The following is a 42,618-nucleotide window of genomic DNA, read 5'->3' as shown; positions in this document are numbered from 1 at the left end:
GAACGCTTCTTCAGCCGCATCAAGCACTTCCGGCGCATCGCAACCCGATACGACAAGCTCGCGTCCACCTTCATGGGCTTCGTCACCCTCGCCGCCATCATGCTGTGGCTCAAATAGCTAAATGGTCACCGCTACCTAGTCGGCCGCCGCGGTGGCCACGGGCGCCGGCACGGGCATGGCGCTCGGCCCGCGCGCGAGTTCCCTGGCCAGGGTCTCGCGGTCCAGGTCGCCCTCCCAGCGGGCGACCACCAGGGTGGCGATCCCGTTGCCGACCAGGTTGGTCAGGGCCCGGCACTCGCTCATGAACCGGTCCACCCCGACCAGCAGGGCCAGGGCGGCGATGGGGATGTCGGGCACGACCGCCAGGGTGGCGGCGAGCGTGATGAAGCCGGCCCCGGTGACGCCGCTGGCGCCCTTGGAGGTCAGCATGGCCACGCCCAGCAGGCTCAGTTCCTGGGCCAACGACAGGTCGATATTGGTCGCCTGGGCCAGGAACAGGGTAGCGAGCGTCATGTAGATGTTGGTGCCGTCGAGATTGAACGAATAGCCCGTGGGGATGACCAGGCCGACCGTGGTCTTGCCCGCGCCCAGGCGCTGCATCTTGTCGATCATCTGCGGCAGGACGGATTCCGACGACGAGGTGCCGAGCACGATCAGCAGTTCCTCGCGAATATAGGCCAGGAACTTCAGGATCGAGAACCCGCTGGCCAGCGCCACGAGGCCCAGGATCACCAGCACGAACAGCAGGGATGTCCCGTAGAAGGTCGCCACCAGCGCGCCCAGCTTGACCAGGGCCTCCAGGCCGTACTTGCCGATGGTGAAGCCCATGGCCCCGAAGGCGCCGATAGGGGCCAGTCGCACCACCACCTGGATGAGCGAGAAGAACACCTTGGAGACGTCCTCCAGGACGCCGGCCACCTTGTCTCCGAACGCTCCCAGCCGCGAGCAGGCGAACCCGGTCAGGACCGCGATCACCAGCACCTGCAGCAGGTTTCCGCTGGCGAAGGCGGCGAAGAAGGCGTCGGGGATCAACGAGAGCACGTAGTCGGGAAGGCTCTGGCCGTGGGCGGCCTTCTCGACATAACCGGCGGCCACGGACGGATCGAGGGTCGCGGGATCGATGTTGAAGCCCGCGCCGGGTTTGACCAGGTTGCCCACCACCAGCCCCAGGACCAGGGCGAAGGTCGAGATCACCTCGAAATAGATCAGCGTCTTGGCGCCCAGCCGGCCGAAGGCCTTCATATCGCCCATCCGGGCGATGCCCGAGACGATGGTGCAGAAGATCACCGGCGCCACGGCCATCTTGATCAGCTTGATGAAACCATCGCCCAGCGGCTTGAGCGCCACCCCTACATCGGGCCACAGGGCTCCGACGGCCACGCCGAGCGCGATGCCGACCAGCACCTGGACATAGAGCAGCCGGAAATACCGCAAGATCGCCATGGGTCCCCCATTCGCCGCCGACCCGGCCGCGCGGAGCGGAAGATAGGCCGATCGCCCGCGGGTTGGCGAGGCTCGCCCTGCGGCAATACGCGCACGCCAACTTAAGGGGGTCTAAACCGTTCCCGTGTAGTCAAGCTTCGTGACCCACGCCCTCGACTTTCATGAACGTAGAGCCCACCCCCGCGTCGCGGCCAACTTCCGCGCGCGCGCCTTCTATGGGACGAACAACGGCCTGTGGGCCGACTGCCACATCGTCGATGTGAGCCAGGGTGGTGCGCGGCTGAAGATCGCCCAGATCTATCCCCTGCCCGGCCGCTTCATGCTGCTGCAGCTGGAGGGCGGAATCGTCTATGAGGCCCGGCTACGCTGGCGCCGCGGCGACCTGAGCGGCGTGGCCTTCGATGGCCGCCATGACGTCGCCACCTCCACCCTCGAAAGCCTGGCGCAGATCCGCCAGACCTGGGACGCGTTGCAGCCCGCCAAGTAGCCGCCAAATAGCCGAAAAGCCCGGGTCAGGCCGAGGCCAGGGCCACCCAGATGGCGCGCAGGGCGCGGAACGGCTCGTCGACCGGCCCACGCAGATCGTGGTTGCCTTCGAAGCGCACGCCCAGCATCTCGCCGCGCCGCCAGGTCAGGCGCGCATCGAAGGCCACCGCGTCACTTATGTGCAGCAGGGCGAAATTCGGCGGCAGCGCCTGCTCGGCGGGGACGCGGAGCATGGCGCCGCGGGTGGTCAGGTTCCGGATGCCGCAGTCGACCGACATGACGTGACTGGGGCCATAGCAGATCCGGCCGCGCAGGAGGGTCCGCTGCCTGACCAGCGATCGTCGCTCGGTGCGGACGATGGGATCGGTCATGGCGCCAGCCTAACCGCGAATGTTTTCCGGCCCGTAAAGGACCGCGACCGCGTGAGCGCCTATCCGCCCTTGGTGGCCCTCTCGCTCAGGAACCAAACCGCCAGGGCGCTGACCCCGCCGGACATCAGCGCGATCACGAGCGCGATCACCCATCCCGGCACCACTGGCTTGTTGCCCTGCACTGTGTAGCTCCCAACCGTTCGACGGACCTCTATCCATCGCCTAGGTCGTGCCGACGCGCAATCCGGAGTTTCATCCCGCCCGAGAGGCCTGGCTTGGCGCCGGGCGGTGAACGTGGCATCGGTCTGCCAGATCGTCGCGGCGCCGCGGACTTCGCCAGTCCCCCCGGGTCGATCGGCAAGGCCCGGTAGCTCAGCCGGATAGAGCAGCGCTTTCCTAAAGCGAAGGTCGGGGGTTCGAGTCCCTTCCGGGCCGCCATCCAAGTCTCAGATTACATTGAACAAACTTGGATGGCAACCAGCCGCTGAAGCTCCAAAACCGGAAATAGGGAGCAAATAGGTCACAAGCGTGCTCAGGCGGGCGTCCGCACCCCGCCGTGCTCGGTCTTCAGGGTCTGCGGGAGCGCCATCGCGCGCGCCGCCGGCTCGGCCGGATCGCGCTGCTCAAGGCGCGTTTGAACCAGGTCCCTGACCAGCATCTCACCAACCTCCACGGCACGACGGCGCGAAGAAACGGGTTCAACTCATCGCAAGTCGGCAGACTTGTGGATTAACGCCGCAATAAGTGGAATAGATACATCAAGACGACAACGCAATCATCTCCTTTTATCTTACCCAAGGACCCACAATCACTTTCCAGAGCCCAAAACAACACTGTTGTCATCCTTGAACAACAATGAACACGCCTGAACTCCTATACCGGAACCGCGCGAAGGTGCCCCGGGCGGAACTTCCGTCGGGCTGCCAGGCTGGCCGTGGGGGCGACAGCTTCGCCAAGTCCCTATCTCGCAGCTGCGGGATACTGCCTGAGCTTCCCAAACCCCGCGGCGAAGACCGCCAGAACGAAGCCAAGCAGGGCGGCGAGGCCTGGGACCACGCGCGCGGCCACGACCCCATCTTCCTCCGGGACGAAGTTGAATCGGGGCGTCGCGCGGATGTCGGCCGCGCCAAGCACCGGGCCGGCCATGATCCGGTCGAAGAAGTGGTCCCGCCAACGGGCATGATAGGCGCCGACCTGGTGGCTGAAGGCTCGATAGGACGCCGTGCTCGTATCGGCCAGTTCGCCCATGACATCGGCCGCCAGGATCGCTGGGCTGACATACTTGAGACGGTCGATCAGGCCATGCTGGCGATCGCGCTGCTCATCGAAACGTTTGAACATCGGCGCGGCGGCGGCTTCGCCGCGCATCTCGAGCGGGATGACGTCCTTGAAGGCCGTGTTCAGCTCCGCGAGCATGACGTCCTCACCACCACGTGACGCCAGCTCGGCGGCCGCGCCGCCTGCCTGCGCGCTGGGCGGCGCCTCGCGTTTCGCCGCGTCGTAGCCTCGCCTTGCGGCCTGTACGAGTTCGATACGCGACGGCAGGGGATAGGTGCTCTTGGCGACGAGATTGAGCACCGCTGGAGCCAGCAGGACGAGCACCAGCCAAGTTCCCATCAGCACCATGGCGTTGGTCGAGGACTTTCCCGCAAAGGCGTTGACCAGCACAGAGAGGCCGAACCAGAAGCCGCCGTAGGCGATGATCGCGAGACCCCAGGCTCCCAGCCGCCATAGGCCGCCGTCGGCAAGCTCAGCGCCGCTGGCCATGACCCCGAGCAACGAAAGGGTGACGGCCATGCCGATAATGACCAGACCGCGCACGGTCACCTTGCCGACGACGAATTGCCCCACCGACACCGGTTGCGACAGCATCAAGACCTGGGTGCCGCCTTCCCGCTCCGACGACAGCATGTTGAAGCTCAGGGCGATGATGAGCAGCGGATAGAGGTAGATCAGCACGAAGCTGAGATCGAACCGTCCGACGGCGAGATTGACCGGGTTCTCGACCTCGTCCGTGTTCGATTGGTTGAACATCGCGCGCCACTGCACGAGCAGATACGATGGATGGACGTCGCTCTGGCCGATCGCGATCGCGCTTGTCGGTCCGGGCGGCTTGACCGCCATTTCGAAGGCCATGGTCCGCGCGAAACGTCCCGGAATCCGCGGGTCCTCATAGGCGCCATAGGGTTCGCCCCGCTCGATGCGCTCAGCCTTTTCGGCCAGCTTGCCGATGTTGTCGTCCGCGGTCGCGGTGGCGGCCGCGACGTTGGTCGTCAGGAATTGGCGCCACGCATCCCCGTTGTAGACCCCGTAGGCGAGGAGAAGGGCATAGACGGGAATGGCGATGAACAGCAGCCGATCCCGCAGGAGCAATCGCCATTCGTGCTTCATGATCTGAGTGATCATTGTCTATCCTTTGTGAGGCTGGCGACGCTTCAGACGTCGATTTTCATGCGCCGGCTGACGCTGAGCAGCGCGACCACGCCGCCGAACAGCCAGGCCGCGAGAACCGCGATCGGCAGCCAGTTGCGCGCCAGGATGTCCCCGAGTGGCGGCGCATCGAAGTCGAACGCCGGGACCCGTTTCCAGACGTCGTCGCCGGCCTTGTATCTCCATTCCGCGTCGAACGTGGTCCAGCCAACTGTGTTTCTCTTCAGGTCATCGTTGGTCACCTTCACCAGGTTCCGCCGATAGGCTTCGCCGGCGGCGGCGAACTGGTTGGCGAAGTCGACGTCGGTGCCGGCCAGGGCGCTGGATAGCGAGCGCACCGCGATAAAGGGCGAGAGGACACCGATCGCCTGCTGGAACCGGTTCTGCATCGCGTAGCGACGGTTCAGTTCGCCCACGTGCCGGTCGAAGACCTTGAACCCGTGGGTTTCGTCGGCCTCGAGGGCGAGCCCGAAGAAGCCATAGGGCAGGTCCTCGATCCGCTCGACCTTGTAGGTCGCGAGCAGTTTCTCGCGGAAGGCGATGTGATTGGGGTGATTGGGTTCGTGGGGATGGGGCCCCCTGTCGCGCCCGACCCGGATGGCTTGCGAGAGCTCCAGCGCCGACGGTGTCGGGTACAGCTGACGACTGACGTCGGCCGCCGCGCGGGGCAGCAGCAGCCCGTTCAGGATCCAGAAGCCAAGCAGGATCGTCAGCGCCGTACGCGAGGATTTCGCCATGATCGATACGGTCAGGGAGACGACCACGAAGATCGCCAGGTAGGCGAGGTACCCGCCGGCCAGGACGGCGACCTTCGCCGGGAAGTCGATCATGTCGTGCGGATCGCTTTCGCCGACGATCAATCCCGACAGGACGGCGCCCACCAGGACTGACGGGACTAGGACCAGACCGAGGGTCACCGCCACCCCCACCGCCTTGCCCCAGACCAGGTCGCTCCGCTTGGCCCCGACGCTGAGCAACTGGCGCAGCGTGCCCTCCTCGCGTTCCCCCGAGATCATGCCAAAGCACAGCAGGATGATCAGCAGCGGGATAAGCAGTTGCAGGATCATGGCGCCGGAGAGATCGCCGAACCGCTGCAGGGACGTGGCGTCCTGGGCAGGCTTGTAGCTGGCCTGGTTCTCCTTGTGGGCCTCCAGCATCGTGACGGTGCCGGTATAGTCATTGAGCCCTGGGTCGAAGAGAGCCAGCGGCGTCGAGGGCTTGAAGGCGTAGACACCATAGTGGGCCGCCGAATGGGGACCCTTGACGCCCTGGTTCAGCCATTGGCTGCGGACTTCCCGGGTCGCGGCCTCGCGTAGCGCTCGGTCCTCCCCGTAACGCGAAGCCGCCACGCCCAGAGAGGTGAGGAGCAGGACGATGATGATGAAGGCTGACCACAGGAACCGCCCGTCTCGGGTGATCTCCGTGAGCTCCTTGCGGGCCACATGCCAGATCATGGGACGGTCCTTCAGTCGTGCATGTGCTTGAGGTAGAGCGCCTCGAGATCGGCGTGGCCGATGTCCTGGGTCGCCAGATCGCCCACCAGCACCCCGTGCTTCATGATCCCGACCCGGGTGCCGCATTCCTTGGCGCGGAACAGGTCGTGGGTGGCCATGAGGATGGCCACGCCGTCCCGGCTGAGCTGCACCAGCAATTCAGAGAATTCGTTCGACGCCTTCGGATCCAGACCCGAGGTCGGCTCGTCCAGCAGCAGCGCCTTGACCTGCTTCGCCACCGCGATCGCTATTCCGACCTTCTGGCGCATGCCTTTGGAATATCCGCCGACCCGCTTGTGCGGCGCGTGGCCGGGCAGGCCGGCCCGCTCAAGAAACGCCAGGAGATCGGCGTCGGAATATTCGGAATGACCGGCGAGGCCGCTGAAGTACCGCAGGTTCTCCACCGCGGTGAGGTTGCGGTACAGCATCACGATTTCCGGGATGTAGGCCAGGAGACGCTTGGTCTCGATAGGGTGTTGCTTGGCGTCGAGCCCCCCGACCAGCGCCCGCCCGCTCGTGGGCTTGATGAAGTCGAGGAAGAGATTGATGGTGGTGCTCTTCCCGGAGCCATTGGCGCCCAGCAGGCAGTATATCTCGCCCGGCTTGATCTCGAGATCGAGCCCCTTGAGCGCCATGTGCCCGTTGTAATCCTTGCGAAGCGCCTCGGCCTTCAGCATGACCCTCGTACACTTTCTATGATCGAGACCGACCATGGTTGGAGCGCCGTCCCCGACGGACACTGTTGTGGGCTTGGCCTTGCGGGCCTGGGGGCCAAGCTCTCGCCGACCAACCGCATCGGATCGCCAGCGTCATCGACGATGTCGCGGACCACGCGGGTCCGTCCGGCCTTCCTGGGCCTGAGCGACCACCAAGGTAATTCGCATCGCTCAATTCGCGACAATTCCATCGGCTCGACGCGAATACACACCTTCACCCGTCATATCTGACTCAATGAGTCGACTTTATAGTTTCCACTTGAGGAATTAGGAGATCATCGGCGGAATAGTTTGTCGATTTCAATAATCAGAAGCCCGGGCGGCAAAAATGCCGGGGGCCAGCGTTTGGCGCGGCGTCGCGCGCGAGCCTGCGCGACGCCGCGGCCGGCGCTAGGTGGTGGCGAACGCAACGCCCTGGGCCAGGGGCAGGTCGCGGCCATAATTGATGCACTGGGTTTGCCGGCGCATGTAGGCCTTCCAGGCGTCCGAGCCGCTCTCGCGCCCGCCTCCCGTCTCCTTCTCGCCACCGAAGGCGCCGCCGATCTCCGCGCCGCTGGTGCCCATGTTCACGTTGGCGATGCCGCAGTCGGAGCCCGCGGCCGACAGGAAGGTTTCCGCCTCGCGCAGATCGTTGGTGATGATCGACGATGAGAGGCCCTGGGGAACGTCGCGGAGTAGCGCGACGGCCTGGTCGAGGGTCTCGTACCTGAGGACATAGAGGATGGGCGCGAACGTTTCCTCGCGAACGACCTGTGTCTGGCTGGCCAGCTCGACGATGGCGGGGCGCGCATAGAGGCCGCCCAGGGCCTCCCCGCCATGCACGATCCCACCGTCGCGCTTCGCCCTGTCGAGCGCCGTGGCCATGCCCCGCAGCGCATCTCCGTCGACCAGCGGTCCGACGATATTCCGCTCAAGGCGCGGATCGCCCACCGGGAGCTCTCGGAAGACGCGGGTCAACCGCGGCAGCAGGTCATCATAGATCGAGCCATGCACGAGCAGCCGGCGCATCGTGGTGCATCTCTGGCCCGCGGTGCCCGCCGCGCCGAAGGCGATCGCGCGAACCGCAAGCTCGAGGTCGGCGCTGGGGCAGACCACCGTGGCTCCATTGCCGCCGAGCTCAAGGAGACTGCGTCCAAACCGCTCGGCGACGGTGACGCCGACCGCGCGACCCATGCGGGTGCTCCCCGTGGCCGAGACGAGCGCGACACGGTGGTCGGCCGAGAGCGCAGCCCCGATCTCGCCATCGCCCAGCAGGAGCGCGGAGAGGCCGGCTGGAGCCTCGGGAAACTCCGCGACGACGCGTTGCAGGAGGGCGTGCGCGGCGACCGCCGTCAGCGGCGTCTTTTCCGATGGCTTCCAGACGATCGTGTCGCCGCAGACCAGCGCCAAGGCGGCGTTCCAGGCCCAAACCGCCACCGGAAAATTGAAGGCGGAAATGATCGCGACCACGCCCAAGGGGTGCCATGCCTCGCGCATGTGGTGCATCGGGCGTTCCGAGGCGATGGTCAGGCCGTAGAGTTGGCGCGACAGGCCGACGGCGAAGTCGCAGATGTCGATCATCTCCTGGACCTCCCCAAGGCCCTCGGAGAGCGACTTCCCGGCCTCCAGCATCACCAGTTCGCCCAGCGCCGCCTTGTTGTCGCGCAGCACCTCCCCGAACCGGCGCACGAGCTCTCCGCGCCGAGGCGCGGGGACCAAGCGCCAGGTCTCGAACGCCGCCTGGGCGGCCACGAGCGCCTGGTCCACCTCCTCCAGCGAGGCGGTCTCCACCGGCGGCATTGGCGATTCATCGATCGGCGAGAGGCGCGCGACGCCTCGAACCGGATGGCTGACGCCCAGTGATCCGAGGACGCGCGAGGCGGCCAGGCCGCACGTCGGGAGCGACATCGTGTCCATCACGCCACCTCCGCACGGGCGATGGCCATGGCCCCGTAGGCGCGCCCGAACCGGTTCTTGAGGAACAGATCCAGGGGGATCTGCTCCTGCCGGACCAAGCCCTGCTGGGGAAGCGAGCCCTCGGCCAGAAGATCCAGGACAGCGCAGATGCCCGCCGCGGTGGTGATCTGGATGGCGCTTCGCTGCACGCCGCCCACCTCGGCGCCGTAGATCTTGTTGGCGTAGGTCTCCTGGAAGTAGCGGCCGTCCCGCTGGCCGCTGACGGTCGCGAACACCAGGACGACGTCCTGCATCGTCGCCGGCAGCGCGAACTCAAGGATGTCCTTGAGCAGGGCGCGCCGCTGGCCCAGCCGCAGATCCTGGATCAGCGCCTTCATGATGTCCCGGTGGCCGGGATATCGGACCGTCTTGTAGTTCAGATTACGAACCTTGCCCGCCAAGGTTTCGCACAGTGTTCCCAGGCCTCCTGAAGTATTGAACGCCTCGTATCGGACGCCATCCAGGGAGAATTCCTCGAGCTCCTCCAGCGGCGCGGCCTCGCAAAGACGCCCGCCGACGATGGCCTCGCAGGGCTCGTCGTATTCGTTGATCACCCCGTCGGTCGACCAGGTCAGGTTGTAGTTGAGGGCGTTAGACGGAAAGATCGGCAGCGCTCCGACCCGCATGCGGACGCTCTCGAGGGTGTCGAAGCGGCCGGCCAGATCGCTGGCCACGATCGAGATGAAGCCTGGCGCCAGTCCGCACTGCGGAATGAAGGCGCGGTCCGAATCCACAGCCAGGGTCTTCACCAGGCGTGTGGTCGCCACGTCCTCCGTGAGATCCAGGTAGTGCGCCGAGGCCAGTCTCGCCGCCTGGGCGACATGGCGGGTCACGTCATAGGGGGCGGCCGACAGCACCGCGAACTTTCCGCGCATAGCCTCGATCAACTGGTCTTGCGCGGTGACGTCGATGACGGCCGTCTGGACGTTGGGACGACGAGGAAGCCGGTCGATCTGGGCCTGATCACGGTCGGCGACCAGAATCCGGTAGTCGCCGCTCTCCGCGAGATGGGCTGTAATCATCTCGCCGATCTTGCCGGCTCCAATCACGAGTATGGCTTTCACGGTATTCTCCTCCACATGGAGGAAGATTGTTTGAGTGTTTGTCTGGTTGGAAGATTGAATGTTGCTCGAATTTCGACTAGAATTCCTCCACAATGACTACTTCGCCCGACACTTTGCAAATGGATGACCTTGACAGACAGCTCATGGCACTGTTGAGGGTGAATTCACGCCAGCCGGTCACCACCCTGGGTCGCGCCCTGGGCCTCTCGCGCGCCAGCGTCTATGCGCGCATCGAACGCCTGGAGCGGACGCAGGTGATCGGGGGCTATACGATCCGGCTGGGCCAGGCCTATGAGCGCAGGCTCGTGCGCGCTCACGTGATGATCAAGATCTCAAGCCGGCACGCCACGGCGATCGAGGCCCGACTCTCGAAGCTCGTCGAACTCACCGCCCTGCACGCCATCAGCGGCGAGTATGACCTGATCGCCTTGCTGGAGGCCGAGAGCCTGGCTCAACTGGACGCGCTCATCGACGCGATCGCCGGGCTGGAGGGGGTGGAGCGGACCACCTCGTCGATCGTGCTGTCCACGCGCCTGCGACGCTAGGCGCCGGACGAGGGCCGGGCGAAGCCCAGGTCAGGTGAGGTCCACATTGCCGAGCAGCCCCTTCGGGTCGAAATGCGACTTGAGCAGCTTGGCGGCCAGCCGCTCGCCGGGGGCGGTCCAGGCGCAATAGGTCTCGCGGTTGACCGGTCCCACACCGTGCTCGGCGCTGAAGGTTCCTCCGTTCTGGGCCACGGCGATGCGATAGACGCCGGCGCGAACCCTGGCGCTGACGCCCACGAAATCATCCGGGCCCGCGCCCGGGGGCCAGACGATGTTGAAGTGGTCGCCGCCGTCGCCGCAGTGGCCGAAATCGCAGACGGTCAGATAGGGATGTTCCGCCGCCATGAAGGCCAAGGCCTCCCGGCGGAAATCGGGCAGCCGCGACCGGGGAACCGCCACGTCGATGCCGATGACGCGCCCCAGGGCCTTCAAGCCGTCGCTCACGGCGTGCCGCAGCGCCCAGGCCTCCGCCGGCCGCGCGATCACGACATCTTCGATCAGCCGCTCTGTCCCCTGCAGGCTTTCGGCCAGCGCCTCTCCGAACAGGCCGACAAGATCCACCCCGCTGCCGCTGCCCGCGCCGGTCGTCAGCTCGACCAGCAGGACGTACGGCGGAATGGCGTCCGCAAAGGGGTTGCGCAACGCCGGATGAGCTTTCACGGCGGCCCGGATCGCATTTCGCGACAGCCCTTCGCAGGCGCTCAGGAAATCGCCGAGGCGTTGGTCGAGCAGCGTGAGGATCGCGGGGATGTCCCCGTGGTCCCGCGGCGTGACGAACGCGGTCATGGTCTGGACGGGAACCGGATGGAGCTCGAGCCGGGCGCGCACGACGATGCCGAAGGCGCCGCCGGTGCCGACGAACACCTGCTTCAGGTCGACGCCGGAGTTGTCCTTTCGCAGGCCGCGCATCATCGAGACCATCGAGGCGTCCGCGTCGGCGAGCACCACCTCCAACCCCAGCAGATTGCGCCGCACATCGCCGTAGCGGATGAGCCTCGCGCCGCCCGTGTTCGTCGCCACCATCCCGCCGATCGTCGGGTCGGCGCCCAGGTCGATCGGAAACTGCAGCCCGAACGCCTGGGCCTCGGCGTTGAGCCGGCTGAGCCGGGCGCCGGCCATGACGCTGGCGCTGCGGTCGGCGACATCGAGCCTTTCGATTCCCGCGAGGCGCTCGAGGCTGACGACAACCTGGCGACCGCTGTCGTCGGGCGTGCTCGCGCCGGTCAGGCCGGTGTTGGCGCCCTGCGCGACCATGGGGATGTCGTGACGGTGGCAGTATCGGACGACATCGCGAACCCCTTCCACCGAGCCCGGCCGCGCAACCGCCAGGGCCCTGCCCGCTCCGTAGCGATAGCCGCGCTCATAGGCGGGATGATCCTCCTCGGCCACGAGCGCACCGGCCTCCAGGACGCGCGCCAGGTCGCGACGGACAGCGCTGCTGGCCGACATAGCCTAGGCCTGGCGCGCGCTGGTCATCTTGAAGATGCCCTGCGCGTTGCTGCTGTCGAAGGAGAGGTCCAGGCGCCCGGTGTCGGGATCGGGCTCGCGCTGGATGAACTCGAAGAACGAGCCCGGAACCTCGCGCGCCAGCAGCCCGCCATCTGGGCCGATGAACGTGCGCTGGGCCGGGTCGGCGAGAAAGGCGGTCTGCCAGATCCGGCCATTGGTCGAGACCTCGATGGTCGGTTTCAGGGGACGGCCGAGTCCACGCTCGCGCGCCACCACCCAGCCGATGGAGGCGACGCGATCCGTGGCGTGGTTGAAGGCGTTGCCCTCGGTGGCGATCCAGGCCATTTCGGCCGACTCCGAGAGCAGGATTTCGTAGTCGCTCCAGGCGGCGTCCACATGCTGGCGGCCGAAGCAGGCGACGAGCCGGGGCAGTAGGGTGCGGGCGTCCTCGAAGCCCAGTCCGCCCGTCGCCGCCAAGATCTCGAGCTTGGCGACGTCCCCCGAGGACAGGGGATCTTCGGACCGCGCCGTCACACGGCGCGCGGCCTCCTGGAACTTCGAGGAGAAGCGCTCGACATGCAGCTCGCTGACGAAGAACTGCGGGAGCGTCTCCGGATAGTCGAGCTGGGTGTAGGATCGTCCGGTCATGCCGAGGCGATCGAGCGGATAGGTCTCGGCCATGGCGTAACCCAAAGGCTTGAGGACCCGGGTCAGGGCCACCTCTCCGGCGGGCAATGCGCCCATGCCGGACAGGCCGACCGTTCGCACCGCGCCGTGATCGAACACCAGGCGCCGCCCGGCCGCCGCGAGGTCGGCGACATAGGCCGCGCCCGTCGGGGCCCGGGCGAGCAGGTCCTCGAGCAGCAGCAGGTTCAACGCCTGGGCCATGACCGCGCGCCGGACCTGGTCGCCTGTCCCTGCGCCGATCGCGGGATCGATGTCGACGAGGTCGATCAAGGCGTTCGCCGCATCTCGGCCGATGACGGCGCCGATCAGCCGGGCAAGGGTCGAGGCGACCGGAATCTGCATGATCCTGTTCCTTGGAGATAGGTTGGAGGTCGCCCCCACGGGTCCGTCCGACGCCGCGCCGATCCGTCGTCAGGATGGCGCGGCGAGAACGCCTCAGGGGACGGTGAAGCTGACCGTCGTGATGTGGGTGACGCTCTTCACGGGCTTTCCGAACAGGGTCGCGCCGGCGTCGTCCTTGCGATCGACTGTCACCAGATAGCGGCCCTTCCACGGGGTCGGGACGCTGAAACGGCCCTCGGCGTCCGACTTGATGTTCTTGACCCACCCCTCAGGATTGGTGATCCGCACCCCTTCCCTGACCGGCTGGCCCTTGAACAGGATCTGGAATTGGTCGCTCCCCGGGCTGCGAGGCACGACCTCGAAGTCCAGGGCCGATCGGGTCTCCGACCTACCGGCCTTGGCGTAGTAGATCCTGCCGGTGAAGCCGCCGTCGGGCGTCGGGTCGGGTTCGAACACGTTGGCGTCGACCAGGCGGACATCGCCGGAACCCTGCACGGCCGCCTCGATGTGGTCGGCCTTGCGCGTCAGCGCCGCGGGCTTGGATGGATCGTCGGTGAACACCAACGGCGCCTTCAGTTTCGGAAACTCCGGATCGGCGCCGACCGGGCGCGGATAGTCCGGCTCGCCGAGGAAGATACGGGCCGGACCGCCGGCGTCACGCTCGATCCACACCTCGTGCGCCATCGCCGTGCTGGCCAGCAACAGACTGCCAGCGGCGCCGGCCAGGACCTTAAACACACCAGCTCTCCTCAACATGTTCATCGGTCGGGCGATCAGAAAGACGTGGAGATCGAGAACTTGACCGAACGGGGCAGGCCCTGGGCGGCGAGGCTGGAGCCCGTCGCGGCCCAGTACTTCACGCCCGTCACGTTCTCGCCATAGACCCGGAAGGTGACCGGCTTGTCGAAGAGCTCGGTCTGGTAGCTCGCGCCCAAGTCCAGCGTCGTGTAGTCGCCGACGAAGGCGTTGTTGGTCGCATTCACCGCCCGGTCGCCGACGTAGAACAGGCCGGCCGAGAGGCGCAGGCCGTCCAGGAACGGCGCCCTGTACTCGGCGAAGATCGATCCGCTGAACTCGGCGGTGTTCTCGATCCGCTTGCCGACGACCGTGGCGGCGCCAGAGGTCTGTTTCGCCTCGAGGGAGACGGCGCTGACCGAGATCGACAGTTCCCGGGTGAGCTCACCGGCCGCGCTGAGCTCGAGGCCCTTGTAGGAGGCCTGACCGTCCTGGACGAACACGTTGGCGCTGTTGAGATACGAGGACGCCCGGCTGATGTCGAAATAGGCGGCGGTCAGCAACAGGCCGCGCTTGGGCTCCCACTTGATCCCGAACTCCGTCTGCTCGCTGACGGCGGCCGGCATGATCTGACCGGCGTTCACCGCGATCTGCGGGACGATGCCGCCCGATTCCAGGCCTTCCACGTAGTTGCCATAGACGCTGATCCAACTGCGCGGCTTGATCAGCAGGCCGTAGGAGAGCGAACCGGGGCTGGCCTCATAGCTGGTGGTCGGGCTCTTGTCGCTGTAGTCGGTCTTCCGGTAGCCGACGGTGAGCTGTAGCCATTCGTTGTAGGTCGCCCGCTCGAAGATATAGACCCCCACGTCCTTGACCTTCGAGGTCGTCAGGACGGTGCCGCGCGGCGTCGGCTGTTCCGGGATGACCACCGGATTGTGCAGGTTTTGCGCGAACCGGGAGCGGACCGCCGCGGTGATCACCGACTTGCGCGTGTAGTCGGCGGCGCCGATCAACAGCTCGTGCTTGATGGGTCCCGTCCGGAATGCGCCGGCCAAGTCGCCGCGATAGATCACGGCGCGATAGGTGTTGTCGGGGAACAGGCCGATGCCGACCGTCCCGTCGCCGGTCGTCAGGTCGTATCCGAAGAACGACGAGTAGCGCCGCGTACGGTCCAGATAGGATTCACCGGCGCTGAACGAGGCGCTCCACGCCGGGCTGAAGTTATACCTCGCCCGGGCCATCAGATTGTATTCGTAGCCTTCGGCCAGCAGCCAGGCCGCGCCGAGGTTCTTCGAGGCGCTTTGCAGCGGCGGCAGGACGATTACCCCGTTCACCGGGGCGGGCAACGCGAACTCCGTCGGCTCGGTCACCTCCTTGTTGATGTACTCGGCGTCCAATTGGAGCAGGAATTTCTCGTTGGGTTTCCAGTCGAAGGCGCCGGACACGAATTTGCGTTCGCCTTCGGTGCGCTTAACCCCCGTCTCCAGGTTGGCGATCGCGGCGTTGATCCGCAGGCCCATGTCGCCCCAGCTGCGGCTCGCATCGATATGCGCACCGGCCCCGCCGTGGATATTGCCGAACAGGTTCAGGTTGGTGAGGTCTCCGCTCACCGGCCGGCTGGTCACCAGGTTGACCACGCCGGACGGGGTCGCGAAGCCGTAGTAGAGGCCAGCCGCGCCCTTCAGGACCTCGACGCGATCCTTGTTCTCCATCGGCATGTCGATGAAGTTGATGATCGGCAGGACGCCGTTCAGCCGGTAGTTGGTGGTGTTGTCCACCGGGATGCCGCGGATCGACAGGTTGCTGTAGATCACGCTGTTGATCTGGGACTGGCTGACGCCGGCGGTGTTGCGCACCGCGTCGAGGACGCTGAGCGCCTGCTGGGCGGTCAGCAGGTCCTTCGGAATGACCGCGACGGTCAGAGGGGTCTCGATCACCCGCGCATCGCGGAAGGCGCCGGCCTGGACATAGTCGGCGCTGAAGGTGTTCTTGCGGTCGGCGGTGACGACGACCTCGTCCAACTCGACGCGATCGCGCGGCGCGTCGGCGGCCTGGGCGAGCGCGCTTCCGCTCATCAGCAATGAAAGCATTAGGGCGGGGCATCCCGCACGGCCTACGGTCGTCATCTGGCGCTTCACTTCTATCCCCCAGGACAGCGAATTCAGGATTGACAGCTGGACCTATTGATATGGTCCAGAATTCATTGAGACCGCGCGTCTTTTGACAACCACTCGTGAGGTAGAATTGCTCTACCTATATTTGTGGCGCAATCGAACTTGCGGTTATTCTTGTCACAATTGGAGGTCATCACGCACCAGGCGCCTTGTCGATTTCAATTAATCGCAGGCCGGGCGTCAAAAAAGTTGGGCGAAGATCGTCATCGCGCGGACCTGGGCGCGGGCTTGCCGCCGGGCCGACGCTTCAGCCACAGGGTGACCCCGAGCACGATCGTGGCGCACAGCCAAATTCCGACGACGAGCGCCAGCACGCGGGTGGCGATCCCACCCCATTCGCCGGCATGCAGCGGATAGAGGCCCATCACCATCCGAACCGGTGTCGGCGCGGCCAGGGCGTCGCGGCTCTTCAGGGCGAGGCCGCTGGCGGCGTCCACATAGACGATCGTGGTGCCGTAGACGCGGCGCCATTCGCCCGGCCGCTTCAAGCGGACGGCATAGCAGGAACGGTCCCTCGGCAGGGTGACGACGGCGACCAGGCCATCGGGATAGACGGCGCGAGCGGCCTGCTCCGCGACCCCGGGCTCCACCCTGCGCGCGCCGTCGACGGCGGATGCGCATCGCGCCGGCGGCGGGAGGGTCGCGCCCGCCGCGCGCTCCAGCTGCGGCGACCAGACGATGAGGGCCCCCGTCAGCGCGGCGAGCAGGCCCATGGGCGCGAGCCAGAGGCCCACGGCCCGGTGCCAGGCCAGGGCGGTCATGGCGGGCGACTTTGAAGGCTGCGGGACAAGCGTGTTGCGCCAACGGCCCCGCGCGGGCCAGGCGAGCCGCAGGGCGATCAGCAGGTTGGTCGCCAGCAGCACGCCGCTGAGGCCCACGAACCAGTCGCCGACCGCGCCCGACAGGAGCTGCTTATGCAGGAGGAACACCTGACGCGAGATCGCCACCTGCGACAGCGGTCGTTCCCAGGCGCTCTGGCGCAGCACCTCGCCGGTGGCGCCGTCGATGCGCACGACCTGCCGACGGCCGTCCGGACGATCGACCAGGAGGTCGACCTGGCCCTCGACGCCGCCACTTCGGAAATACTGCAGGACCTGTCCGCCCGGGGGCTGTCGCTCAAGCGAGGCGATGGCCCGGCCGATCGCCGCCGCGTCCTGCGGGCGGCCCGAGGCCCCAAGCGTCATGTCGTCGATCGAGCGGTGGAAGACCAGGTAGGCGCCCGAGAGCGCCTGCACCACCCAGAGCGTCGCCACGCAAAGCGATATCCATCGGTGGATGACGCGAAGCTTGGCCTTCATGTCGCCGGCTCCGGTTGGCCGATCCAATGCAACAAGCCATCCCCGGTGCGGCACGAGATCGAGGCCCGGACTATCACAGCCTGGTTGGCGATCATCGCGTCCATTCACTCCTGTAGGCGGTCTGTCGTCAGCGTGACCCGCAGGCCCAGGACCACGGCGTTGTCGAGGCCGGGCGCGGCGCCCGGGCCGACCACGTACTGGAGGTTGGGCTGCAGGCTGAGCCAGTCGTTGGCGACGTAGCGATAGGTGATCTCGAACGCGGTCTCGGCGTCGGGCCGGCCACTCGCCCGATGGGGCGCTCCGCCGAACTCCGCCCTAGTAACGGCGAATCCGAGCTGATCGTGCGGCCGTCCCGCCCACGGCGCGTCCATCACCACACCGCCGCTGAACTGACGGACCGCCGCCGACGGCTTCGGACCGGAAACCCCGACCCGCACCCACCCCGAAAGGCCGCCGCGAGGCGCCAGAGGCCCTTCGATGGAGGCATAGGCGCCGCGGTCCGATCGACGTTCGCCGGTTTCGCTCGGCGCGAAACTCTCGGTGTAGCGCCAGACGCCCATGGAGACCCGAAGGCCGCCCTCCCCCGTCACGTCCGCCTGACCGATGATCAGGGCGCCGTCGTCCTCGGCCAGATCGACCGCCGCCAGCGCCTCGGGCCGGTCCAGATCCCCCGGAACGCCGTCGAAGGCCGCGGCGCGGACAGTGAACGCCCCACGGCGCAGCTCGCCGCGGATTCCGAGGGCGCTGGTTGGATAGATCGACGGCCCGTTTCGACCGCTCTGGGCGATCTCCGCGCCGATGCCATGGGAGCTGTTGAGGAACAGGCCGGCCGGTTCGATCCCGTCGAACTCGGCGTTGAGGTCCATCAGGCCGGCCCGGACCGAACCCCGATCGCCGAAGTCCTGTTCGACCCAGGCCTCCATCAGGCGATGGGCGCCCGAGGCGCTGATGTTGTCGACGCCCTGCACGTCGCCGACCAGGTCTCCGCTCAGGGCGTCGCCGTCGATCCGATGATAGAGCAGCCGCCCCGTGAGGCCGGGCCGCCCCCACGCCTCGCCGTGGAGGGTGACCGAGAGATCGAACCTGTTGAGCAGGGCATGACCCGTGCTGAGACCCCCATGGATGTTTCGCCAGGCGTCGAAGGTGTTGGTCGCGTCGGTTTCGATCGGCGAGCGCGCGCCGGCCTGGGCATGAGCGGTTGCAGGAACCGTCGCCAAGAGGGCGAGGGCGAGCGCCGAGGTCAGGTTGATCCAGCGGTTCGATGGTATTGGCGGGGGGCGCATGCGCGGGGTTCGATCGGGTAAGGGCGCTAGCGCAGCGCCTTGGCGACGGCGGCGAAGAACGCGTCGTCGTCGAACTCGAGCCGGGAACGGAAGCTGGGCTTGGAGCGCGCGCTGAGCAGCACGATCATCAGGCGCTCGCGGGGATTGATGTGCAGGTACTGCCCATAGATTCCCTCGGCCTGGAAGGAACCTTCCAGCACCGGATCGGCCAGTTCAGGCAGCCACCACATGTAGCCGTAGGGGACCTTCCGCCCCCCCACGACGGCCGCGGCGCCGGCCTCCTGGAACCAGCCCTCGGGTACGATGGATTCGCCGTCGATCCGGCCCTCGTCGAGGACCAGCTGCCCGAAGCGGGCATAGTCGCGGAGCGTCGCGCTGATCCCGCTGCCGGCGAAGACCATCCCGCCCTGGCCTTCCACCCACCAGTGCGCGTCCCGCTCCATGCCCAGGCGCGCCCAGACCTTGGTCGAGAGATATTGGGTCGGATCGACGCCGGTCGCGGCCTGCAGCAGCTCACCGACCAGATAGGAGTCGCCCGTATTGTACTTCCAGGACGAACCCGGCGCGGCGCCCCGCGGTAACTGGCTCATGTGCCGGACGACCGCCCCGGGCTCGAACTTCAACTGGGTCTCAAGCAGCCTGCGCCGGTCGGATTTGGGGTTGGTATAGGTCTCGTCCCATTGGACGCCGGACGTCATCTGGAGCAGTTGGCGGACGCTCACATCGGCATAGGCGCTCGCGGCGAGCGGCTTGATGTAGCGCGGCAGGGGATCGTCGAGGCTTTCGATGTGGCCGTCCAGGATCGCGGCGCCGACCAGGGTGGACGCAATCGACTTGGCCATGGAGCACGACGCCCAAAGGGTCTCGGGGGTCGCGCCGAGCTCGTAGTTCTCGCAGACGACCTTCCCGTCCTTCATGACGAGAAGGCCCGCGACACGATTGGTCGCCAGATAGTCGTAGATGTCGAAGGTCCTGCCGTCGGCCTCCAGGGCGATATCGGGGAGCGCGCCCGCGCCCTGGGGCAAGGGGCGGGGCGCTCCGCCGCGCGCGACCGTGCGGACGGTGAAAAGCTCATGGTAGTGGGCCAGGGCATGGACCGTTTCGCCCGGCGTCATGGCGCCGTCGAAGAAGCGCTCGAGAGGCGCCCTGTACCGGGCCTCCGTGTCGCCGAAACTGCTGCTGTCCGCCACGCGTCCCACTCCGAATATCTCCAGGCTTGCGGTGGAGAAGAGACCCGGGCGGGGCGGGATGTCGATTTCAATAAGTCGAACGCCGGCCAGCAAAAACGCCTAGCGCGCCATGCAGCAGACCGAATGTCCCGCCGCGATTTCCACCATGACAGGCTCGCCCTGGCTGAGGGCGGCGCCTGGCATGCTCCCGTGATTGAAGAACGCGTATCCGGCCGGGGGGTCTATCCGGGTGGGACGCGGCAGGGTGAGTTCAAATCCGCCGGCCGCTCGCCGGACGATCCTCGGCGTCGCCTCCAGGAGGCGCTGAGTGTAGGGGTGCTGGGGGCGATCATAGATGGCGTCCCGGGAGCCCAGCTCGAGGATCCGTCCGCGGTACATGACCACGACGCGATCGGCGATCTGCTCCACCACGCCCAGGTCATGCGAGATGAAGAGGTAGGAGAAACCGTAGGTCCGCTGGAGCTGAGCCAGCAAGCCCAGGACCTGATGCTGCACGGTGACGTCGAGGGCCGAGACGGGCTCGTCGGCGACGATGAACTCCGGGCGGCTGATGACGGCCCGCGCAATGCAGACCCGCTGGCGCTGGCCTCCGGAGAGTTCGTGCGGATAGCGCTCCGCATAGTCGCCGGCGAGACCGACCTCCTCCAGCACCTGGCGCGCGCGGGCCTGCCGCTCGTCCCGGCTCACGCCGGTGCGCCGCAGGGGCTCGGCGACCAGTTCGCCGAGCTTCATGCGCGGATCCAGCGAGGAGAACGGATCCTGGAACACCATCTGGGTCCGGCCTCGATAGTCCGCCAGGGCCCGCCCCTGGAGCTCGCCCACGTCGGACCCGGCGAAGCGCATGGCGCCGGCCGCGGTCCCACATAGGCGCAGCAGGGCCCGGCCGATGGTCGTCTTGCCCGAACCGGACTCGCCGACCACCGCCAGGACCTCGCCTCTGCGGATGTCGAGGGTCGCGTCCTCGACCGCCCGGACGCGGCGCGCGGCCCGGCCGAAACCCAGGCCCCGGCGTTTGAAGTCGACGCAGAGGTTCTCGATCTCCACGAGCGCCGCCTTGGCCGGTGGCGCGCCGGCAGCCGCCGTATCCCGCGCCGGCAGGGCGGCGATGAGCGCGCGGGTGTATTCGGCCTGCGGCCGGAGCAGGATATCGCTGGTGGGTCCCTGCTCGACGACCCGTCCGCCGCGCAGCACCACGACCTTGTCCGCATATTGCGCGACCATGGCCAGGTCGTGGCTGATCAACAGCACCGCTGTCCCGATCTCGCTGGCGAGCGCCGCCATGAGGTCCATGACCTCTTTGCGGATCAGGGCGTCCAGGGCGGTCGTCGGCTCGTCGGCGATCAGCAGGGCGGGCCGCAGGGCCAGCACCGAGGCCAGCATGATGCGCTGACGCATGCCCCCGGAACACTGATGGGGGTAGGCCTGGAAGATATCGTCGGGGTCGGCGATCTTGACCTTTTCCAGCATCCTGAGGGCTTGGCGGCGGGCGTCGGCGGGCGTCAGTCCGTCGTGCAGGATGAGACCTTCGGTGATCTGCGCGCCGACGGTGATCGCCGGGTTCAGGGAGGCCATGGGCTCCTGGAACACCGCGCCGATGCGGCGTCCCCGCAGCCCGCGCATCTGCGCGTCGTTCAGCGAGGAAAGTTGGACGCCGTCGAAGGTCACCTGGCCGTCGACGACCGCGGCGGCGGGCGGCAGCAGCCGCAGCAGGGCGCGACCGATCATCGTCTTGCCGCTGCCGGACTCGCCCACGAGCCCCACGATCTCACCCGAACCCATCGAGAAACTGACCTCGTCGACCACCCGGCGCTGTCGCTTGGCCCCGACCGCGATCGAGAGGCGGTCGACGGCGAGCACGGGGCGTATGGAGGAGATGGCGTCGGTCATGGCTTCTGCATCCGCGGGTCCAGCAGGTCGCGAAGCGCGTCGCCGAACAGGTTGACCCCCAGCAGCGCCAGCGAGAGCGCCAGGCCCGGCGCGACGGCCAGCCAGGGCGCATCGGCGAAATAGTTGCGGCTGTCCGACAGCATGCCGCCCCAGCTGGACGCCGGCGGCGGCGTGCCCAGTCCAAGGAACGACAGGGCCGACTCGGCCAGCAGCGCCCAGCCGAAGAGCGAGGTGGCCAGGACGATCACCGGTGCGACGGTATTGGGCAGGATATGGCGCAGGAGGGTGATGGCGCGGCTATTGCCCATGACTGTCGAGGCGTCGACGAAATCGCTCCGCCGCAGGACCAGGACCGAGGCGCGCACCACGCGCACCACCGAGGGCAGATAGGCCACGCTAAGCGCGATGATCGGCGTGAAGGCGCTCGAGCTGAAGATCGCCACCAGGGCCAAGGCCATGATCAGGGCCGGGAACGCCAGCAGGGCGTCCATGAGCGCGATCACGGCCTTGTCGAACCAGCCGCCCAGGAAGCCCGCCGTGGCGCCGATCAGGGCGCCCAGTGAGGTGGCGATCAAGGCGGTCACACCGGCGATCCCGACGCTGACGACGGCGCCGGCGAGCAGGCGGCTGAGGACATCTCGTCCCCATTCGTCGGTGCCCAGCCAATGTTCGGGGGTCGGCGGCTTCAGGCGATGGAAGAAGTCCACGGCGATCGGATCGTATGGCGTGTGCACCGCGCCCAAGATCGCCCCGCAAAGCATGACGAGGATCAGAACGCCGCCGGCGATCGCATTGGGCTGGCGGGTGATGGTCATCCAGCGGCCCTCACGCATCGCGAGCTCCCGGGCTGAAGATCGGATAGGTGATCTCGGTGAGCAGGTTGACGCTCACATAGGCGACGGTGACGATGACCATGCAGCCCTGGATCACGGGATAGTCGCGGGCGAAGACGCTCTCGACCATCAGCCGTCCGAGCCCAGGCAGGGAGAAGACGGTCTCGGTCACCACCGCGCCGCCGAGCAGGCCCCCGAGCGTGAGCCCGATCATCGTCCAGGTGGGCGCCATCGCGTTGGGAAGGACGTGGCGCACGATGACCGCGGCCTCGGTCAGCCCCTTGGCCCGCGCATGGGCGATGTAGTCCAGGCCCAGGACCTCGATGGCGCTGGCCCGGACCAGGCGGATCAGGACGCCGGCCTCGATCAGAGCCAGGGACATCACCGGCAGCACGAGATAGCTCAGGCCCTGCCAGAAGTCCTCCAGCGGCGACACGTAGCCCACGACCGGCAACAGGTTCAGATAGACCCCGAACACCAGCAGGAACATCAGGCCCAGCCAGAAGCTCGGGATGGACAGGGCCAGGGTCGCCAGGGTCATCACGCCCACGTCCAGGCGGGTGTTCTGCTTCCAGCCCGCCACGACGCCGGCCGGAATGGCGATCAGCGCCGCCACGACAACGGCGGGGACGACCAGTGACGCCGTGACGGCGAAGGATGGCAGCAGGAGTTCCGACACTGGGCTGTCGAGGGTGATCGACTGGCCAAGATCGCCGCGCAGAAGCTGCAGCAGCCAGTGGCCGAACTGGACCGGCAGAGGTTGGTCGAGCGCCAGCTCCTGGCGGATGCGCGCCAGCGCCGCGGGATCGTCGACGTCGCCCAGCATCAGCTGGGCCGGATCGCCGGGGATCAGCCTCACCAGGAAGAAGATGGCGGCCAGCGCCAGGAGCAGGGTGGGTATGGCGAGCATGATCCGGGTGATGACGTATCGGGTCATTTCGGAGCTCCCGCCGACCGCCGGACGCCCCAGAACCGGGCGCGCCCAAAGGGCCACGAACTGAAGCCGGTGACGCTGCGATGGACCGCGTTCACGTCCGGCGGACTGAAGAGCGCGATGAAGGGGGCGTCCTGGATCATCAGCACCTGAAGCTGGTCGAAGATCGCCTGCCGCGCCTTCGGATCCGATGTGCGAAGCCCATCGGCCGCCAAGGCCAGCGCGGCCGGATTGTCCCAGACCTTGCTCTTGTTGGCGACGCGGTCGCCGAGGATCGACTCGTAGTTCAGCGACGGGTCGGCGCGGGCCGAGAAGCCGAACGACATGAGCTGGAACCGCCCGCTCCGCCACCGGTCCATCTGGGTCGCCCATTCGACGACCTCGAGTTTGATGTTGAGGCCGGACCCCCGCGCCATGGCCTGGACGACCAGGGCCTGGTTGAACATCGCCGGGTAGCGGCGGTTGGTCGTCAGGATGATGGGCTGGCCGCGATAGCCGGCCTGAGCCAGGAGCCGCCGCGCCCGTTCCACATCGTGGACGGCGCCCATGTCGTGGGCGGCCGTGTGGTAGGGACTCGCCGTCGGAACCATCGAGGGGTTGGCGCCGGCCACGTCGGCCGTGACCAGGCCCGCGACCGCTCGCCTGTCGATGCTGAGCGCGATCGCCTGCCGGACCCGCGGATCGGCCAGCAACGGGTCATGGTCCTGGACCAGGAGGCCATAGGCTCCCAGCATCGGCTTGACGACGATGGTCACGTCTTTCAGCTGGCGCACCTGGAGCATTTCCGGCGCGGGCAGTTCGGGCATGACGTCGACCTGCCCCTTGCTGAGCGCCGCCAGGCGCGACGCCGCGTCGCGGATGATCAGCCAGCGCAGACGTGGCTCATGGGCGACCTTGCCGCCCGTATTGCCGTCCCTCGGACCCGGCCGGCTGCTGTACTGGGCAAACGCCTCCAGATCGATGTGGCGCCCGCGTTTCCAGGAGGTCAGCCGGTAGGGCCCGGTCGCCACCGGCCATCGCCAGCTGTCGTCCGGGTTCAGCGACGCGGCGTGGATGATCGCCGAGCCGCCGCACTGGATGTCGGCCATCTGGGTCAGCAACAGCGGCTGCGGCTGACTGAGGGTGAAGACCACCCGCTCCGTATCCAGCGCCTCGACCGCCTGGATCTTCGCGCCCCGCGAGCCGTCAAAGGCCGAAAGGCAGGACCAGCCCGTCTTGGGGTCGAGGTAACGTCGCCATGACCAGACGACGTCGCGCGCCGTCATCGGCTCGCCGTTGTGGAACCTGACCCCCCGGCGCAGGCGGAACTCGTATCGCTTGCCGTCCGGCGAAACGTCGATCGAGTCGGCCAGCAGGAGGCCCGGTGTTCCGTCCTCGCGATAGGCCACCAGGCCCTCGAAGACGTGCATCATCACCGTGTCGGTATTGGCGTCACGGTTCACGCCGGGGCTGGTGCTGCGGATGTCCGAGCTGAGCGGGATCTGGAAGGCGCGCGCCGCCTCCGGCTCTTGCCGCCGGTCGCCGACCAGGAAGATCGCGACGAAGATCGCCGCGAGGCCTCCCATGCCAAGGATGAGGCGCAAGTTGCGCTTGCCAGCTTCGGTCATCGCCACAACTCAATGACGATAGGAATCGATGATCTTGCGCGAGTCGCTCATCTCGTCGCAGATCCACTCGTGGAGCAGTCTCACCTGGCGGCGTTCGCTCAGGTCCGGCGGGCGCACCAGGAAGTACGAGACCCCGCTCGGGACCGCGCGATCGATCGGCGCGACCAGTTGCCCGGCCTCGATGGTGTCCTGCGCGAGGACCACGTCGCTGATGGCCAGGCCGAAGCCTGCTTCCGCCGCGCGCAAGGCCATGTCGAGCACGTCGAAATCAAGGCCGCCGTCGGTGTTGAAGTCGCCGCCGCCCCAGCCGGCGCACCACACCCGCCAGTCGTCATGGTTGGGCTGCGGATGCAGCAGGGTGCAGCGATCGAAGTCCTCGGCTGTCTCCAGCTTGCGGCCGGACACGTAGTCGGGCGCGCAGACCGGCGCGAGCCACTCGGGATAGAGCTCGGTGACGCAGTCCCGCGCCCAGTTGCCCAGGCCGTAACGGATGCCGAGCTCGGCTTCGCCGTCGCCGGAGATCATGTCGTGCCAGCGGGTATGGACGACGACCTGGATCAGCGGATTCTGGGCCTGGAAACGCCTGAGCCGGGGATAGAGCCAGCGCAGGGCCAGGGTGGGGAGCACCTTGATCTGGACCGTATCCTGGTCGCGCTGGAAGGAGTCGATGGTGCGCGCGATCTGGTCGAACGCGCCCCCCGTGCTGGCCGCCAGCGCCTTGCCCGCCTCGGTGATCTCCAGGCCGCTGTGGCTGCGGCGGAACAGCACCAGCCCCAGCTGGTCCTCCAGTATGCGCACCTGGCGGCTGACCGCGCTTTCGCTGATGTGCAGCGCCGCGGCGGCCTTCTTGATGCTCAGTTGGGCCGCCACGGTCTCGAAGCAGCGCAGGGCGTTCAGGGATGGAAGACGGCGGGCCATGGTCACGCCCTCCTGTGGTCGGTGACGGAGATGATCAATTCAGCTCCAGCGCGCATGGGTGGTGATCCAAATGGTCTTGGTCTGGAGATACTGGTCCATGGCTTCGACGCCCTTGTCGCGCGCAAAGGAGCCGGACCGCTTGTAGCCCCCGAAGGGCGTCTTCAGGTCGCCCTCGGTGAATCCATTGACGGAGACGGTTCCGCACGCCAGGCGCCTGGCCATGAATAGCGCCTTGTCGAGGTCACGGGTGTAGATGGTCGCGTGGAGACCATAGACGGTATCGTTCGCCGTCTGCAGGGCCTGCTCGACGGACCCGACCGGGATGACGCCCAGCACGGGGCCGAATATCTCCTCCCGGGCGATGGTCATCTGCGGCGTGACGTCGTCGAACACCGTCGGTCCCAGGAAGCTGCCGGACGCGCGGCCATGGGCCTCGGCCAGCGAGAGCGCGGTGCGCGCGCCCTGGGCGCGGCCGGATTCCAGATAGCCCGTGACCCGGTTTCGCTGCTCATCGGAAACCATGGGGCCCATGTCGGTTTCAGGATCCAGCGGATCGCCGATCCGCAGCTGTGCGGTCCGCTTGACCACCCGGTCGAGGAACTCGTCCCGGACCTTCATCGCCACGATCTGGCGCATATTGGCCGAGCAGTTCTGGCCGCCGTTCCAGAAGGCCGAGGTGACCGCGTTCTCCACCAGGTCGTCGGAGATCTCGGCGTCGTCGAGCACGATGAACGGGCTCTTCCCGCCCATTTCGAGGCCCACCGGCTTCAGATTGCTTTCGCTGGCGTAGCGGAGGAAATGGGCCCCGACCTCCGTCGAGCCGGTGAAGGACACCAGGTCGATGTCGGGATGGCGGCCGATCGCCTGGCCGGCGGTCTCGCCCATCCCGGGCAGGACGTTCAGGACGCCGTCGGGCAGGCCTGCCTCGCTGGCCAGTTCGGCGAGGCGCAGGGCGGTGAGCGAGGTCTGCTCGGCGGGCTTGACGACGGTGGAACAGCCGCTCGCCAACGCCGGCGCCAGCTTCCAGGCCGCCATCAGCAGCGGGAAGTTCCACGGTAGGACCAGGCCGGCCACGCCCGCCGGCTCGCGCACGATCATCGCCAGGGCCGCCTCGCCGGTGGCGGCCACCTTGCCGAAGGTCTTGTCGATGAGCTCGGCGTACCACTGGAAGGTGTTGGGCACCTCCTCGCCGATTTCGCGCAGGCAGTCGCGGATCGGCTTGCCACTCTCGAGGCTTTCGAGGACCGCCAGGTCTTCGGCGTTCGCACGAACGAGATCGGCGAGACGCAGCAGGACGAGCTTGCGCGCCTCGGGCGCGGCCCGCGACCAGGCGCCGTCGGCGAAGACCCGGCGTGCGCTGGCCGTGGCGATGTCCACGTCCTCGGCCTGGCAATGCGCCACCGCGGCGATGACCTCACCGGTGGCGGGGTTGCAGGTCTCGAAGGTCGCGCCGCCTCGCGCGGCGACGAAGCGGCCATCGATGAAGGCCTTGGACGACGGCGAGAGACGGCCGGCGATCTCCTGGTAGTGGGCTGTGTTGCGTTCGGTCATGGCGGGCGCCTGTTTCAGAGGGGCGCATGGGGGCGGCGGTAGTCGCCGCGCGCGAAGCGATCAAGGCGGAACGGCGAGAGGTCGACGTCCGGCGCCGCGCCGGTGGCGAGGTCGGCCACGGCCTGGCCCACGGCCGGGCCCAGGCCGAAACCGTGGCCCGAGAAGCCGGTCGCCACGATCAGGCCCGGAACGGCCGTCGCGCCGTCGATGACCGGCAAGGCGTCGGGAAGCACATCGATGGCGCCGGCCCACGACTTGACGACGGCGACCTGGTCGAGGCCGCCGAACAGGGTCTGCAGCAGCCTGGCCGTCTCGCCCGCCCGCCGCTGGTTGACCTGGAGACGCTGGCGCCGCGGCTCGATGATCCGCTCTTCCGGGCTCAACGAGACGCGGTCGTGAAGATCGTCGAGCAGCGGCCGGCCGACGCTGAAGGCGAAGGCTTTTCTATGGGTCACGAAGCTCGGCAGGAAGAAGCGCGAGGCTCGCATCAGGTCGAGCGTGACGTCGATGTCGGAGGTTGATTCCGCCGCCAGGATGCACGAGCCGTCGCCCCGCTGGCGAAGACCCACGCCGAAGCCGCAGAAACAGGCCTGGCTGAGCGGCTGCATCGGCGCGGTGAGCGAGACGGTATTGCGCACCACCTGCTGGGGCAACATCAAACCGACCCCGCGCAGGAACCGGTGGGAGGCGGCTCCTGCGGCGCAGACCACGACCCGCGCTTGGATGAAGCCGTGTTCTGTCGTCACCCCCTCGATCCGGCCGTTCGCCGTCTCGATGGCGGTGGCCCCGCAGTCCTCGAGGATCTGAGCGCCCCGCGCTTCGGCGGCCCAGGCGAAGGCCATGGTCGCCAGGCTCGGCTCGGCCTGTCCGTCCGATGGCGTATAGAGAGCGCCTGGCGCATGCGCCCTGAACACCGGCATGAGGTCGGCGACGTCCGACCCGGTCATCATGCGGGCGTCGGGGACCACGCCATCGGCCGCTTCGAGCCAGCCATCGAACGCCGCCAGCTCTTCCTGGTCCTTGGCGACGAAGATGCAGCCGCTGCGGCGCCAGCCGACGGGAAAGCCGAGGGTCGATTCCAGGTTCGGCCAAAGCGACAGGGCCTTCACCGCCAGGGGCAGCTCGGCCGGGTCGCGGTACTGGGTCCGCACGAAGCCCCAGTTGCGCCCCGACTGGTGGGACGCGATCCGGTCCTTCTCGACCAGTACGACGCTGAGCCCCCGAGCGGCCAGGTAATAGGCCGAGGCGGCGCCCACGATCCCGCCGCCGATGATCACGACATCCGCCGATTTCGGCACGGCGTGGGGCCGCTGACCGATACGCTCGATCACATCGTCCGGGCTGTGCGGATAGAGGCTAAGCCCGCGCATTGAGTATGGCGTCCAGGTCAATCTCGACGAAGATGGCGGGGTCGAAGAGCTTGGCTTCCACGGTCGTGCAGGCCGGGCTCACCCCGGCGAACGCGCGGGCATAGGCCTGCATGACGTCCTCATAGGCGTCCGGGCTCGAGATATAAATCCGTACACGAACGGTATCGGCGAGAGACCCGCCCGCCTTGACGAGCGCGGCCTCGAGGTTGCCGAACAGCTTCTCGGCCTGGGCCGCGGCGCCCACCGGCAATTCGCCGGTGGCGTAGTCGTAGCCCGTGGTCCCGGACACCATGACCTGGTTCCCCACCACCACGGCGCGGCTGTAGTTGTAGATGGCCTCGAACTCGCTCCCGGACGAGATCAGCTTGCGGCCCGGAGCGGCCTTCGTGTCGGCTTGCATTGGTTGACTCTCTTGGACTCTACGATCCGGGCGCGGGCGCGCCTCAGGCTTGGGTGGTCTGGGCGCTCGCCGCGGTCGGACGAGCGGGCGTGGTGAGGGCTGGACGGTCAGGCGAGAGGTCCGCCGGCGAAACACCGAATTCCCGCAGGGCCTCGGGCAGCTCCCGATCCAGCAGGATCGCGGCGGCGGCCTGGCCCATGGCGGGCGAGGACAACACCCCGCAGCCGCCATGTCCGGCGAGCCAGAAGAAGCCCTCGGCGTCGGAGCGTGCGCCCAGCACCGGGTTTCGGTCGGCCACGAAGTTCCGCAGCCCCGCCCACTTGCTGAGCGGGCGGCCGACCTGGAGGGAGGTTTCCTGCTCGATGTTGTGGATCGCCTGGGCGACGTCCATGTCGTCGGGATAGACGTCGCCCGGCGGCGTCAGCACCTCTTCAGCGAGGCTTCCCATGAAGCGGCCGGTTTCCGGCTTCAGGTACCATTTGTAGTCGACGTTGCTCACGAAGGGCCAATGCGAGGTGTCGGCATCGACCGGAGCGGCGAAGGTGAAGGCCGTGCGCCGCATGGGACGAAGGCCGAGGGGACGAAGGCTCGCCAGCGCGGCGACCTCGTCGACCCAGGCGCCGGCCGCGTTCAGGATCATCGAGGCCTCGACGGGACCCGCGGTGGTCTCCAGCGACCAGGCGGCGCCCACCTTGCGAATGGCCAGGACGGCGGCGGCCGTCACGAACTGCGCGCCCTGCGCCTTGGCGCCTCGAACATAGCCCTGCAGCAGGGCGTCGGCGTCGATGTCGGCGGCTCCGGGCTCATAGACCCCGATGTCGACGCCGTCCGGAAGCAAGGCCGGAAACAGGTCGAGCGCTTCGCCGCGGGAGACCATTCGAACGCCCGCGCCGACCCCGGCGATCCGGTCGTGGAGGGTCTGGAGCCGGTCGACCTGCTCAGCGCGGCCGACCGTGAGGCAGCCGCGCGGCGACAGCAGACCCTGATCGGTGAAGCCGGGCGGCGGGTTTTCGAGGAAGGCTCGACTGGCCTGGCCCAGCGGCCGCATCGTATTCGCCGAAATGCCGACGGTGAACTGCTCGGCGCTTCTGGCTGAACTCTGGGTCCCGAGTGAAGACTCACGTTCCAGCAGAACTACGGAGACATGCTTTGACAGGAAGAATGCTGCCGAAATCCCGGCAAATCCCCCGCCAATAATGACAACGTCCGCCTTCATACTGCGCCCTGCTCGCCGCTTGCTGACCTTTTCGGTCCTCACGGCAATAGGGCCAGACGCCATCTGGGATGTCGATTTCAATAAGTAGAAGGCCGCGCGGCGAAAATCTTGGGGCCCGGAGGACCCGCTCGAGGCGGCGACGTCGCGGCTCCAGGCGGCCCAGGTGGAGGTTAGGACCGCCCAGCCTGCTCGTCGCCGGCCAGGTCGGCGAGCCAGACGCCGTCGGACACCAGCCGACGGATAACCTCCCGCGCCAGATCGGACACCACGCCCGACGCGGCGGAAAACGGCCGCTCGCTGGAGTGGGCCAGGTAGATGTTGCGACGAAGGAGCTTCGGGCCGATGCGCCAGGACTCGAACACGCCCTCGCCCACCTCCCGGGCGATCGCGGTCGGCGTGAGGACCGCGTAGGCGATCCCGGATCGCGCCAGCCGCTTTATGTTGCCGTAGGAATCGACCTCGAAGGCCGGCTGCAATGGAACCCCGACCACCGCCGCGGCGTCGTCCAGAACCCTCCGGAGCCCGTGGGTCGGGCCAGGCGTGATGAGCTGAAGTCCAACGACGTCCCTCATGTCGACGACGGTTCCCTTCGGCGCGTCGAGCTGGCCGCCCGGCCGGCCGAACAGGCAAAGGTCTTCCGTCAGCAGGTGGGTGATCTCAAGGCCCTTGGGATCGCTGGTCGCATAGACCAGCGCCACATCCACCTCGCCACGCCGCAACCAGTCGAGAACGTGGCCGCTCATGGCCTCCACCAGCCGTATCCGGATCCCCGGATAGCGATCGCGGGCGGCTTCTATCAGCGGGACGCCCACCAGCTCGCTCACCGTCCCCGACATGCCGATCCGGACCTCGCCGATGGGATTGGTGACGGCGCCCATCACCTGCTGGGGCAGGTCCGCAAGCTGGTTGAGGATCGCCCGGGCCTCGCGGCAGAGCCGCTCACCCGCGTCGGTCGGCGTCACGCCGCGGGCGTTTCGGTTGAGCAGCGTCACGCCCAGTTCGGCTTCCAGATGCCGGACGTGCTGGCTCAGGGCGGGCTGCGCCACGCCGACCTGGCCCGCCGCCTTCGAAAGGGAACCGGCCTCGACGATGGCGAGGAAGTATCTGAGCTGGCGCACATCCATGGAATTGCCAAGGCTCCCTGACCGGCGGTCCAACTTATACCTGCCATAGGAAACATGTCTTTGAATGAATAGGTCGGGAGCGCCTAGCTGGCGGTCTTCGGCGCCGGCGCGCCATCGCCGCGCGTTCGACGCCGCCAGGAGATTCGGGTATGGCCAACCCCAAGGCGCCCCTTGAAGGGCTCGTCGTCGTGGCGGTCGAACAGGCGGTCGCCGCGCCTTTCTGCAGCGCGCGCCTGGCCGACGCCGGCGCGGAGGTCATCAAGATCGAGCGGCCGGAAGGCGACTTCGCGCGCGGGTACGACGACGTCGCCCATGGCCAGAGCAGCTACTTCGTGTGGCTCAACCGCGGCAAGAAGTCCGTCGTCATCGACCTGCAGGCCGACGACGGCCAGGCGGCGCTCAAGGGGCTGGTCGCGCGGGCCGACGTCTTCCTCCACAACCTGAAGCCCGGGGCGCTCGACAAGCTCGGACTGGGCATAGCCGCGCTGCGCGGCGCCCGGCGCGATCTGATCACCTGCTCCATCAGCGGCTACGGCGAGGTCGGCGCGGGCGCGTCGCGCAAGGCCTACGACCTGCTGATCCAAGCCGAGTCGGGGCTTTCGTCGATCACCGGCGGTCCCGAGGCGCCGGCGCGGGTCGGGATATCGGTGGTCGACATCGCCACCGGCGCATCGGCCCACGCCGCCATCCTCGAGGCCCTCGTCGCCCAGCGCGAGACCGGCGAGGGCGCCGACATACAGGTGTCGATGTTCCAGGTGATGGCCGAGTGGCTGACGGTCCCCCTCCTCCATGCGGAGGGCGGGCGGACGCCCGAGCGGCTGGGTCTGGCCCATCCCTCGATCGCCCCCTACGGCGTCTTCACCTCGGCCGACGACCGCCAGATCATCATCTCGATCCAGAGCGACCGTGAATGGCGAAGCCTCGCGAGCGGGGTCCTGGGCGATCCCGGCCTGGGCGGCGACCCGCGCTTCGCCACCAACCTCGATCGGGTCCGCAACCGAGCCGAGACGGACAGCCTGGTGTCCAGGGCGTTCGTCGCCAGGAGCAGGCTGGAGCTGCTGGAGGCCCTTGCCCAGGCTGACATCGCCTTCGCCGAGCTCAACGACATGGCCGCGCTCTCCGAGCATGCGCTCCTGCGAAGAATTGAAGTCGGGACGGCCGGCGGGCCCGTCGCCATGCCCGCGCCGGGCGTGTCGTCGTCGGGCGCGCCACGGCGCTATGGTCGCGTTCCACGGCTCGGCGAACATCAACGGGAACTGCTCGGACGCGCCGTTGAACCCGCTCCCGGAAGGGGCGATCGGTGAGCCAGGCCAGACCCGTCCCGATCTCGCCCCTGTTCGTGCCGGGCGATCGCCCCGAGCGCTTCGCCAAGGCCGCCCGATCGGGAGCCGACGCGATCATCATCGACCTGGAAGACGCGGTCTCGCCGGACCGCAAGGACCTCGCCCGCGCCAGCCTCACCGCCGCGTTCACCTCCCTGCCCGTCTATGTCCGGATCAACGGCGCGCAGACACCCTGGCGCGACCTCGATCTGGCGGCGGTCCAGGCCAACGCCTTCGCCGGGGTCATCCTGCCGAAGGCGGAGGCGGACGGCTTCGCGCGCCTTCCATCCGGCCTGCGGGTCGTGGCCTTGATCGAGAGCGCCGCCGGCCTGGCTTCCGCCCGCGAAATAGCGCGCCACCCCCAGGTCGAGCGCCTGGCGTTCGGTTCGATCGACTACTGCGCCGACCTGGGCTGCGCGCACACCCAGACGGCGCTGCTCGCGGCCCGCTGCGAGATCGTGCTGGCCTCCCGCCTGGCGGGGATAGCCCCGCCCCTCGATGGCGTCACCCTCGCCTTGGACGACGGCGCCTTGGCGCGACATGACGCGTGCCACGCCGTGGACCTGGGCTTCGGCGGCAAGCTGTGCATCCACCCCAGGCAGGTGGCGTTCGTCCGCGAGGGCTTCGCCCCGTCGGCCGATGACATCGCCTGGGCGCGCCGCATCGTCAGCACCAATGACGCCGTCGGCAAGATCGCCGGTGAGATGGTCGATCCTCCGGTGCGACTCAGGGCGGAGCAAGTGTTGAGGCGCGCCGCGGCGCTCGACGAACCGTCGTAGCGCCGTCAGGCAGGACCTACTCGCCGACGCTGAGAAGTTGATCGGGCGCACCCCCAAACCTCCACCGCATCCGAAGCTTGCAGCTGCGTAGCGCCGCCCGTCGACCGCAGTCAGGACGCCCATAGGCTTGAGATCGGCGCTGCATAGAGATTGTCGCCGAAGCTGACGGTCTGGTCGCCGTCGTAGAGCACCACGCCCGCCCGAAAGGCCTTGCCCGCGATATCCGACAGACGTCTCAGGGCCCGAAAGTCCGTGTTGAGGACCGTCGCAGACGACTTCACTTCAATGCCCACCATCCCACCGTCCTCACTCTCGACGACGACATCGACCTCAAGCTGGTCCTTGTCGCGATAATGAGAGAAGCGCAGGCGCTCGTCGGACCAAGAGGCCAGCCTCTGCAGCTCGGCGAAGACGAAGGTTTCGAGGATCGGCCCGAAGAGCCCGCGGTCCACAGCGATCCGTTCCTCCGTCACGCCGCTGGCGGCTGCGAGCAGAGCACTATCCATGAAGTGGAGCTTAGGCGTCTTGATCAGGCGACTGAGGTCGTTGCGGCGCCAAGGCTCGAGGCGGCGAACCAGGAAGAGCTGCTCCAGCACGTCGAGATAGCTCTCGACCGTTTTGCGGGCGAGGCGGAGATCATTGCCGATCGTCGTGATGTTGAGCAGCTGCGCCGAATGATGCGCCGCCACCCGGATCAGGTTGGGGATCTCGTTAGACTTCTCGATGGTGGAAATGTCGCGAACGTCCCGCCCAGCGATGGCGTCGATATAGGACCGGCACCAGGCGCGCCGACGCCCTGCAGTGTCGCGGGACAATACCTCCGGATATCCGCCCGACAGCACCAGGGCGACGAGATCGGCGGCGAGCACGGGTTTGGCCGACGCCGGGAGCCTTCCAGCGAAGGCCCGCGTCAGGAAGGTCGGCTCGCCTTGCTCAAGCACCTCGGCCTGGGCAAGTGGAAGGAGGGAAATCACCTCCATCCGCCCGGCCAGGGATTCCCGCGCGGCCTTCATGGTCATGAGGTTCGCCGAACCGGTGATCAGGAAGCGGCCGGGCCGGCGGTCCTCGTCGACGGAGCGCTTGAGCGCCAGCATCAGGTCGGGCGCGCGCTGCACCTCGTCGATGATCGCCGTGTCGAGCCCACGGACGAAGCCGGCCGGATCAGATCGCGCGGCTTCCAAGACTGTGGCGTCATCGAGCGTGAAATAGGATCGACCCTCGCCAGCCACGAACTTTGCGAGGGTCGTCTTCCCCGACTGACGAGGCCCGTTCAGCGCAACGACGGGCGTGTCTTTCAGCGCATTGCGAATTCGAGTTTCGACAAATCGAGGGTGCATTTTCCAGCCGCTGTTTTCAGCCAGCTTATATGACGTCCAATTTACGAATTAGCTAGCGTCCAAAAGTGATTTTGCTATCGTCCAATCGAGAACATGAATTCGGCCAACTGGAAAGATCTCCAAATAAGTCATCGGAAAAAACCGTCGTGAAACGAGCCTCGATCGCTCGCATCACTAGCCCACACATCACAATTCAAATCAGGGTCCAGAACGGCGCGTTGGAACTTCAAGATCCGAGGATCAACTCCGACGGGCCCCAGGAGGCCTATCCGAACTCGAAGCTCCCAAGACCAAGGTTCCGGCACGTCATGACGCCCAGCTCTAAACGCCACCCTCACCCCGGCCCCAGCTGCGCCTTGCAACCCAAACCGACGCAGGCGACACACGCATGATGCGAACCGACCTCGACCACCTGCCGGAGTCGAAACGACGCGAACTTGAGCGCGTCGTGCAGGTCCTGTTCGAGGAGTTCGAGGCCAAGACCCGCAACCGCAGCCACCAGCACCTCAAGCAGGGCCGCATCCTCAAGATCGTGCTGTTCGGCTCCTACGCCCGCGGCGACTGGGTCGAGGACAAGAAGAGCGGCTACGCATCCGACTACGACCTGCTGGTGGTGGTAAGCCATGATGATCTCACCGACGTCGTGGAATACTGGGGTACAGCCGAAGACACCCTCATGCGGGCGTTCCTGATCAGCAAGGAGCTGACCGCGCCAGCCAACTTCATCGTCCACAGCCTCGGCGACGTGAACCGCCAGCTCGGCCGTGGCCGGCCGTTCTTCATCGATATTCTGCGGGACGGGATCGCGCTCTACGAGGCGGAAGGTCACGAGTTCTCCAAGTCAAAACCTCTAACGTCCGACGAGTTACTGGCGGAGGCGCAGGGGCACTTTGACGAGTGGTTGGAGAGTGCGGACAGGTTCAGGCGTTCGGCGAAATTCTACATCGATGATGGCGGCCCTAAGGAGGCGGCGTTTGCACTCCACCAAGCCACAGAACGCCTCTATCACGGCTTTCTACTGGTCCAGACGCTCTACAGCCCGAAGTCCCATCGGCTGAATTTTCTGCGCTCCCAAGCCGAACGATTGAATCCGCGACTTATCACGGCATGGCCCCGTGACACGAAGTCAGCGCAGCGCGCATTCGAGCTCCTGCGCCGGGCATATGTCGACGCGCGTTACTCGCCCCACTTCAAGATCACCGCTCAGGAGCTTTCCTGGCTACAGCAGCGGATCGAGGTTCTGCAGGGGCTGGTGAGGGTTGCTTGCGAGCAGCGCTTGGCGGAGCTTCGGACTGAGATCAACTGAAGGCTGCGCCGGGCCCATGGATAACCTCCGCGACTACCGCAGGTCAGATGTTCGACTCCTGCGGGCCAATAGGACTCGAACATCTGCTTGGCGCCATTTCCAGACCATGGCTCAATGGCGAAAAGCGGACTCCGCAACCGGTCCGCTCACGGCCCCATTTTGCCGACTGCTCTCAGATCCATCGCGGATGTTGGCCAGGCCCTCGGCGCCCTCTTGAAGCTCGAGCATGTCTTCCTACATCAAAAGCGTCGCCAGCAACGGCGATGATCGGGCCCGACGGACCCGAACCGGCCGCTGCGCAAGGCGATCTGCGAAGCGAGGCTGAATTATGAAAATGCCAAGCCTTAACCGTCCCCATCTCCACCTCCCTCACCTGCCGAATCCGCGCAGGGAGGACGTCTGGACGGCCATGCTGGTCACGCTGCTTGTCGCCGTGCTGTTGTCAGTGGCTGTCGGGGTTGCGATGAACCCGGAGTACCTGAATCCCGCGGCGGACAGCTATCCGATCATGTTCCCATGATTGCGGGCGGGGGCCTTGTGGGCCCAAAATAGGCCGGTGGCTACGGGCGGCCGCTAGCCGGTCAGCGGCCAGCGCCGGAAGTCCGGGCCGCCGCCGATATTGTCGAAGCGGATCACCTCGGCGCCGAGCTGGGCCAGGTAGAGACCGCAGGTCGGCCCCGCCACGAAGGCCGAACCCTCCACGACCCGCAGGCCCTTCAGCAGATCGTACATTCAGAAGCTCTTGGGCATGCCCAGCACGTGGGTGCCCACGTGGCTGAGGATCAGGTTCGTGGAGATCGGGGCCACCTGGTAGAGGCGGGTCTCGCGGAACTTCCGCTCGATGTCGTATTCCTCGGCGAAGCCGAAGCCGCCATGGGTCTGCAGGCAGGTGTCGGCGGCGAACCAACTGGCCTCGCTGGCCAGCATTTTCGCCATGTTGGCCTCCGTGCCGCAGGGCTGGCCGGCCTCGAACATGGCCGCGGCCTTCTGCACCATCAGTTCGGCGGCGCTGACCTGGACGTGGGCGCGGGCGATGGGGAACTGGACGCCCTGGTTCTGGCCGATGGCGCGGCCGAACACCTGGCGCTCCTTGGCGTAGGCGCTGGCCCGATCGATGAAGAACCTGCCGTCGCCGATGCATTCGGCGGCGATCAGGATCCGCTCGGCGTTCATGCCGTCCAGGATGTAGCGGAAGCCCTTGCCCTCCTCGCCGACCAGGTTCTCGGCCGGCACCTCCAGGTCGTCGAAGAACAGCTCGGTGGTGGCGTGGTTGAGCATGGTGCGCACCGGACGGATGGTCAGGCCATTGCCCACCGCCGCGCGCAGGTCGACCAGCAGCACGCTCATCCCGTCGGAGGATCGCGCGGCCTGCTCGCGCGGCGTGGTGCGCACCAGCAGGACCATGAGGTCGGAATGCTCGGCCCGACTGATCCAAATCTTTTGGCCGCGGACGACGTACTTGTCGCCGTCCCGCCTGGCGGAGGTCGAGATGCGGGTGGTGTCGGTGCCGGCCCCGGGCTCGGTGACGCCGAAGGCCTGCAGCCGCAACTCGCCGGTGGCGACCTTCGGGAGATAAGCCTCCTTCTGGGCCTGGCTGCCGTGCTTCAGCACCGTGCCCATGGTGTACATCTGGGCGTGGCAGGCGCCGCCGTTGCAGCCCGAGCGGTGGATTTCCTCCAGGACCGCCGTGGCCGCCGACAGGCCCAGGCCCGAGCCGCCGTATTCCTCCGGGATCAGGACCGAGAGGAAGCCGGCCTCGGTCAGCGCCGAGACGAACTGGGTCGGATAGGTCCGCTCGCGGTCGAGCGTGCGCCAATATTCGCCCGGGAACTGCGCGCACAGCCTGCGCACAGCCTCGCGGATTTCAGGGAAATTCAACTCAGCATCATAGGCCATGGACGGACTCCTTCCGTGGCAACGCCTCTAGCCCTGCCGGAGCGCTTCGTCCAAAGCCGTCTGGACGCTGTTCCTATGCCGAACCGTTATGGCCAGTTAGGAACATTACGGGTCACGCGCGCGAGATGAGTTATGCTTCCTCGGCATGACACTCGTCCAACTGGCCAATTTCATTCGCATCGCAGAGCTTCAAAGCCTGTCAAAGGCTGCGGCCGTGATCCGGATCGCACAGCCGGCGCTTTCGCGACAACTGCGCCATCTGGAGACCGAACTTGGGACGGCCTTGCTGCTGCGCCACGCCCGAGGCGTCAGCCTCACCTCGGCGGGCGAGGCCTTCCTGGCGAGAGCTCGGCGCGTGCTCGCCGAAGCAGACGGCGCACGCGACGCCGTGAACGCGCTAGCGGCAAATCCCACCGGCCGGGTCGTCCTGGGCGTACCGACCTCGCTTGCGACCGTTCTGCTGCCGGCCCTCGCCGCCGTGCTGCGCGAGAAGTATCCGAAGCTGCGGCCTCGCCTCGTCGACGGCTTCAGCGCGGTTCTGCACGCCCGAACGATCGCAGGCGAACTTGACCTGGCGGCGCTTTACGACGATCGCGCTGTCGGCCCGCTCGCCACCTCGCCGCTGCTCGACGAAGATCTCGTCCTGGTCGGGCCAAGCGACGTCTTGATCCCGCCCGGCCCCAGCGTGCGCGTGATGGCCCAAAGCCCTCTGATCCTGCCGGCCAGACCAAATCGCCTGCGGCTGATTGTGGACGCCGGCCTGTCAGCGGAAATTCTCCACGAGGCCGATATCGTAGAGGTCGACTCGCTTCCGGCCATTATCGCCATGGTGTCTCAAGGGATGGGGTTCACGGTGCTACCCCAATCGAGCGTCGCCAGTGAGCTGGCCGCAGGGAGGCTCCAAACATGGCCGCTGGCTCCCAAGCTGACCCGCACACTTCTTCTCGTTCGCCCGGTCGACCGTCAACCGTCCGCCGCCGTCACGGCGGTCGAGTTCGAAGTTCGGGCCCTGGTGCGTGACCTCGGCCCAAAGGTGGGGTGGCGTCCCTTGGGCACGCTCGGTTAGGCATGCCGCCTCGGCATGAGAGGCGCTCCCTCTAGGTCTTGGACGTCTCGGCGCCATTGCCGATAAGTCTTCCGCGACATGCCGAACTTTCGATCCCTGTTGTTTGCTCCAGCCAGCCGGCCCGATCGCTTCGCGCGGGCCCTGGCCGCCGGCGCCGACGCCGTGTGCCTGGATCTCGAGGATGCTGTCCCGCCCGACGCCAAGGGTCAGGCTCGCGCCGCGGTCCGCGACTTCTTGAACGCGCCGCGCCGTGGCGGGCCCGCCGTCGGCGTGCGGATCAACGCTCTGGGAACCCCGTGGTGGTCCGCGGACGTCGAGATTGGCGCCCAGGCTGACTTCGTGATGGTCCCGAAAACCGGCCATGTCGATGACCTCGAGCTTGTCTCCAAGGCCGCGCCCGACACCGCCCTCTGGCCGCTCATTGAGACGCCGGAAGGTGTGATGCGCTGCTGGGAGATCGCCGCCGCGCCCAAGGTGCAAGGGGTCCTCTTCGGCGCATTCGACTATGCCGCCGAGGTGGGTTGCGCGCGGGAGTGGGAGCCGCTGCTTTTCGTGCGCAGCCTCCTCGCCGCCGCCTGCGCGCGGGTTCATGTAGAACTGTTGGACGCCCCCTCGGGCAACCTCGGCGACCTATCCAGCCTGGAGCCGCGGAGCCGCCGCGCCAAGGCGCTGGGATTCACCGGTCGAGCCTGCATCCACCCTGACCAGGTGGCCGCCGTCAATGTCGCCTACACGCCCTCCGCCATCGAAGTGCAGCAGGCGGCCAGGGTGATCGCCGCGTTCGAGAGCGCCGCAGGCGGGGCGGCGCAGCTCGACGGCAAGCTGATCGAATTGCCGGTGGCGCTCGCCGCCCGGCGCGTGCTGGCCCGAGGTGGAGACTGAGATGGTGCAGAGCTGGAAGCAAATCGCGCCTGGAAGGTACCGCGAGTCGTTCGGCCGGTACTTCGAGGAGTTCAAGCTCGGCGACGTCTACGAGCATCGGCCCGGGAAGACGGTCCTCGAGTCCGACAACCACCTTTTCACCCTGCTGACGCTCAACACCCACCCCCTCCACTTCGACGCCGAGTACGGCAAGCTCACTGAGTTCGGGCGCAATCTCGTTGTCAGTCCCTACACGCTCTCGCTGCTGATCGGGATGAGCGTGTCCGACGTCAGCCAGAAGACCATCGCCAACCTGGGCATGGATGAGGTGCGCTTCACGGCGCCGGTCTTCGCCGGCGACACGCTCTATGCCGAGAGCGAGGTGCTGGAGAAGCGGGAGTCGAAGTCGCGTCCTGGACAGGGCATCGTCACGATCAGGACGACGGGCCGCAACCAGCGCGACGAGGTCATATGCACCTTCCGCCGGTCCATGCTCATCCCCGCCCGCGGCCACGCCATCGAAGACAAGCCGGGCAGCCGCTACTGAGCCCGCGAAGGAGCCGCGCCGTGGCATTCGAGACGATCATCTTCGAGCAGACGGACGGAGTGGCGCGCCTACGCCTCAACCGCCCCGACCGGCTGAACGCCTTCACCCTGCAAATGCATGCCGAGATCCGCGAGGCGCTCGACGAGGTGGAAGCGGATCCAGGCGTGCGGGTCCTTCTCCTCACCGGTGAAGGCCGCGGCTTCTGCGCCGGCCAGGACCTCGGCGAACGCAAGCGCGCCCCGGACGATCCGCCGCCCGACCTGTCGGAAGGTCTCGAGCGCCGGTGGGGCCCACTAGTCCGCCGCCTTTCGCGGCTGTCGGCGCCGGTGGTCTGCGCCGTCAACGGCGTGGCCGCCGGCGCTGGGGCCAATATTGCGCTGGTCTGCGACATGGTGATCGCCGCCAAGAGCGCGCGCTTCATCCAGTCCTTCGTTTCGATCGGCCTCGCACCCGACGCCGGCGGGAGCTGGACGTTGCCGCGGCTCGCCGGGCAGGCCCGCGCCATGGGCTTGGCCCTCACCGGCGAACCGCTGTCGGCCGAGACCGCCGCGGACTGGGGACTGATCTGGAAGGCCGTCGACGACGAGCGGTTCGTGGAAGAGGTGGAGGCGCTCGTCGCCCGCCTGGCGGCCTTGCCGCCGCTCGCTCTGGCCGCGGTGAAACGCGCCATCCGGGCCAGTAGCAACGCTACCTTCGACCAGCAACTGGACCTGGAGCGCGACCTGCAAAAGCAGCTCGGCTTCAGCGACGACTACGCCGAAGGCGTCCGCGCCTTCGCAGAGAAGCGCAGCCCAGTCTTCACCGGGCGCTGAGGAGGAAAACTGAAGATGGGTGTTCTGGACGGAAAGGTGGTGCTGGTCACCGGTGGCGGCAACGGGATCGGGCGCGAGTGCGCCCTGCTTGCCGGCCTCGAGGGCGCCAAGGTCATGGTCAACGACCTGGGGGCCGGTGTCTCCGGCAAGGATGAAGGCTCGGCGGGGCCTGCCGAGACGGTAGCGCAGGAGATCCGCGCCGCCGGTGGCGAGGCGATCTCCAACTCGGAGAGCGTCTCGAGCTACGCTGCCGTCCAGGCCATGATCGAGCAGGCGGTGGGCGCATTCGGCCGCATCGACGCGGTGATCAACCCAGCCGGCATCCTCCGCGATGGCATGTTCCACAAAATGAGCGAGCGCGACTGGGACGCCGTCATCGATGTGCACCTGCGTGGCGCCTTCAACGTCAGCCGTGCGGCCGTCGAGCTGTTCCGGGGTCAGGGACGCGGCTCTTTCGTCCACTTCACGTCCACCTCCGGCCTCATCGGCAACATCGGCCAAGCCAACTATGCCGCCGCTAAGATGGGCGTCGTTGGGCTGTCCCGGATCCTCGCCATGGAAGGCGCCGCCAAAGGCGTTCGCTCCAACGTGATCGCCCCGTTTGCTTGGACACGGATGATCGCCTCCATTCCCGTGACCGATGAGCAGTCGGCCCAACGGGTGGAGCGCATGCGCACCGGCATGCGCGCCGAGCAGGTCGCGCAGCTGGCGGTGGCGCTGGCCGCCGACGCCGCGGCCGCTGTCACCGGCCAGATCTTCGCCGTACGCGGCAACGAGGTCATCCTCTTCAGCCAACCTCGCCCGGTGGGCTCGGTTGCGCGCTGCGACGGTTGGACGCCCGAAAGCCTCCTGAGTGCAGGCCTGCCGGCCCTGCAGCCGCGATTCACCGACCTCGGCGCCTCGGCGAGCGTCTTCCCCTACGACCCGGTTTGAGGAGCGCTACCATGAGTTTGAACGCCAGCGGCATGGACGACAGCGCCTTCGAACAGTTTCTCGACCAGCTGCGCCGATATGTGCGCGAGCGGCTCATCTCGGCCGAGCGCGAGGTCATCAACTCCGAGGAGGTGCCGGCCGATATCCTCGCAGAAATGCGGGACATGGGTCTCTTCGCGCTCACCGCGCCGGAGGCGTTCGGCGGCGCCGGGATGAACATCAGCCAGTACGCGCGAACGATCCATGCGATCAGCTACGCGATGCCGGCGTTCCGCTCG

40 protein-coding genes, 1 tRNA gene and 1 pseudogene are annotated in these 42,618 nt (G+C 67.2%); 13 read left to right on the top strand and 29 right to left on the bottom strand.

Annotation, left to right across the window (positions count from 1 at the left end):
* Positions 1-117, top strand: a pseudogene (locus tag Q8Q88_RS05950) (IS5/IS1182 family transposase); the annotation flags it as partial.
* An 18-nt stretch (positions 118-135) separates the two neighbouring features.
* Here the strand turns inward: Q8Q88_RS05950 and Q8Q88_RS05945 are convergent.
* On the bottom strand, positions 136-1,443 hold the full coding sequence (locus tag Q8Q88_RS05945) for a dicarboxylate/amino acid:cation symporter (protein ID WP_305674282.1): 1,308 nt from the start codon (positions 1,441-1,443) through the stop codon (positions 136-138).
* Between the two features lie 139 nt (positions 1,444-1,582).
* On the opposite strand from Q8Q88_RS05945, the gene Q8Q88_RS05940 reads away from it, so the two are divergent.
* Positions 1,583-1,930, top strand: a complete 348-nt coding sequence (locus Q8Q88_RS05940) for a PilZ domain-containing protein (RefSeq protein ID WP_305674281.1) — start codon at positions 1,583-1,585, stop codon at positions 1,928-1,930.
* A 25-nt stretch (positions 1,931-1,955) separates the two neighbouring features.
* Here Q8Q88_RS05940 and Q8Q88_RS05935 read toward each other — a convergent pair whose 3' ends face one another.
* Positions 1,956-2,300 carry a PilZ domain-containing protein gene (locus tag Q8Q88_RS05935; RefSeq protein ID WP_305674280.1) on the bottom strand — a complete coding sequence of 115 codons (345 nt, stop codon included), beginning with the start codon at positions 2,298-2,300 and terminating at the stop codon, positions 1,956-1,958.
* A gap of 59 nt (positions 2,301-2,359) precedes the next feature.
* Positions 2,360-2,482 (bottom strand): hypothetical protein, encoded by a 123-nt coding sequence (locus Q8Q88_RS05930; protein WP_305674279.1) that lies wholly within the window; start codon positions 2,480-2,482, stop codon positions 2,360-2,362.
* Positions 2,483-2,661: 179 nt separating this feature from the next.
* Here Q8Q88_RS05930 and Q8Q88_RS05925 point away from each other — a divergent pair.
* A tRNA-Arg gene (locus tag Q8Q88_RS05925) sits at positions 2,662-2,738 on the top strand.
* Positions 2,739-2,832: 94 nt separating this feature from the next.
* Here the strand turns inward: Q8Q88_RS05925 and Q8Q88_RS05920 are convergent.
* The 6 genes from Q8Q88_RS05920 to Q8Q88_RS05895 form a co-directional block, all read right to left on the bottom strand.
* Positions 2,833-2,958 carry a hypothetical protein gene (locus tag Q8Q88_RS05920; protein WP_305674278.1) on the bottom strand — a complete coding sequence of 42 codons (126 nt, stop codon included), beginning with the start codon at positions 2,956-2,958 and terminating at the stop codon, positions 2,833-2,835.
* A 302-nt stretch (positions 2,959-3,260) separates the two neighbouring features.
* Positions 3,261-4,706, bottom strand: a complete 1,446-nt coding sequence (locus Q8Q88_RS05915) for an ABC transporter permease subunit (RefSeq protein ID WP_305674277.1) — start codon at positions 4,704-4,706, stop codon at positions 3,261-3,263.
* Between the two features lie 29 nt (positions 4,707-4,735).
* Positions 4,736-6,184 (bottom strand): ABC transporter permease subunit, encoded by a 1,449-nt coding sequence (locus Q8Q88_RS05910; RefSeq protein ID WP_305674276.1) that lies wholly within the window; start codon positions 6,182-6,184, stop codon positions 4,736-4,738.
* Between the two features lie 11 nt (positions 6,185-6,195).
* Positions 6,196-6,900, bottom strand: coding sequence for an ABC transporter ATP-binding protein (locus Q8Q88_RS05905; protein ID WP_305674275.1), 705 nt, complete (start codon positions 6,898-6,900; stop codon positions 6,196-6,198).
* Positions 6,901-7,329: 429 nt separating this feature from the next.
* On the bottom strand, positions 7,330-8,835 hold the full coding sequence (locus tag Q8Q88_RS05900; protein WP_371129812.1) for an aldehyde dehydrogenase family protein: 1,506 nt from the start codon (positions 8,833-8,835) through the stop codon (positions 7,330-7,332).
* Positions 8,835-9,938, bottom strand: coding sequence for a saccharopine dehydrogenase C-terminal domain-containing protein (locus tag Q8Q88_RS05895; protein WP_305674274.1), 1,104 nt, complete (start codon positions 9,936-9,938; stop codon positions 8,835-8,837). The genes Q8Q88_RS05900 and Q8Q88_RS05895 overlap by 1 nt, the downstream gene beginning before the upstream one ends.
* A gap of 92 nt (positions 9,939-10,030) precedes the next feature.
* Between Q8Q88_RS05895 and Q8Q88_RS05890 the strand changes: the two genes are divergently transcribed.
* The gene (locus Q8Q88_RS05890) at positions 10,031-10,483 is read left to right on the top strand and encodes an Lrp/AsnC family transcriptional regulator (RefSeq protein WP_305674273.1); all 453 of its coding nucleotides are present in this window, start codon (positions 10,031-10,033) and stop codon (positions 10,481-10,483) included.
* Between the two features lie 30 nt (positions 10,484-10,513).
* Here Q8Q88_RS05890 and Q8Q88_RS05885 read toward each other — a convergent pair whose 3' ends face one another.
* The 17 genes from Q8Q88_RS05885 to Q8Q88_RS05805 all read right to left on the bottom strand — a co-directional run bounded on the left by Q8Q88_RS05885 (position 10,514) and on the right by Q8Q88_RS05805 (position 31,481).
* A complete protein-coding gene (locus Q8Q88_RS05885; RefSeq protein ID WP_305674272.1) occupies positions 10,514-11,932 on the bottom strand; it encodes an FAD-binding oxidoreductase in 1,419 nt (472 codons plus the stop codon).
* Positions 11,933-11,935: 3 nt separating this feature from the next.
* Entirely contained in the window at positions 11,936-12,961 is a 1,026-nt protein-coding gene (locus tag Q8Q88_RS05880; RefSeq protein WP_305674271.1) for a 2-oxoadipate dioxygenase/decarboxylase family protein, read from the bottom strand.
* A 93-nt stretch (positions 12,962-13,054) separates the two neighbouring features.
* Positions 13,055-13,699 carry a hypothetical protein gene (locus Q8Q88_RS05875; RefSeq protein WP_305674270.1) on the bottom strand — a complete coding sequence of 215 codons (645 nt, stop codon included), beginning with the start codon at positions 13,697-13,699 and terminating at the stop codon, positions 13,055-13,057.
* Positions 13,700-13,734: 35 nt separating this feature from the next.
* Positions 13,735-15,786, bottom strand: coding sequence for a TonB-dependent siderophore receptor (locus Q8Q88_RS05870; RefSeq protein WP_305674269.1), 2,052 nt, complete (start codon positions 15,784-15,786; stop codon positions 13,735-13,737).
* A gap of 287 nt (positions 15,787-16,073) precedes the next feature.
* Complete coding sequence (locus Q8Q88_RS05865) at positions 16,074-17,168, bottom strand: PepSY domain-containing protein (RefSeq protein ID WP_305674268.1); 1,095 nt, start codon at positions 17,166-17,168, stop codon at positions 16,074-16,076.
* Between the two features lie 104 nt (positions 17,169-17,272).
* Entirely contained in the window at positions 17,273-18,451 is a 1,179-nt protein-coding gene (locus Q8Q88_RS05860; RefSeq protein WP_305674267.1) for a carbohydrate porin, read from the bottom strand.
* Positions 18,452-18,477: 26 nt separating this feature from the next.
* Complete coding sequence (locus Q8Q88_RS05855; RefSeq protein ID WP_305674266.1) at positions 18,478-19,641, bottom strand: serine hydrolase; 1,164 nt, start codon at positions 19,639-19,641, stop codon at positions 18,478-18,480.
* A gap of 99 nt (positions 19,642-19,740) precedes the next feature.
* Entirely contained in the window at positions 19,741-21,528 is a 1,788-nt protein-coding gene (locus Q8Q88_RS05850; protein WP_305674265.1) for an ABC transporter ATP-binding protein, read from the bottom strand.
* Positions 21,525-22,361, bottom strand: coding sequence for an ABC transporter permease (locus Q8Q88_RS05845; RefSeq protein WP_305674264.1), 837 nt, complete (start codon positions 22,359-22,361; stop codon positions 21,525-21,527). Before Q8Q88_RS05845 ends, Q8Q88_RS05850 begins: the two co-directional genes overlap by 4 nt.
* Positions 22,354-23,298: an ABC transporter permease gene (locus tag Q8Q88_RS05840; protein ID WP_305674263.1), complete on the bottom strand. Its 945-nt coding sequence runs from the start codon at positions 23,296-23,298 to the stop codon at positions 22,354-22,356. Before Q8Q88_RS05840 ends, Q8Q88_RS05845 begins: the two co-directional genes overlap by 8 nt.
* Positions 23,295-24,902 carry an ABC transporter substrate-binding protein gene (locus Q8Q88_RS05835; RefSeq protein ID WP_305674262.1) on the bottom strand — a complete coding sequence of 536 codons (1,608 nt, stop codon included), beginning with the start codon at positions 24,900-24,902 and terminating at the stop codon, positions 23,295-23,297. The genes Q8Q88_RS05840 and Q8Q88_RS05835 overlap by 4 nt, the downstream gene beginning before the upstream one ends.
* Positions 24,903-24,911: 9 nt before the next feature.
* A complete protein-coding gene (locus tag Q8Q88_RS05830; RefSeq protein WP_305674261.1) occupies positions 24,912-25,820 on the bottom strand; it encodes a LysR substrate-binding domain-containing protein in 909 nt (302 codons plus the stop codon).
* Between the two features lie 39 nt (positions 25,821-25,859).
* Positions 25,860-27,371, bottom strand: coding sequence for an aldehyde dehydrogenase (locus Q8Q88_RS05825; protein WP_305674260.1), 1,512 nt, complete (start codon positions 27,369-27,371; stop codon positions 25,860-25,862).
* A 14-nt stretch (positions 27,372-27,385) separates the two neighbouring features.
* Positions 27,386-28,741 carry an FAD-binding oxidoreductase gene (locus Q8Q88_RS05820; protein WP_305674259.1) on the bottom strand — a complete coding sequence of 452 codons (1,356 nt, stop codon included), beginning with the start codon at positions 28,739-28,741 and terminating at the stop codon, positions 27,386-27,388.
* Positions 28,728-29,141, bottom strand: coding sequence for a RidA family protein (locus Q8Q88_RS05815; protein WP_305674258.1), 414 nt, complete (start codon positions 29,139-29,141; stop codon positions 28,728-28,730). Before Q8Q88_RS05815 ends, Q8Q88_RS05820 begins: the two co-directional genes overlap by 14 nt.
* Before the next feature lie 43 nt (positions 29,142-29,184).
* On the bottom strand, positions 29,185-30,357 hold the full coding sequence (locus Q8Q88_RS05810) for an FAD-binding oxidoreductase (protein WP_305674257.1): 1,173 nt from the start codon (positions 30,355-30,357) through the stop codon (positions 29,185-29,187).
* Positions 30,358-30,527: 170 nt separating this feature from the next.
* Complete coding sequence (locus tag Q8Q88_RS05805) at positions 30,528-31,481, bottom strand: LysR family transcriptional regulator (protein WP_305674256.1); 954 nt, start codon at positions 31,479-31,481, stop codon at positions 30,528-30,530.
* Between the two features lie 149 nt (positions 31,482-31,630).
* Here Q8Q88_RS05805 and Q8Q88_RS05800 point away from each other — a divergent pair, with 149 nt between their 5' ends.
* Together Q8Q88_RS05800 and Q8Q88_RS05795 are read left to right on the top strand one after the other, a co-directional pair.
* Complete coding sequence (locus Q8Q88_RS05800; RefSeq protein ID WP_305674255.1) at positions 31,631-32,785, top strand: CaiB/BaiF CoA-transferase family protein; 1,155 nt, start codon at positions 31,631-31,633, stop codon at positions 32,783-32,785.
* A complete protein-coding gene (locus tag Q8Q88_RS05795) occupies positions 32,782-33,582 on the top strand; it encodes a CoA ester lyase (RefSeq protein WP_305674254.1) in 801 nt (266 codons plus the stop codon). The genes Q8Q88_RS05800 and Q8Q88_RS05795 overlap by 4 nt, the downstream gene beginning before the upstream one ends.
* Positions 33,583-33,692: 110 nt before the next feature.
* On the opposite strand, the gene Q8Q88_RS05790 is transcribed toward Q8Q88_RS05795, so the two are convergent.
* Positions 33,693-34,919, bottom strand: coding sequence for an ATP-binding protein (locus tag Q8Q88_RS05790; protein WP_305674253.1), 1,227 nt, complete (start codon positions 34,917-34,919; stop codon positions 33,693-33,695).
* Between the two features lie 388 nt (positions 34,920-35,307).
* On the opposite strand from Q8Q88_RS05790, the gene Q8Q88_RS05785 reads away from it, so the two are divergent.
* Positions 35,308-36,225 carry a HEPN domain-containing protein gene (locus Q8Q88_RS05785; RefSeq protein WP_305674252.1) on the top strand — a complete coding sequence of 306 codons (918 nt, stop codon included), beginning with the start codon at positions 35,308-35,310 and terminating at the stop codon, positions 36,223-36,225.
* Positions 36,226-36,798: 573 nt separating this feature from the next.
* Here the strand turns inward: Q8Q88_RS05785 and Q8Q88_RS05780 are convergent.
* Positions 36,799-36,957, bottom strand: coding sequence for a CoA transferase (locus tag Q8Q88_RS05780; protein ID WP_305674251.1), 159 nt, complete (start codon positions 36,955-36,957; stop codon positions 36,799-36,801).
* Entirely contained in the window at positions 36,958-38,121 is a 1,164-nt protein-coding gene (locus tag Q8Q88_RS05775; protein ID WP_305674250.1) for an acyl-CoA dehydrogenase family protein, read from the bottom strand.
* 145 nt (positions 38,122-38,266) lie between these two features.
* On the opposite strand from Q8Q88_RS05775, the gene Q8Q88_RS05770 reads away from it, so the two are divergent.
* The 6 genes from Q8Q88_RS05770 to Q8Q88_RS05745 all read left to right on the top strand — a co-directional run.
* Complete coding sequence (locus Q8Q88_RS05770) at positions 38,267-39,187, top strand: LysR family transcriptional regulator (RefSeq protein ID WP_305674249.1); 921 nt, start codon at positions 38,267-38,269, stop codon at positions 39,185-39,187.
* Between the two features lie 99 nt (positions 39,188-39,286).
* Complete coding sequence (locus tag Q8Q88_RS05765; RefSeq protein ID WP_305674248.1) at positions 39,287-40,069, top strand: CoA ester lyase; 783 nt, start codon at positions 39,287-39,289, stop codon at positions 40,067-40,069.
* A gap of 1 nt (position 40,070) precedes the next feature.
* Positions 40,071-40,595: a MaoC family dehydratase gene (locus Q8Q88_RS05760; protein WP_305674247.1), complete on the top strand. Its 525-nt coding sequence runs from the start codon at positions 40,071-40,073 to the stop codon at positions 40,593-40,595.
* 20 nt (positions 40,596-40,615) lie between these two features.
* Positions 40,616-41,407: a 2-(1,2-epoxy-1,2-dihydrophenyl)acetyl-CoA isomerase PaaG gene (gene paaG / locus Q8Q88_RS05755; protein ID WP_305674246.1), complete on the top strand. Its 792-nt coding sequence runs from the start codon at positions 40,616-40,618 to the stop codon at positions 41,405-41,407.
* Positions 41,408-41,443: 36 nt separating this feature from the next.
* Positions 41,444-42,340, top strand: a complete 897-nt coding sequence (locus Q8Q88_RS05750) for an SDR family NAD(P)-dependent oxidoreductase (RefSeq protein WP_305674245.1) — start codon at positions 41,444-41,446, stop codon at positions 42,338-42,340.
* A gap of 11 nt (positions 42,341-42,351) precedes the next feature.
* The coding region (locus Q8Q88_RS05745; RefSeq protein WP_305674244.1) for an acyl-CoA dehydrogenase family protein at positions 42,352-42,618 on the top strand (267 nt) is incomplete at its 3' end.

The organism is Phenylobacterium sp. (assembly GCF_030697925.1).
Lineage (GTDB): Bacteria > Pseudomonadota > Alphaproteobacteria > Caulobacterales > Caulobacteraceae > Phenylobacterium.
The sequence above is the reverse complement of the archived record's forward strand: the minus strand, read 5'-3'. Positions and strand labels throughout refer to the sequence as shown.

Coding starts and splice junctions, on each gene's coding strand:
- Q8Q88_RS05945 (WP_305674282.1), bottom strand. CDS start 1,443: ATGGCGATCTTGCGGTATTTCCGGCTGCTCTATGTCCAGGTGCTGGTC.
- Q8Q88_RS05935 (WP_305674280.1), bottom strand. CDS start 2,300: ATGACCGATCCCATCGTCCGCACCGAGCGACGATCGCTGGTCAGGCAG.
- Q8Q88_RS05920 (WP_305674278.1), bottom strand. CDS start 2,958: ATGCTGGTCAGGGACCTGGTTCAAACGCGCCTTGAGCAGCGCGATCCG.
- Q8Q88_RS05915 (WP_305674277.1), bottom strand. CDS start 4,706: ATGATCACTCAGATCATGAAGCACGAATGGCGATTGCTCCTGCGGGAT.
- Q8Q88_RS05910 (WP_305674276.1), bottom strand. CDS start 6,184: ATGATCTGGCATGTGGCCCGCAAGGAGCTCACGGAGATCACCCGAGAC.
- Q8Q88_RS05905 (WP_305674275.1), bottom strand. CDS start 6,900: ATGCTGAAGGCCGAGGCGCTTCGCAAGGATTACAACGGGCACATGGCG.
- Q8Q88_RS05900 (WP_371129812.1), bottom strand. CDS start 8,835: ATGGACACGATGTCGCTCCCGACGTGCGGCCTGGCCGCCTCGCGCGTC.
- Q8Q88_RS05890 (WP_305674273.1), top strand. CDS start 10,031: ATGACTACTTCGCCCGACACTTTGCAAATGGATGACCTTGACAGACAG.
- Q8Q88_RS05885 (WP_305674272.1), bottom strand. CDS start 11,932: ATGTCGGCCAGCAGCGCTGTCCGTCGCGACCTGGCGCGCGTCCTGGAG.
- Q8Q88_RS05880 (WP_305674271.1), bottom strand. CDS start 12,961: ATGCAGATTCCGGTCGCCTCGACCCTTGCCCGGCTGATCGGCGCCGTC.
- Q8Q88_RS05870 (WP_305674269.1), bottom strand. CDS start 15,786: ATGCTTTCATTGCTGATGAGCGGAAGCGCGCTCGCCCAGGCCGCCGAC.
- Q8Q88_RS05865 (WP_305674268.1), bottom strand. CDS start 17,168: ATGAAGGCCAAGCTTCGCGTCATCCACCGATGGATATCGCTTTGCGTG.
- Q8Q88_RS05860 (WP_305674267.1), bottom strand. CDS start 18,451: ATGCGCCCCCCGCCAATACCATCGAACCGCTGGATCAACCTGACCTCG.
- Q8Q88_RS05850 (WP_305674265.1), bottom strand. CDS start 21,528: ATGACCGACGCCATCTCCTCCATACGCCCCGTGCTCGCCGTCGACCGC.
- Q8Q88_RS05845 (WP_305674264.1), bottom strand. CDS start 22,361: ATGCGTGAGGGCCGCTGGATGACCATCACCCGCCAGCCCAATGCGATC.
- Q8Q88_RS05840 (WP_305674263.1), bottom strand. CDS start 23,298: ATGACCCGATACGTCATCACCCGGATCATGCTCGCCATACCCACCCTG.
- Q8Q88_RS05835 (WP_305674262.1), bottom strand. CDS start 24,902: ATGACCGAAGCTGGCAAGCGCAACTTGCGCCTCATCCTTGGCATGGGA.
- Q8Q88_RS05830 (WP_305674261.1), bottom strand. CDS start 25,820: ATGGCCCGCCGTCTTCCATCCCTGAACGCCCTGCGCTGCTTCGAGACC.
- Q8Q88_RS05825 (WP_305674260.1), bottom strand. CDS start 27,371: ATGACCGAACGCAACACAGCCCACTACCAGGAGATCGCCGGCCGTCTC.
- Q8Q88_RS05820 (WP_305674259.1), bottom strand. CDS start 28,741: ATGCGCGGGCTTAGCCTCTATCCGCACAGCCCGGACGATGTGATCGAG.
- Q8Q88_RS05815 (WP_305674258.1), bottom strand. CDS start 29,141: ATGCAAGCCGACACGAAGGCCGCTCCGGGCCGCAAGCTGATCTCGTCC.
- Q8Q88_RS05810 (WP_305674257.1), bottom strand. CDS start 30,357: ATGAAGGCGGACGTTGTCATTATTGGCGGGGGATTTGCCGGGATTTCG.
- Q8Q88_RS05805 (WP_305674256.1), bottom strand. CDS start 31,481: ATGGATGTGCGCCAGCTCAGATACTTCCTCGCCATCGTCGAGGCCGGT.
- Q8Q88_RS05800 (WP_305674255.1), top strand. CDS start 31,631: ATGGCCAACCCCAAGGCGCCCCTTGAAGGGCTCGTCGTCGTGGCGGTC.
- Q8Q88_RS05790 (WP_305674253.1), bottom strand. CDS start 34,919: ATGCACCCTCGATTTGTCGAAACTCGAATTCGCAATGCGCTGAAAGAC.
- Q8Q88_RS05785 (WP_305674252.1), top strand. CDS start 35,308: ATGATGCGAACCGACCTCGACCACCTGCCGGAGTCGAAACGACGCGAA.
- Q8Q88_RS05780 (WP_305674251.1), bottom strand. CDS start 36,957: ATGTACGATCTGCTGAAGGGCCTGCGGGTCGTGGAGGGTTCGGCCTTC.
- Q8Q88_RS05775 (WP_305674250.1), bottom strand. CDS start 38,121: ATGGCCTATGATGCTGAGTTGAATTTCCCTGAAATCCGCGAGGCTGTG.
- Q8Q88_RS05770 (WP_305674249.1), top strand. CDS start 38,267: ATGACACTCGTCCAACTGGCCAATTTCATTCGCATCGCAGAGCTTCAA.
- Q8Q88_RS05760 (WP_305674247.1), top strand. CDS start 40,071: ATGGTGCAGAGCTGGAAGCAAATCGCGCCTGGAAGGTACCGCGAGTCG.